The following is a 51,962-nucleotide window of genomic DNA, read 5'->3' on the forward strand; positions in this document are numbered from 1 at the left end:
CACCCGCTACGACAAGACCCGTGAGTCCTACCAGGCCACCGTCACCATCGCCTCACTCCTGCTCTGGATCTGACCCTTTGAAGACGATCTCTAGGTCCGCACGGGAATACGTCCGCTTCGGGCCGCCTCCTGGGCGCACGAAAAAGTCCCGGACCACAGGTCCGGGACTTCCTCGTGCGAGTCGAGGGCTCTAGACGGCCGCCGTCGCCGCCCGCTTCTCCGCCATCTTCTGCCGCACGATGCCGATCACTGCGAGAGCCAGCGTCAGCGCGCCGGTGGCGAGGAGCTGCTTGCGCGTGTCCGGCTGGTCCGTCATCAGGTAGAAGACGTACGCCATGGCGGCCAGCGCCACCCAGGTCAGGAACGGGAACGCCCACATCTTGATGACCAGCGACTCGGGCGCATCACGCTCGGTGCGGCGGCGCAGGATCAGCTGCGAGACGGCGATGAAGACCCAGACCATGAGGATCATCGCGCCGATCATGTTGAGCAGCCAGGGGAAGACGTCGTCCGGGCGCCAGTAGCTGAGCAGTACGCAGACGAAGCCGAAGACCGAGGAGGCGAGCACCGCGAGGCGCGGCACGCCGCCCGAGACCTTGCCGAGCGCCCGGGGGCCCTGGCCGCGCTCGATCAGGGAGTACGACATGCGCGAGGCGCCGTAGATGTTGGCGTTCATCGCGGAGAGCAGGGCGATAAGGACGATGACGTTCATGATCTCGCCCGCGGCGGGGATGCCCAGGTGGTCAAGCGTGGCGACGTACGGGCCCTTGGCGACGACCTCCTTGTTGTCCCACGGCAGCAGCGTGACGACGACGAGCATCGAGCCGACGTAGAAGACGGCGATGCGCCACATCGCGGTGCGCACGGCCTTGGCGACGCTCTTGACCGGGTTCTCGGACTCGGCGGCGGCGATCGTGACGGTCTCCAGGCCGCCGTACGCGAAGACGGAGGCGAGGAGGCCGATGATCAGGCCGTCCGTGCCGTTCGGCATGAAGCCGCCCTCACCGGTGAGGTTCTCCAGGCCGGGGGCGGAGGTGTCGGAGCCGGGCAGGATGCCGAGGATCGCGAGGACGCCGATGCCGAGGAAGAGCGTGATGGCGCCGACCTTGAGGGCGGCGAACCAGAACTCGAACTCGCCGAAGTTCTTCACGGCCGTCAGGTTCGCGCCGCAGAACACCAGCATGAAGAGGGCGACCCACGCCCACTCCGGGCTGTCGGGGAACCAGCCGACCATGATCTTCGCGGCGCCGATGCCCTCCAGGCCGACGGCGACGCAGAGCAGGAACCAGAAGCCCCACCCCGCGGTGAAGCCCGCCCAGGGGCCGATGGCCCGCTCGGCGTGGACGGAGAACGAGCCCGACGCGGGGTTCGCCGCCGACATCTCGCCCAGCATGCGCATCACGAGCATGACGAGCGCGCCGGAGACGGCGTAGGCGAGGACGATCGAGGGTCCTGCCGCGGCGATGCCCGCCCCGGAACCCACGAAGAGCCCTGCGCCGATCACGCCACCGAGGGCGATCATGGAAAGATGGCGCTGCTTGAGGCCGTGGACGAGCGGGGAGTCGGCCTTCGGTGCTGCGTCGGGTGCTGCGTCCTCAGAGGTGGACGTCCGAGCCATGGGCGTGCCCTGTTCAGTAGCCGAGACGGGGGAGAGAGCGGCCCACAGTTTGAGGTCCGGTACCGCTGACAGGGAACAGCTGACCGCTATACGGACACGACGCTCACACGTTGTGAAGATTTGTGCACATCAAGTTCATGTGTTGTTCATGCGGCCCGCGCGCCACTCCCGCAGCCCCGCGACCGCGAGGACGAGCCCCGTCGCCCCCGCCGACCACAGCAGCTGCGGCCGCGCCCCGTCGTCCGTCAGCATCAGCACGAGCACGGCGGCCATCGCGGTCAGCGCCGCCCACGTCAGGTACGGGAACGCCCACATCCGCAGCACGAGCCGCTCCGGAGCCTCTCGCTCGATGCGCCGGCGAAGGCGCAGCTGCGACACCGCGATCAGCGCCCAGACGAAGAGCAGCACCGCGCCGACCGAGTTGAGCATGTAGAGGAAGACGGAGTCCGGCCACTTCAGATTGAGGACGACCGACACGAACCCGAAGGCGACGGACGCGAGGACCGCCCGGCGCGGCACCCCGCCACCACCCGTCCTGAGCAGGGCCTTCGGCGCCTCGCCGCGCTCGGCGAGGGAGAAGACCATGCGGGAGGAGCCGTAGAGGTTGGCGTTGAGCGCCGAGAGCAGCGCCACGAACACCACGATGTTCATGATGGTCCCGGCGGACGGCACGCCGATCGAGTCGAGGACCGTGACGTACGGGCTGGCCCCGGCCTTCTGCGCCGTCCACGGCAGCACGGTCACGATGACCAGCATCGAGCCGACGTAGAAGAAGAGGATGCGGTAGACCGCGCTGCGCACCGCGCGGGCCACCGAGCGCACCGGGTCGTCGGACTCGGCCGCGGCGATCGTCACGACCTCGAGGCCGCCGAACGCGAAGACGACGGCGAGGACCCCGGAGACCACGCCCGACCAGCCGTTGGGCAGGAAGCCGCCCTGCCCGGTGAGGTTCGTGAGGCCGACCGGATCCGTGTCGGGGAGCACGCCGAAGGCCGCGAGCAGGCCGAGGACGAGGAACGCGACGATCGCGAAGACCTTCAGGGCCGCGAACCAGAACTCGAACTCGCCGAAGTTCTTCACCGAGGCGAGGTTGGCGGCGGTGAACACCACCATGAAGATCAGTACCCAGGCCCACTGCGGCACCGCGGGCGCCCAGCCGTTGGCGATCTGCGCGGCGCCGGTCGCCTCCACGGCGAGCACCACCACCAGCAGGAACCAGTAGAGCCAGCCGACGCTGAAACCGGCCCAGCGGCCGAGCGCGCGCTCCGCGTGCACGGAGAAGGAGCCCGACGCGGGCATCGCGGCCGACATCTCGCCGAGCATCCGCATCACGCACATCGCGAGCGCGCCCGCGATCAGGTACGAGACGACGATGCCGGGGCCCGCGACGGAGATCCCCGCGCCCGATCCCACGAAGAGCCCGGCGCCGATGACGCCGCCGAGGCCGAGCATGGTGAGGTGGCGCTGTTTCAGGCCGCCGGCGAGCGGTTCGCTCCGCACGTCCCCGGTGCCGGGTGCCGATCCGTCGGGCGGTGCGTCGTGCATGTCGCTCAGGCTGCTCTCGGGGTCACAGGACTTTGGGGGGACTCCACAGTCTCCCCGGGGGGTGGCCCCTCGCGCAAAACGGGCCCCTACCCCGCCGACCTCCGTGACGAGCGTCACGCCGCCCGAGGTGTACGCGGCTCTCTTTGTGCGGAGCCCACCAAGGCCCGGCCCCCGGGTTGTCACCCGGAGACCGTGTTGCCGCGCCGGGGCCTGGGATAGCGTCGACGCGTCCTCACCTGCCCACATCCCCGCGGAGTCCCCGATGAGCATCGCCGCCGCTGCCACCACCCGCCCAGGCCAGGTCCTCGCCGACCTGCTGCCCGCGTCCCGCGTGAAGGACGCGGCGCTCGTGCTCGGCGGCGCCGCGCTCACCGGCATCGCCGCCCAGATCGCGGTGCCCGTGCCGGGCTCCCCGGTGCCGGTGACCGGACAGACCTTCGCCGCGCTGCTCGTCGGCACCGCGCTCGGCGCCCGCCGCGGCTTCCTCTCGCTCGCGCTGTACGCCCTGGTGGGCATGGCCGGCATGCCGTGGTTCGCGCAGACCGGCTCCGGCGTCGCGGCGCCCTCCCTCGGCTACGTGTTCGGCATGCTGCTCACCGCCACGGTGGTCGGCGCGCTTGCCCGCCGCGGCGGCGACCGCTCCGTGCTGCGCACCGCGGGCACCATGGTCCTCGGTTCCGCGATCATCTACGCGGTCGGCGTCCCGTACCTGGCCGCCGCCACCGGCATGTCGCTCACCCAGGCCGTCGCCGCCGGGCTCACGCCGTTCCTGATCGGCGACGCACTCAAGGCCGCGCTCGCGATGGGCGCGCTGCCGACGGCGTGGAAGCTCCTCGACCGCTGAGGCCCGGTCGCTTCGGTCTTCTTCCTCTTCGAGAGTCGCTTTCCTCTTCGAGAGTCGCTGAAGCTCGACCGTCAGACCGTCACAGAACGTTGTAGTTGCGCCTGAAGAGGTTCGCCGGGTCGTACGTGGCCTTCAACGCGGCGAGCCTCTTCAGCGTTTCCGGGTCGTACAGCCCCTCGGTCCTGTCGTTGCCGCCGTAGAGGAAGTTGAGCGAGCGCCCCAGCGTCCGCGGCGCCACCCGCCCGAACGCCTCCGCGTGCAGCTCCCGCAGAGCCGCGACGTCCGTGCCGTCCAGCGGCGACAGGATCCGGATCAGCCACTGGGCCTCGCGGTGGGGCACCGCGTTCGGCGCGGGCCGGGACAGCGCCCCGCCCAGGTGGTTGATCTGCACGATCTGCATGGAGGGGGCGGCGCGGCCGGTCAGCGCGAGGATCTCGCCGGCCGCCGCGACGTCGAGGCCGCTCAGGAGCCGGTTGTCGCCGTAGTAGGCGTGCGGGAAGTCGGGGTCGCCGTGGATGGTCGGGCTCTCGGTGTACGGCATCTCCCGCAGCGTGTCCGACACGGTGGGCCCGAGCCCGCGCAGCGGCGCCACGAGCCGTTCGCCCTCGGCCGCCGAGCCGGTGGACGCCACCCGGATCTGGACGAGGTGGCGACCCTTCAGGTGCGGTGGGAGGCCGGGCAGGTCCGGGTAGACGAGCGCCGCGAGCGACGAGGTCACCTCGTCGGGCAGGGTCCGCGTCCACTCCTCGTAACCACGCAGGACGGCGGCCGGGTCGACCTCGTCGCCGTCGAACGCGAGGGCGCCCCCGTACAGCCGGGCCACCGGCACCAGACCGATCTCCAGCTCCGTGACCACCCCGAGGTTCGCACCGCCGCCGAGCAGGCCCCAGAAGAGCTCCGGGTCGCCGTCGGCCGTCACGTGGCGCGGGACGCCGTCCGCGGTGACGACGTCGAGGGAGCGGACGTGGTCGGCCGCGTACCCGAACTCGCGGCCGAGGATGCCGAGTCCGCCGCCGAGGGTGTAGGAGACGGCGCCCACGGACGGCGCCGAGCCGTTCAGCGGGGCGAGGCCGTGCGCCGCCGCGGCCTTTGCGACCTGGCCCCAGCGGGCGCCCGCGGCGATGGTCGCGGTACGCGCCCCGGGGTCGATCCGGACGGCGGCCATCCGCCGCGTGACGATCAGCACGCCGCCCTCCGAGGACCCCGGTACGCCGTGCCCGGTGGCCTGCACGCCGACGGGCAGACCGGCCTCGGCGGCGTACGACACCACGGAGACCACGTCGTCGGTGCTCGCGGCGTCGAAGACGATGGCGGGCCGCGTCGCGAAGCCGGTCTGCATTCCGGCGACCCGTTCCTCGTAGCCGGTGTCGCTCGGCAGGAAGGCGAGTCGCTGTGCGGTGTGGTCCACGGGAGCCTCCGTCAGGTGTCCGGTCCGACGGGTCCTCCGTCCGACGAGACGGAGCATCCCGCAATAACCTGACACCTGCCGTCAGCTTTTCCGGCGGGGGTGGGTCAGGCGTCGACCTGGTCTACCGGAGCCTTCGCGGCCGGGTCCGTGCCCGCCGCGTCCCGGGGCCGCACCTTCTCCCGCACCAGCGAGAACGCCACCACGAACGCGGCGGCGAGGAGCGAGAGCAGCACCTGCTTGCGGCCGGCCTCGTCGGTCAGCATGTAGACGAGCACGAACGAGATCATCGCGATCGTGACCCACGTCAGGTACGGGAAGAGCCACATCTTCACGACGAGCTTCTCCGGCTCCTCGCGCAGGATGATCCCGCGCATCCGCAGCTGAGTGAAGCTGATCATCAGCCAGACGAAGAGGGCCACCGCGCCCGAGGAGTTGAGCAGGAAGTCGAAGACGGTGTCCTTCCACTGGTAGTTGAACCAGACGGCGACGAAACCGAAGACGACGGAGCCGAGGATGGCGGCCTGCGGCACGCCGCGGGAGTTGGTGCGCGCGAACGCCTTGGGCGCGTCACCGCGCTGCCCGAGCGAGAACGCCATGCGCGATGCCGTGTAGAGCCCGGAGTTGAGGCAGGAGAGCACGGCGGTGAGGACGATGACGTTCATGACCTGGCCGGCGTGCGGGATGCCGATCGAGTTGAGCGCGGCGACGTACGAACCGTCGTCGGTGATCGACTTGGCGTTCCACGGGAGCAGCGTGATCACGACGAAGATCGAGCCCAGGTAGAAGACGCCGATGCGCCAAATGACGCTGTTCGTCGCCTTGGTGACCGCGCGCTGCGGGTCCTCGGACTCACCGGCGGCCAGTGTGACGATCTCGCTGCCCATGAAGGAGAAGACGACCATCAGCACACCGGTGAGGATGGCGCCCGCGCCCTTGGGCATGAAGCCGCCCGCATCGGTGAGGTGCGCGAATCCGTCGCCGGGGTTGTCGGAGCCGGGCAGCACGCCGAAGACGGCGAGCAGGCCGATGATCACGAAGCCGCCGATGGCGACGACCTTGATGCCGGCGAACCAGAACTCGAACTCGCCGTAGGAGCCCACCGAGACGAGGTTCGTCGCGGTGAGTACGACCATCACGATGAGCGCCCAGCCCCACTGCGGGACGGCCGGCACCCAGCCGTTGAGGATCACCGCGCCCGCGGTGGCCTCCACCGCGAGGACGACGACCCAGAAGAACCAGTACAGCCAGCCGATGGAGAAGCCGGCCCAGCGGCCGAGCGCCTGGTCGGCGTAGGTGGAGAAGGAGCCGGAGGCGGGCCGTGCGGCGGCCATCTCGCCGAGCATCCGCATCACGAGGACGACCATCGTGCCGACGAGGGCGTACGAGATGAGGATGGCGGGCCCGGCGGCGGCGATGCCGGAACTGGAACCGACGAAGAGGCCCGCACCGATCACGCCACCGATGGCGATCATGGAGAGGTGGCGGTTCTTGAGACCCGCTTTCAGGCCGTCGCCGGTGTCACCGCTGCCGCCAGACCGCGGTTCCCCAGGGGATGAGGGGGTGCTGTCTGCCTTCGCAAGGGAGGGTTGCGAGGTCATGAACGAATCCTTAAGTTCTCGGGTCGCGAGCCCCCGCATTCAAACTCAGGGGCGAACGGGACGGAAGTCCTGAATCCGTATCGTTGTATTCCGGCCAAAGGCCTGGACCAAGGTCCCGACCTGGGACATCAAGGACCCGCCCCGGTCGCGGCTACCCGGCGCCCGGCGTGCCACACTCGGACCCATGCGCGTGTACCTCGGCTCGGATCATGCCGGCTACGAACTCAAGAACCACTTGGTCGAATGGCTCAAGAGCCACGGCCACGAGCCCGTCGACTGCGGGCCCCACATCTATGACGCCCAGGACGACTACCCGCCGTTCTGCCTCCGCGCCGCGGAGAAGACGGCGGCGGACCCCGAGTCGCTCGGCATCGTGATCGGCGGCTCCGGCAACGGCGAGCAGATCGCCGCGAACAAGGTGAAGGGCGTGCGGGCGGCTCTCGCCTGGAGCGAGCAGACCGCGGCGCTCGGGCGCGAGCACAACGACGCCAACGTGATCTCCATCGGTGGCCGGATGCACACGCGGGAAGAGGCGACCAAGTTCGTCGAGATCTTCCTCGCGACGCCGTACTCGGGTGAGGAGCGTCACACCCGCCGCATCGAGATGCTCTCGGCGTACGAGGAGACGGGCGAGCTGCCCGCGATCCCCGCTCACCACCCCCAGCCGTAGCGAGGCCACGGGGCTCCGCCCCGAACCCCGCTCCTCAAACGCCGGAGGGGCTGATTCCGCAGCCCCTCCGCACTCCCGGAGGAACACCGTGCCTGAGGGGCACACCATTCACCGGCTCGCTCAGGACCACCTCGCACGGTTCGCCGGGCGCCCCGCGACGGTCCACAGCCCGCAGGGCAAGTTCAGCGACAGCGCCGCCCTCCTCACCGGCCAGGTGATGGACACCGCGGAGGCCCACGGCAAGCACCTCTTCCTCGGCTTCGCCGACACCGGCTGGATCCACATCCACCTCGGCCTCTTCGGCAAGTACACCCTCGGCGAGACCCCCGCCCCGCCCCCCACGGACACCGTCCGCCTGCGCCTCCTGAATGACGCGTACCACTCCGACCTGCGCGGCCCCACCACCTGCGCCCTCATCACGGACGACGAGAAGCGCGCGATACACGACCGGCTCGGCCCCGACCCGCTCCGGGCGGCCGACGGCCCCGGGAAGGCCTACCGCCGCGTCTCCCGCAGCCGCACCACCATCGCCGCACTCCTCATGGACCAGAAGGTCATCGCGGGCGTCGGCAACGTCTACCGCGCGGAGGTCCTCTTCCGGCACGGCATCGACCCGTACACCCCGGGCAAGGACATCACCGAGGCGCAGTGGAACGCGATCTGGGCGGACCTCGTCGAGCTGATGCGCGAGGGCGTCAGGCTCAACCGCATCGACACCGTCAGGCCCGAGCACACGCCCGAGGCGATGGGCCGCCCGCCGCGCGTCGACGACCACGGCGGCGAGGTGTACGTCTACCGCAGGGCGAACCAGCCCTGCCATCTCTGCGGCGGCGAGATCCGCACCGCAGGCCTCGCGGCACGCAACCTCTTCTGGTGCCCGAACTGCCAGCGCCCGGCCGTGGAATGAGCAAGAGCCGCCACGCAGGCCCTGGCTAGAACCCGTGCGGCAGCCAAGGCGCCACGTCCGAGCCGAAGGCCACCGACGCCTCGGTCAGCGCCCCCTGCCGCAGCTCCCGCACCCGGCCCGCCGCCGCCAGCGACGTGAGGGGCACACCGCCGAGGTAGGCGGCGCCCAACTCCTGTATGGGCAGGGCGAGGTCGGCCGCGTCCTCGGTGCGCTCGCAGGAGGCGCCCTTGGCGTCGCCGGTGAGCCGCCAACGGCCCTCGTTCCAGGGGCAGAAGGCGTCCTCGACCTCGAACACCACGTCCAGGGGAGTCTGGTACGTACGGGCCTCCAGCGCCGCGCCCACATCCACGAGCCGCACGTGCAGCGAGTCCCGCACCGTGACGTCGCAGCGGCGGATGTCGGAGACCAGCCACAGCAGCGCGTCGTCCACCGGACGGTTGCGGACGACGACCGACGTCGTCAGGTCGATGCCGAACAGGAACCGCCACAGCGCCGCGTTGGCCGCCGGATCCAGGGCCTCCAGATCGCGCAGCTGGACCACGCCCTTGGGGCCCTTCCACTCCCACTCGGGCTTCACGGCGAACCGCGCGTATCCGACGAGTTCACCGGCCCGTTCGGCGACCACGCACTGCAGCGGTGAGGCGCCGCCCCGCTCGCTCGGCGGGTCGAGGAGCCCGAGGCGCTCCCAGCCCGGCTGCCGGGCCAGCATGCCCGGACGCTCCGTCACCCGGCGTGCGTAGAGCGCCTCGCACGCGTCGTGGACTTCGGCGGGCTTCGCGTACCGAAGATGTACGTCGTCCACGCCCGCGGGGAGGGACAGACCGACCCGGGTCGTATCGATGTCGGCCTTCATCTGGCGGGTGGCCGCGCCGTACCCGAACCGGCCGTAGATGGCCGGCTCCGACGCGGTGAGCACGGCCACCGACTCGCCCCGCGCGCGTACGTCGTCCAGCTGCCGCCGCATCATCGACGTCAGGATCCCGCGCCGCCGGTGCGTGGCACTGACGCCGACCATCGTCACGCCCGCCGCGTCCACCAGGGCGCCTCCCGGCACCGCGAGACGGAAGGAGAACGCCCCCGCCGTCCCCACGCACGTCTCCCCGTCCCACACGCCGAGCGACCGGTCGAACTCGGCGAGCGTGCGCCACAGTTCCTGCTCCTCGCGCGATTCGGCGACACCGCCGAACGCGAGCTCCAGCGCCTCGTACCACGTCTCCCAGTCGGCCTCGCCAAGGACCCGTACGTCTGTTGTCATATGCCATGACTACCAGGGCGATACGCCGGTCGCGACAGGATTTCCGGGCTCCGCGCGGCCCGTCGCCCGCCGTCCCCGCGATGCCTCTGACGGGGGACAAGTGGGACCTCCCGTGCGAAGTGCGCGGCCCGCTGGATAAGGTCCACGAGCAATGGCGGTACGAAGAGAAGGGCGCGCACGGCGCGAGCGGGGCGAGCGGCGTGCGGAAGCCGATACGTTCACGGCCCGGATGAAGAAGCGGCTGCACCGGGTCCGTATCGTGCTGCGCAAATCCGGGGTCGACTACTTCCGCGGCGACGGCTCCGACTGGGTCGCCCTCGCCGGTCTCCTCCTGACCGTCCCTGTCATCACCGTCTGCACGATCGTCAACAACGTCTGGTGCTCACCGGCCGCGCTCGTCCTGCCGATCGTCGCGGGCGGCCTGCTCCTGCGCCCCGCCAGCCTCCTCGGCCTGTACGCGGCGTCGGCGGTGGCCCTCATCGTGGAGTCGGTCCAGCTCGGCCCGTACCCGGAAGGCGTCTCCCGGGTCACGCCGGGCACCGTCCTCGTGGTCGCCGCCTGCGGCTTCTTCGGCCTGCTCATCGCCCAGTTCCGCAGCCGGGTCGGCGTGCCCTGGCGCGGCGGCGGCACGATGCTCTTCGACCTGCGCGAACGCATCCGCGTCCAGAGCAAGTTGCCGAGGCTGCCGCGCGGCTGGCACCGCGAGATGGCGCTGCGCCCGGCCGGCGGCCAGTCCTTCTCCGGTGACTTCGTGGTCGCCGCCCGGACGAACGGCGGGCGCACCCTGGAGGCCGTGCTCACCGACGTCTCGGGCAAGGGCATGGACGCGGGGTCGCGGGCGCTGCTGCTCTCGGGGGCGTTCGGCGGCCTGCTCGGCTCCCTGCCCCCGCACGCCTTCCTGCCCGCCGCCAACGGCTATCTGCTCCGCCAGGACTGGGACGAGGGCTTCGCGACCTCCATCCACCTCGTCCTCGACCTGGAGACCGGCGACTACGAACTCTTCTCGGCCGGCCACCCGCCGGGCCTCCAGCTCAGCGCGGGCAGCGGCCGCTGGGAGGAGAAGACGGGCCAGGGCCCGCTCCTCGGGGTGTACGACGGTGCGCAGTTCGACCCCGTCAAGGGCGTCCTGCGCCCCGGCGACGTCCTCATGCTCTTCACGGACGGCCTGGTCGAGACCTCCGACCGCGACATCGCCGAGGGCATGGACCGGCTGACCGGAGAGGCCGACAGGTACGTCGCCGGGGGCTTCCACGGCGCGGCCTGGCACCTCATCGAGGCGGTCGCGAAGGACGTGAACGACGACAGGGCGCTGCTGTTGATCTGCCGGGAGGCGTGAGCGGACCGGCTTGTGCGGAGCCGGGGCCCGACGGCACCGGCTCCGACACCGCATGAGCACCGCCGCCCGGCAGGACCCGCGCCAGCCACTCCGACCGTCCCGCCGCCAGCGGTCCGAGGACCGCGAGGAGCAGTACGTATCCCGCGATGAAGGGGGAGAGCCGCTCGTCGAGGCCCGCGCCCGCCGCCATCGTCGCGAGGATCAGGGCGAACTCGCCGCGGGCGAGCAGCGTGGTGGAGATGTTCGCCGCGGGGCCCGCACCGAAGCCGTACACGCGCGCCGCGCCAAGACCGGCGAGGACGTTCATCGCCAGCGTCACCGCGACCGCGGCGAGTACCGGCCACACCACCACCGGCAGGTCACCGGGGTCGATGGAGAGTCCGAACGCGAAGAAGAAGATCGCCCCGAAGGCGTCCCGCAGCGGATGCACCAGCTTGCGGACGCGCTCGCCGGACGCCGTGCTGCCGACCATCAGGCCGACCATGAACGCGCCGATCGCGTCGGCGACGCCGAACCACTCCGAGACCCCGGCGACGAAGACCGCCGCTCCGAGGAAGGAGATGACGAGGAGTTCGTCGTCCCGGGTGTCCATGAGCCGCCCGACGACCTTCGTGCCGAAGCGGGCGACGAGGGCGAGCAGCAGCAGGAAGCCGAACGCCTTGCCGCCGTCCATGACGGCCGCCGCGAGGCTGTCGGCGCCGGACAGGACGGGCTGCAGGGCCGCCAGGTAGAGCGCGAGGAAGATGTCCTCGACGACGATGATGCCGAGGATCGGCTTGGTCTCGGGGTTGCCGAGCCGGCCCGTGTCGACCAGGACCTTCGTGACGATCGCGGAGGACGAGATGCCGAGCACCCCGGCGAGGACCAGCGCTTCGGAGGTGCCCCAGCCGAGCGCGAATCCGAAGCCAAGGCCTGCGCCGACGTTCAGGGCGAGGTAGGTGCCTCCGGCGAGCGCCATCCTGCGGCCGCCCGTCTTGAGGTCGTCCAGGTGGAACTCGAGGCCCAGGTAGAAGAGCAGCAGGACCAGGCCGAGCGCCGAGAGCATCTCCAGGTCGTGCGGGTCGGAGACCAGGACGACGCCGGGGGTGTGGGGGCCGAGGAGGATCCCGGCCAGGATGAAGAGGGGGATCGTGGGGAGTCCGATGCGGCCGCCGAGGCGGGCGAGGACGGCGGCGGCGAGGAAGGCGCCGCCCATGGCTATCAAGGTGTCTGCGTGTCCGATGGGCCCGTTCCTCCTGTGGGGTCGGTGCGAGTCGGCAGGGCGAAATAGGCGCCCTTGGCAAAGGAATCGTCAAGAACGCGTCAATACTTAGGTTACCAAACGACCGGCGCGGCCCTTTTCCGTACGACCGGGGTGGGGTTCTCCCCACCCCGCGTTCGCCAGCCGTCCTCATGGTCGCGAGGGCCCCCGGATCCGTACGTTCGAGACATCGATCAGGACGTACGAACGGAAGGCGGGCACAGCCATGGGGCTGCGACGGAAGAACCGGGCCGAACAGGGCACGAAGGCGGCCACGATGCCTCCGATGCCGAGCGGCCGGCCCGGTGACTGGGCCGTCGAACTGCGCGGAGTCCGTCGGCAGTACGGCCGCGGCCCGGGTGCCGTGCACGCCCTCGCCGGCATCGACCTCGCCCTGCCCCGCGGCAGCTTCACCGCCGTCATGGGCCCCTCGGGATCCGGCAAGTCCACCTTCCTGCAGTGTGCGGCGGGCCTGGACCGGCCGAGCGCCGGCACCGTCCACCTCGGCGGCACCGAGATCACCGGCATGAGCGAGAACAAGCTCACCGCCCTGCGCCGCACCCGCCTCGGCTTCGTCTTCCAGGCCTTCAACCTGCTGCCTTCGCTGACCGTCGAGCAGAACGTCGTCCTGCCGATGCGCCTCGCGGGCCACCGCCCCGACCGCCGCAAGGCCGCCGAGATGCTGGCCCGCGTCGGCCTCGGCGACAAGGGGCGCCGCCGCCCCGGACAGCTCTCCGGCGGCCAGCAGCAGCGCGTCGCCATCGCCCGCGCCCTGGTCACCGAACCCGACGTGATCTTCGCCGACGAACCGACCGGCGCCCTGGACACCACCACCGCCACCGAGATCCTCGGCCTGCTCCGCTCGGCCGTCGACGGGATGAACGCCACCGTCGTCATGGTCACCCACGACCCGGCCGCCGCGGCCTACGCCGACCGCGTCCTCTTCCTCGCCGACGGCTCCATCGTCGACCACCTGGAGCGTGCCTCCGCCGCGCGGATCGCCGACCGGATGACGACCCTGACCGTCCCGGCGTACGCGGGGGTGGCCGCGTAATGGCGTACGCGCCCAACGGACTCGCCCGCGCGGCCGTCCGCTTCAAACCCGCCGCCTTCGCTGGCACCTTCGTCGCCCTGATGATGGCCTCGCTGATCGTGGCCGCCTGCGGCATCCTCCTGGAGACGGGGGTGCGCGCCTCCGTGCCGCCCACCCGCTACGCGGGCGCCCCCGTGGTCGCCGCCGCCGACCAGTCCGCCCACTTCGTCACCGGCAGCGGCGACAGCAAGTCCGAGACGGACACACCGCTGCCCGACCGGGCGCGGATCGACGGCTCCCTGGTCGCCGAGGCCGGTGCGGTGCCCGGCGCGCGTACCGCCGTCCCCGACGTCACCTTCCCCGTCCGCTCCGGCGACAAGGGCGTCACCGCGCACGGCTGGGGCGCCACCGCCTTCACCGGCGAGAAGCTGACGGCGGGCCGTGCCCCGCACCCCGGCGAGGTCGTCCTCGCCGCGCCCGGCGCCGCCGTCGGCGACCGCACCACGCTCACCACGGCGGACGGGCCGCGCGACTTCCGGGTCTCCGGCACCGTGCGCACCGCGGACGCCCCGCCCACCGCCTGGTTCGCCGACTCCGAGGCCGTCCGCCTCTCCGGCCACCCGGGCCGCATCGACGCCATCGCCGTCCTGCCCAAGGCGGGCGTCTCGCCGGACACCCTGAAGGCGCAGGTGGCAAAGGCGCTCGGCGACAGGGCCACCGTCCACACCGGCGACGACCGCAGCGCCGCCGAAGGCTCCGAACTCGCCTACGCCAAGGACATGCTGACCGGCCTCGGCGGCTCCTTCGGCGGCATCGCCACCCTGACCGCCGTGTTCACCGCCGCGGGTACCGTCGCCCTCTCCGTCGGCCAGCGCGCCCGCGAGTACGCGCTCCTGCGCGCCATCGGCACCACCCCGCGCCAGATCCGCCGCACCATCGCCACCGAGACCCTGCTCGTCGCGCCCTTCGCGGGAGCGATCGGCGTGCTCCCCGGGATCGCCCTGGCCAACTGGTGGTTCGGCCGGCTCAAGGAGAAGGGCGCGATCCCCGGGGCCGTGGACCTGTCGGTCTCCTTCATCCCGCTCGTCTCCGCCATCGGCGTCGCCGTCCTCACGGCGCTCGGCGCCGGATACCTCGCCGCCCGCCGCCCCTCCCGCATCAAGCCCGGCCAGGCGCTGAGCGAGGCCTCCGTGGAGCGGGCGGGCCCCGGCTGGATCCGTACACCGCTCGGCGTCGCCGCGGCGGTCGGCGGCGTCGTCTTCGCCGGGTTCGCCGCGAACAACACCGGCGAGGACGCGGCGAACGCGGCGCTCGGCGTCATCATGCTCTTCATGCTCGCCGTGGCCCTGCTCGGCCCGCTGGTGGCCCGCGGCTGCGCCGCCCTGTTCGGGCTCCCGCTGCGCGGCGCGGGCGCGTCCGCCTCGCTCGCGGCCGCCAACTCCCGTACGAACGCCCGGCGGCTGGCCTCCGCGATCACCCCCATCGTGCTCGCCATGGCCTTCTCCTCCGTCCTCGTCTTCATGCACACCAGCGAGGACCGCGTCGCCGCCGACCAGCAGCGCGCGGGCATCACCGCGGACCACATCGTCAGCCGCGAGGCGGGACTCGCCCCGGGCGAGGTGACGAAGGCGGCCCACGCCGACGGCGTCACCGCGGCCGTCGGCCTGCTCAAGACGTCCGTCCTCGTCCCGGTGGGCTCGGGCGGCGACCGCTGGCTGGAGTCCGCGTCGGCGCAGGGCGTCACCGGCTCCGCCGCCGACCTCGCAGAGGTCCAGGACCTGAAGGTCGAGACGGGCGCCCTCGCACTCGGCAGGGGCGAGGTCGCCGTCGACACCCGCCTCGCCGACTCCGCGCATGTGAAGACCGGCGAGCGCATCGACGTCCGCCTGCCCGACGGCACCAAGGCGTCGCCGAAGGTCGTGGCGACGTACGGCAGGGGTCTTGGCCTCTCCCAGGTGACCATGGCCGCCGCCGACCTGAAGCAGCACGTCACCTCGTCCTTCACCCAGGAGATCTGGGCGAAGGGGGGCTCCGCGCAGGCCCTCGCGGGACTCGGCACCCTGCGGGACCGCGACGGTTACGCCACCGCCCAGTCCATGGACCGCGAACTCAACGCCTGGGCCAACACCACGATGGCGGCCGTGCTCGGCGGCTTCGCGGCCGTCGCCGCCGTCAACACCCTGGTGATGACGGTCCTCGACCGCCGCCGCGAACTCGGCACGCTCCGCCTGATCGGCTCCACCCGCCGCCAGGTCATGCGGATGATCCGCTGGGAGGCGCTGCTCGTCGCCTGCGCGGGCATCGTCATCGGCTCGGCCATCGCCCTGGCGACCCTCGTCCCGATGATGAACGGCCTGACCGGCGAGGCCCCGTACGTCCCCCCGCTGGTCTACGGCTCGTTCGTGGCCGCGATCCTGACCCTGGGCCTGGCCTCGGCGACGATCCCGGCGAGGGCGGCGTTGCGGGCCAGGTGATGCAGCTCTTGGGGGTCCCCAGGAAGCCGAACAATGACAAGGGCGCGCCTGACGGAGAAGTACACCGTCAGGCGCGCCCTGTCGCGGCTGCAGCGCGTCGCGCTACGTGGCCCTGGTCCGCTCCCTGGCCAGCGCCGCCGCGTCCCGCTTGAACGCCCACTCCATCTTGGGCTCCATCGCGAAACGGAACATCCGCTGTACCGGTGGCGTGCACAGGAGGGTCACCACGGTCGCGGCGACCACGGTCACGAAGATCTCGCCGGCCGGCCGGTGCAGCCAGTCGTAGGTGTCGAACCAGCCCCAGAAGCGGGAGCCCTTGGCGAGGAAGCCGTGCAGCAGGTAGCCGTACAGCGTGCCGGCGCCGAGGACCGTGAACCACATCTTGCGGCGCGGCACCCACGCGAAGAAGCACGCGGTGAGCACCACCGAGCAGCCGAAGAGCGCCAGCGTCATCACGATGCCGACCCACCACGGGACGCCCAACTCCTGGGCGCTGTCCCGGCGGTAGAACCACACGGAGGTCATCCGGGGCGCCGCCCAGTACGCGAGGACGAGCGCGGCGGCGAAGACCGGCACCGACAGGATCCGCACCTCACGGCGGCGCACCAGCTGGAAGTACTCGGGCTTCATGAAGAGGCCGAGTACGAAGAACGGCATGAACTGCAGTACGCGCTGCAGGTCGAGGTCGTCGCCGATGTCGGGTGAGATCACGGCGAGCATGGCGATGGCCAGGGCGAGCGGCACGGGCCAGCGCACGATCTTCCACAGCGGCACGGTGAGCCGCCACACGAAGAGCGCCACCAGGAACCAGGTGAGGTACCAGGGGTCGAGCAGACTGATCGGCTGGCCGGGGTCGTCGTCCGCCCAGCGCTTGAACAGGGAGTACGCGACCTCGAAGATGACGTACGGCACGGCCACGCCGGTGACGAGCCGCTTGAGGCGGTCGGGCCGCATGTCGAAGCTGCGCGAGAAGTAGCCGGAGATCAGGATGAACGCGGGCATGTGGAAGGTGTAGACGGTCATGTACAGCGCCTCGGCGGCGCGGCTGTGATCCGTCAGGGGTTCCCATGCGTGGGCCATCGCCACGAGGACGATCGCCAGGTACTTGGCGTTGTCGAAGAACGCGTCGCGCTGCTTGGCGGGCTTCGATCCGCTCGGGGTGGTGCGGTGGCCGCTCGTGGTGGGGGTCGTGGCGGCCTGCGGGATCGGATGGTGGGCGCGGGGAGTCGGGACTCCGGCCGCCGGCACCTGGGCCGGGGGGAGCGGCGCCCGGTGGCGTCCGTGCGGGTGCACCGAGTTGGTCACAGGCCCTCCCACCAAGAGCTCGGTGGGACGCCCCGGGACCGCACTGCGCCTGCGGGGGTGGTGGCAGTGTGGAACATCTGAGGCACCCTAGCCGCGCCCCGGCGATTTCGTAAAACCCTCGTCACTAACGGCATCGCAATCTCTGTCAATGACGGAGCGGAATCCCGTTTAAGGGCTGTGGAGCACTCGGGATTCGCCCGAGTCGACAAAGAGATGCGGCGATGTTCTGCCCTGTACGTCACAACTCATCCGGTTTAAATGGTGCATAACGTCTGCGGGCGACTCCGGTGGAATGTCCGGTTGGCCGGAGAGTTCGACGGAGTTACGCGTCGGCGGTGTGCGTCTGGCGACAATTCGAATTTCCTGCGAACGCCGTGTGTGGCGATGGCAACGATCACGTCGAATTCCGGCTGCCCGCGCGCTGCCGAATTGCCGCGCGCGGACGCGCCGTTCATACGCCCCTAGGGCGGCCCCGCCCGCCGGGCCCGCAAAGCGTTGGCCGACGATGTGTCACCGCCCGCATAAGGGGGCCGCGTTGGTGGCACGATGGTCCCTGGCGGGGGTGTGCGGGGCCGTACCCCCCGGGCCGGGAGAGTGACCGACCTAGGGTGTGATCAGTGTGGCCATTTCGCTGTCAGTGGTACTGCTGTTGGCGATCATCCTTGTGGTGCTGATCCGCGGGGGATCGCTCAAGGCGGGCCCCGCGATCGTCGCGGTGCTCTTCGGCTTCTTCCTCGCCTCGACCGGCATGGCGCCCTCCATAAACCGCTTCCTGAACCAACTGGCGGAGACCATCAACTCGATCAGCTTCTGAGGCCGGCGCCGCCGGAGCCGTCCGCTCGGGACGCTCCCTGCAACGCCCGTAGCGACGCCACCAGTTGGTCCACGTCCTGTGACGTGTTGTAGAGCGACAGCGAGGCCCTGGCCGCCGATTCCAGGCCGTAGTGCGCGAGCGCGGGCTGCGCGCAGTGGTGGCCCGCGCGGACGGCGATCCCGTCGCGGTCCAGCCAGTCGGCCACCGTGGCCGGATCCCGGCCCGCGAGCGTGAAGGTCAGCACCGCGATCCGGTCGGGCGCTGAGCCCAGCACGGACAGCCCCGGAACCGTGGCCATCGCCTGCTGCGCGTATGCCATCAGCGCGTTCTCGTACGAGGCGATGGCCTCCCTGTCGAAGCCGGACAGCCAGTCCAGCGCGGCCAGCAGGCCGACCACGCCGGAGATGTGCCCGGTGCCCGCCTCCAGGAGGTGCGGCGGGGGAGCGAACGCCGTCCGCTCGAAGGAGACGGACTCGATCATGTTGCCGCCGCCCTGCCACGGCTTCAGCGCCGCCATGACCTCCGGCTTCGCGTAGAGGGCGCCGATACCGGTGGGCGCGAACAGCTTGTGCCCGGAGAACGCGTAGAAGTCGGCTCCCAAATCCTGTACGTCGACGGGCATATGGGCGACCGCCTGGGCGCCGTCCACGAGCACCTTGGCGTCGTAGCGGTGGGCGAGCGCGGCCATCTCCCTGACCGGCGGCACGGTGCCGAGCACGTTCGACGCCTGGCTGACCGCGACCAGCCGGGTGCGGTAGGACAGCAGGTCCGCGAAGGCGTTCTGGTCGATCTGCCCGTCGGCGTCCAGCGGGACAGGGACCACCCTGGCCCGGGTCTCCTTCGCGATCATCTGCCAGGGGACGATGTCCGAGTGGTGCTCGAGGACGGGGACGAGGATGTCGTCGCCGGGGCCGAGGTTGGCCCGCCCCCAGGTCTGCGCGACCAGGTTGATCGCCTCGGTCGTCCCGCGCGTGAACGCGACGGTCTCCGGCGACTCGGCCCCCAGGAACGAGGCCACCGCCGCGCGCCCGCCCTCGTACAGCTCCGTCGCCTCGCGCGCCATGGTGTGGGCGCCGCGGTGGATGTTGGAGTTGGCGGTGGCGTAGTACGCGGTGAGGGCCTCGATGACCTGGCGCGGCTTCTGGGTGGTGGCGGCGTTGTCGAGCCACACCAGCGGATGGCCGTTCACCGTGCGGTGCAGGATCGGGAAGTCCTGCCGCACCGCTTCGGCGGAGAAGGCGCCGGGCGCGGCGGCGGGCTCCACGACCGGTGGCGCGGCGGCGGGCTGTGCGGGCTGCGGAGCGGCGGCGGGCTGTGCCACCTGAGGAGCGGCGGCGGGTGCGGCGGCCGTGCCCACAAGGTCACGAATAGTCATGGTAGGTGCCCACCTCGACGTTCTGGAGGACCGCGATGGCGTCCTCCACGAGCACCGCCGTGTTGAAGTACGCCGTCATGAGGTGCGAGGTGATGCCCTTGTTGTCGACGCCCATGTTCCGCATGGACAGACCGGGCTCGACCTCGTCGGGCACCTCGGTGGGCCGCAGCCCCACCACGCCCTGCTCGGCCTCGCCCATCCGCATCAGCAGGATCTCCGTGGTACCCGTGTGGGCGCCCACGCCGTTGCTGAACCGCACCTTGTCGGACGGCAGCAGCGGCACCCCGCGCCAGGTCAGCAGCGGACTGCCGAACCGGTTGTCCGTCACCGGGGGCACACCCCGCCGCGTACATTCCCGCCCGAACGCGGCTATCGCCTTGGGGTGCGCGAGGAAGTAGCCGGGCTGCTTCCACACCTTCGCGAGGAGCTCGTCCAGGTCGTCGGGGGCGGGCGCCCCGGTGCGGGCCTGCACGCGCTGCCCGGCGGAGACGCTGTTGAAGAGGCCGAACTCCGGGTGGTTCAGGAGCGAGGCCTCCTGCCGCTCCCGCAGCGCCGCGATGGTCAGGTTGGCCTGGGCCCGGGTCTGGTCGATGGGGCCGTTGTAGAGGTCGGCGACGCGGGTGTGCACGCGCAGCACGGTCTGGGCGAGCGTCATGTGGTACTCGCGGGGCGCGTCCTCGTAGTCCACGAAGGTCCCCGGCAGGTCGGGCTCGCCGACGTGCCCCGAGGCCAGGTCCACCGGCACCTCGCCGCCCGGCAGCGACCCGTCGTCGGCGGTGTAGGCGGCGATCGCCGTGCACGTCACCTCGTCCCGCTCGGCGATCGCCGTGAGGGCCGCGCGGTCGGCGCAGAGCGCGGTGCCGCGGGTGAGGGCCTGCACGCGGTACGGCATCGGCTCCTCGCCGGTCCACGCGCAGAGGTCGAAGAACTGTCCGTCGCCGACGACGTCGAGCAGCGCGTCCTCGCCGTACCGCCCGGTGACCCGCTTCTCGGCCCGCCCCTGCACGAGCACCCACAGCCGGTCCGCCCGGTCGCCCTCCTGGACGAGCACCTGACCGGGCTCGAACGTCACCTCGGTGAAGGCGTCGGCCAGCTCGGCCACGGTGGCGTCGTCGGCCTCGCGCAGGTAGGGCACCTCACGTAAGTCGCCGGGCACCACGCGCGTGGTGCCGTTCTCGTCGTACGTGGTGATGCGGTCGTCGCCGAGAACGTAGGTGCGGCGGCGGTTGACGCGGTAGACGCCGGAGTCCACGTCGACCCAGGGCAGGGCCCGCAGCAGGTACCGCGGCGTGATGCCCAGCATCTGGGGAACCGTCTTGGTGGCGGTCGCCAGCTGCCGTGCGGCATCCGGTCCGAGAGACAGGCGATCGGTCATCGGATTCCTCCTGGAAGTACGGGTGGGGGGGACCGATCGTCCGAGAGTGATCCGCGGACCCACAAGGGTTCATTTGTCACGATTGAGCGTGACAGGCCGGAAACAGCCGGTGACGGCGAAGCTCCCGGTCCGCTGAGCGGCGCGGCAGCCGCGGAGCGCCGGACTCCGGCGGACCGGCAGGCCGGTATGGGGCGCGATACGTCCCTGAGGGCGCGCTATGCGCCTGCCCTACAACCCGTTATGGGGCGGGGCGCAAAGACCCCTCACGGACCCGCGCCCTCCGGTGCTGCGCGCCGGTGCGCGGGCGGCCCGGCGGGCCGCCCGGAACGCAGAAAACCCCAGACCGTTCCCGGCCTGGGGTCTTCTCGTGAGAGCGGGCGACGGGAATCGAACCCGCGTAGCTAGTTTGGAAGACTAGGGCTCTACCATTGAGCTACGCCCGCACAGTTCGCGCCACGACGCGGAAGCCGCGGCACGACAGGCATCGTAGCGGGTCATGGGCCCTCGCCGCACGCCCCCCTCACTCGGTCCCGCTCAACCGGGGGCCGCACTGCCTGCGGGCATGTACCCTACGTGTCGCACCGACGGGGTGTGGCGCAGCTTGGTAGCGCGTCCGCTTTGGGAGCGGAAGGCCGTGGGTTCAAATCCCGCCACCCCGACCACCTTGTTCCTCCCCACCTCCCCCTCCGTGGGACGCCCTGCAAGATCGCATTGTGGCTCGGCTCCTGCATGCCGTTACTATGCAAGCTGTGTGCCCGTGTGTCTCTGAGCCGGGCTCAATCCCAAGAAGTCAGCCCCAAGGAGACCGAACCGTGAAGAGCGCCGTGGAGACCCTGAACCCGACCCGGGTTCGGCTCACTGTTGAGGTGCCCTTCGAGGAGCTCAAGGACAGCCTCGACGCGGCCTACAAGAAGATCAACCAGCAGGTCACGGTGAAGGGCTTCCGCAAGGGCAAGATCCCGGCCCGTGTCATCGACCAGCGGTTCGGCCGCGGCGCCGTCCTCGAAGAGGCCGTCAACGACGCGCTCCCGAAGTTCTACACCGAGGCCGTGAACGAGGCCGAGCTCAACGTCCTGGGCCAGCCCGAGGTGGACATCACCGAGCTGAAGGACAACGAGACCCTCAACTTCACCGCTGAGGTCGACGTCCGTCCGGCCATCGAGATCCCGGACTACTCCGGCATCGAGGTCGAGGTCGACGCGGTCGAGGTCAGCGACGAGGACGTCGACAAGGCCGTCGAGGAGCTGCGCGAGCGCTTCGCCTCCACGTCCCCGGTCGAGCGTGCCGCCGAGGACGGCGACGTCGTGACGATCGACCTGGAGGCCAAGGTCGAGGGCGAGGTCCTGGAGGACGGCGTCGCGTCCGGCGTCTCCTACACGATCGGCTCCGGCGAGCTCCTCGAGGGCATCGACGACGCCGTCAAGGGCCTGGAGGCCGGTGGCGAGGCCACCTTCACCTCCGAGCTCAAGGGCGGCTCCGCGGCCGGCAAGGAGTCCGAGGTCACCGTCAAGGTCACCCAGGTCGCCAAGCGCGAACTGCCGGAGCTGGACGACGACTTCGCGCAGCTCGCCTCCGAGTTCGACACCCTCGACGAGCTGAAGGCCGACAGCCGCAAGCGCCTCGAGAACATGAAGCAGTACGACCAGGCCACGCAGGCCCAGGAGCGCGTCCTGGAGAAGCTGCTCGAGCTGGTCGAGGTCCCCGTCCCCGAGAAGCTCCTCGCGGACGAGATCCAGACCCGCAAGCACAACCTGGTGAACCACCAGCTCGGCCAGATGGGCCTCGACCTCGCGAAGTACCTGGAGATCCAGGGCAAGACCGAGGAAGAGTTCGACGCCGAGACCAAGGAGCAGGCCGAGAAGGGCATCAAGACGCAGTTCGTCCTCGACGAGCTCGTCAACAAGGAGAAGCTGAACGTGAACCAGGAGGAGCTCACCGAGCACCTCATGCGTCGCGCGCAGTCCTCCGGCATGTCCCCCGACCAGTTCGCCCAGGCCGTCGTCGAGGGCGGCCAGGTCCCGATGCTGGTCGGCGAGGTCGCCCGCGGCAAGGCCCTCGCGGTCGTCGTCGAGGCGGCGTCGGTCAAGGACACGAACGGCGAGGTCGTCGACCTGGACGACGAGGACGAGACGGCTGCCGCCGAGGGTGAGCAGACCGAGGCGACCTCCGACGCCTCCGAGGAGAAGACCGAGGCCTGAGCCTCGCTCTGACGCTCGCACACCGGGCCCCCAGGACTTCTCGGTCCCGGGGGCCCGGTGTCTTTGGGGGCGCGGGGAACTGCGCGATCAGCCCCCACGGGGCCGCGGGCGCGTCTGCCGCCGCGAGACCCATGGCGGGCGCGGCTTGTGGGGGTTGCTCGCGCAGTTCCCCGCGCCCCTTACGGGGCACGACCGGCACTGGTCAAGGCTCCCCCGCCAGAACCTGCGCTCACAGCGAACAGTTGGTTCTCCGGGATTCCCGGAGGGACCCCGCGCGTTAGGGTCCATGAATACGAGGGCAGGGGAGTCCCCGAAGCCGCCCCGGAGCGGCGAGCACGCGGGGTCCCAGGTCCCAAGAAGACGTGAGACGGCCCGGCGCCGTCGCAAGACGAGCAGGTGGATACGTGACGAATCTGATGCCCTCCGCCGCCGGCGACCCCTCCATCGGTGGTGGCCTCGGCGACCAGGTCTACAACCGGCTGCTCGGTGAGCGGATCATCTTCCTCGGCCAGCCGGTCGACGACGATATTGCCAACAAGATCACCGCACAGTTGCTGCTCCTTGCCTCCGACCCGGACAAGGACATCTACCTCTACATCAACAGCCCGGGCGGCTCGATCACGGCCGGCATGGCGATCTACGACACCATGCAGTACATCAAGAACGACGTGGTGACGATCGCGATGGGCATGGCGGCGTCGATGGGCCAGTTCCTGCTCAGCGCCGGTACGCCGGGCAAGCGCTTCGCCCTGCCGAACGCCGAGATCCTGATCCACCAGCCGTCCGCGGGCCTCGCGGGCTCCGCGTCGGACATCAAGATCCACGCCGAGCGCCTCCTTCTCACCAAGAAGAAGATGGCCGAGCTCACGGCGCACCACACCGGTCAGACCGTCGAGCAGGTCACGCGCGACTCGGACCGCGACCGCTGGTTCGACCCGCAGGAGGCCAAGGAGTACGGCCTCATCGACGACATCATGTCCAGCGCCGCCGGTATGCCGGGCGGGGGCGGCACCGGAGCCTGAGCCCGTGCTCAGCGCCCCGAAGCCAGTACCCAAGCCCCTCCCCTCTCAGGAGAAACCAGAGATGAACAACTTCCCCGGCAGCGGCCTCCTCGGGCGCGCGCAGGCCGAGAGCGGCCAGGCCGAGTTCACCGGCGCCAGCGCCGAGTCCCGTTACGTCATCCCGCGCTTCGTCGAGCGCACCTCGCAGGGTGTGCGCGAGTACGACCCGTACGCGAAGCTCTTCGAGGAGCGCGTGATCTTCCTCGGCGTGCAGATCGACGACGCCTCCGCCAACGACGTCATGGCGCAGCTCCTGTGCCTGGAGTCGATGGACCCGGACCGCGACATCTCGATCTACATCAACAGCCCGGGCGGCTCGTTCACGGCCCTCACGGCCATCTACGACACGATGCAGTTCGTGAAGCCCGACGTGCAGACCGTCTGCATGGGCCAGGCCGCCTCCGCCGCCGCCGTGCTCCTCGCGGCCGGTACGCCGGGCAAGCGCATGGCCCTGCCGAACGCGCGCGTGCTGATCCACCAGCCCTACAGCGAGACCGGCCGCGGTCAGGTCTCCGACCTGGAGATCGCCGCCAACGAAATCCTCCGGATGCGTGCGCAGCTGGAGGAGATGCTGGCCAAGCACTCCACGACGCCGATCGAGAAGATCCGCGACGACATCGAGCGCGACAAGATCCTCACGGCCGAGGACGCGCTCTCCTACGGCTTGGTCGACCAGATCATCTCCACCCGGAAGATGAACAATTCCGCGGTTGCCTGACGCAGAGCTGTAGCATCTGCCGCTCCTTGGCATGGTTCGCGTACGACTCGCGTCGAAGTGAACCGTGCCAAGGGGGGCCCGAACGGGGGGCCCGGCAGGGTACCGTCGGATATGAGGCACCAGGAGCCGCTGAACGTGGCGTCTCCCAGGCGAAGGGGAAGCACCTCGTGGCACGCATCGGTGACGGCGGCGATCTGCTCAAGTGCTCGTTCTGCGGAAAGAGTCAGAAGCAGGTCAAGAAGCTCATCGCAGGCCCCGGTGTGTACATCTGCGACGAGTGCATCGACCTCTGTAACGAGATCATCGAGGAAGAGCTCGCGGAGACGAGCGAGGTGCGCTGGGAGGAACTTCCCAAGCCTCGCGAGATCTACGAATTCCTTGAGGGCTACGTCGTGGGCCAGGAGCCCGCGAAGAAGGCCCTCTCGGTAGCGGTGTACAACCACTACAAGCGGGTCCAGGCCGGAGAGAACGGCGGCGCGCAGGGCCGTGACGACGCGATCGAACTCGCGAAGTCCAACATCCTGCTGCTCGGCCCGACAGGATCCGGCAAGACGCTCCTGGCACAGACGCTCGCCCGCATGCTGAACGTCCCGTTCGCCATCGCGGACGCGACGGCGCTGACGGAGGCCGGCTATGTCGGCGAGGACGTCGAGAACATCCTGCTCAAGCTGATCCAGGCGGCCGACTACGACGTCAAGAAGGCCGAGACCGGGATCATCTACATCGACGAGATCGACAAGGTGGCCCGCAAGAGCGAGAACCCCTCGATCACCCGCGATGTGAGTGGCGAGGGCGTCCAGCAGGCGCTCCTGAAGATCCTGGAGGGCACCACGGCCTCCGTACCGCCGCAGGGCGGCCGCAAGCACCCGCACCAGGAGTTCATCCAGATCGACACGACGAACGTGCTCTTCATCGTGGGCGGCGCCTTCGCCGGCCTCGAGAAGATCATCGAGTCGCGGGCGGGCGCGAAGGGCATCGGCTTCGGCGCCACCATCCGCTCGAAGCGCGAGCTGGAGGAGAAGGACCAGTTCGAGGACATCATGCCGGAGGACCTGGTGAAGTTCGGGATGATCCCCGAGTTCATCGGCCGACTCCCCGTGATCACCTCGGTCCACAACCTCGACCGCGAGGCCCTGCTCCAGATCCTGATCGAGCCGCGCAACGCGCTCGTGAAGCAGTACCAGCGCCTGTTCGAACTCGACGGCGTGGAGCTGGACTTCGAGCGCGAGGCCCTGGAGGCCATCGCGGACCAGGCGATCCTCCGCCAGACCGGCGCGCGCGGCCTGCGCGCCATCATGGAGGAAGTCCTTCAGTCGGTGATGTACGAGGTGCCGTCCCGCAAGGACGTGGCCCGCGTCGTCATCACGGCGGACGTCGTCCGTTCGAACGTCAACCCGACGCTGGTGCCGCGCGAGGCGCGCGGTCCGGGTGCCGGGGAGCAGAAGTCCGCGTAACGGCGAAGCAGGTCGGCAGTACGCCGAAGGGGACGCCCCGCGAGTGATCGCGGGGCGTCCCCTTTCGGTGTGTCAGACCTTCACGCGGACCGCCTTGCGGACCTTGAGCGTGGTGGCCGAGGCGTTGCTGAGCGAGACCTTGCCCGCCATGGCGTTCGCGACCTCGACGGGGACCACGACGCCGAGCGTGCTGTGGTCGCTCCAGATGCAGACCGGCATGTGGATCTCCTTGGGGGCCGACGAGCTGCTGCCCGCGCTGTCGTTCTCGATCACCGACTCCTGGCACTTGAGGGCCGCGGCGCTCGTGCCGAAGTCCTTGGGGCTGCCGACCAGTTCGCCGGTCTCCGAGTCCTTGCCCTGCGAGTCCTTCTCCAGCTTGGCGAACATGGCGTCGACGACCTTCGCGGGGTCGTCGATGTCGCCGTAGACGCCCATGAACTGGATGGCCTTCTGGCCCAGGGGATTGCTGTCGTCGCCCGCCTGGTAGGTGGCGTCGACGTCCTGGGGGTCCTGCACGCCCGCCTTCTCGGCGGCCGTCAGGTCGCTGGAGTTGAAGCCGCCGCTGTCGTCGTCACTCTTCTCGTACTCGCCGAGGATCGTGGCGGGTGTGGTCAGGGTGTGGGGCCCGTCGTCCTTGATGCCGCCGTCCGCGACGTTCGATGAGCCGCCGTTCTTGCCGCCGCCCTTGTCGTCGTCGCTGCCCGCGAAGAAGAGGTAGCCGCCGACAGCCGCGGCGGCGACCACGGCGACGGCGGCGATGATCAGGCCGGTCTTCTTCCTGCCGCCGCCCGGGGGCGGGGGCGGGACCTGCCCGTAGGGGACCTGCGGGGGCATCTGGCCGTAGGGGGCCTGGAGCTGCTGCCCGTAGGGGCCCGGCTGCTGGGGCTGGCTGTAGCCACCCTGCTGGGGCGCCTGCTGCGGGTAGCCGTAACCGGGCTGTGACGGGGGAGCCTGCTGGGGATAGCCGTAGCCGGGCTGCGGGGCTTGTGGGGGCTGCCCGTAGGGGCCGGGCTGCTGCGGCGGGACGCCCTGCGGCGGCTGACCGTACGGGCCGGGCTGTGGCGGCTGCTGCCCGTACGGGCCGGGCTGCGGGGGTTGCTGTCCGTACGGGCCCGGCTGGTTGAAGCTCATGGGTGGGGTCCCCCTTCGGAACGTTTATGTGTTCCTGACATCCTGACGCAGCGGGGCCCGGCCTGATGACCGGGCCCCGTCATGCCGGGAACGACGGGCCGCGGCGGGCCCGGCAGGGCGTCAGCTCTTGACGCGGACCTCCGCGCGGAACTTGGCCGTGGTGGTCGCGGCCTCGTCGAGGTCGACCGACGTACCCGAGAGCGCGCTCGCGACGTCCGTGGTGACGACGTAGCCGATGGTGCTGTGGTCGCCCCAGATGCAGGTGGCGGCGGACATCTCGCTCGGTCCCGAGGCGCCGGCCGAGGAGCCGGAGGTACCGGCCGTGGAGCCGGAGGCGCCCGCTCCGCCGCCCATGGCGACCTTCATCTCCTGGCACTTCAGGACGGCGCCGTTGAGCTCGGCGGGCTTGTACTCCTTGGGCTCGCCGACCAGCGTGACCTTCCGGCCGGTGTCGCTGCCGGACATCTCGTTCTTCTCCTTGGCGTTCGTGAACATGTGGTCGACGACGCCCTCCGGGTCCGCGATGTCCCCGTACACGCCGCCGAAGCTCAGTATCTTCTGCGCCATCGGGTTGTCCTTGCTGCCCGACTGGTACCCGGCGTGCACGTCCTTGGGGTTCTTCACCCCGGCGGCCTCGGCCTTGTCCAGGTCGATGCTGTTGAGGCCGTCGGACTGCTCCTCGTTCTTCTTGTACTCCGTCAGGACGGTCGACGGCGTGGTCAGCGTGTGCGGACCGTCGTCCTTGATGCCGCCGTCCTCGCCACCGCCCCCCGCGACGTTCGATGAGCCGCCGTTCTTGCCGCCGCCCTTGTCGTCGTCGCTGCCCGCGAAGAAGAGGTAGCCGCCGACAGCCGCGGCGGCGACCACGGCGACGGCGGCGATGATCAGGCCGGTCTTCTTCTTGCCGCCGCCGGGCGGCGGGGGCGGGACCTGCCCGTAAGGGGCCTGCGGGGGCATCTGGCCGTAGGGGGCCTGGGGCTGCTGCCCGTAGGGGCCCGGCTGCTGGGGCTGGCTGTAGCCACCCTGCTGGGGCGCCTGCTGCGGGGCTTGCGGGGGGTAGCCGTAGCCGGGCTGGGGCGCCTGCGGCGGCTGGCCGTAGGGGCCCGGCTGCTGCGGCTGCTGGCCATACGGCCCGGGCTGCTGGGGCTGCTGCCCGCCGTACGGGCCCGGCTGGTTGTAGCTCATTACTGGGGTTCCCTCCCGATGCTTATATGTTGCGAACATCCTGTCGGACGTACGTACGGGGTTGGGCCCCAGGGCCGGATCGATGCGAGGTTGTTGAACGGCTGTTCCAGAGGCCGGACGTACGGGCGGTCGTGCGGGCGTGCGTACGGCGGACGTCATGGCCCCGGGACGGCGCACCGCCCCGGGGCTTCGTCCACCCGCACTCCGCTACGCCTTGACGCGGGCCGCCTTGCGCAGGTCGGCGGCGAACCCGGCGACCTCGTCCGCGGCCAGACCGCCACCGCCGCCCTTCGCCATCGCCGCCACGTCCACGCCGAACACGATGCCGTACGTACTGTGGTCGGCCCAGATGCAGATCGGCAGCTTCGTCTCGTCGCCGTCGTCCTTGATGCTTGCGGTCTGGCACTTCATGACGGCGTTGTCGAGGCCGTCGGGGTCGACGCTCTCGGGGCTGCCGACGAGTTCGACCTTGTCACCGGCGTCGGTGGACTTGTCCGACTCCTTCTCGGTGTTCTCGTCGGCCTTGGCGAAGCCGTTGTCGACAGCCTTCTCCGGGTCGTCGATCTCGCCGTACATGCCCTGGAAGCTCATCTGCTTCCCCTTCATGGCCGATCCGGAGCGGTACGAGGCCGCCACGTTCTCGGGGTTCTTGATGCCGACGGCTTCGGCGTTCTTCTTGTCGCCGGAGCCGAGCGGACCGTCGTCGGGACCGTCGTCCCCGCCCTTCTTGTACTCGCCCACGGAGGCCGGCGGCACCAGCTTGTGCGCGCCGTCGTCCTCGACCGAGGCCGAGTCGCCCCCGCCGAAGACGAAGTACGCGCCGACGCCGATGGCCGCGACCACGGCGACGGCGGCGATGACGAGGCCGGTCTTCTTCTTGCCGCCACCGGGCGGCGGGGGCGGCGGGACCTGCCCGTACGGGGCCTGGGGCGGCTGCTGAGGGTAGCCGTAGCCGGGCTGGGGCTGCTGCGGCTGCTGGGGATGGCCGTAGCCGGGCTGGGGCTGCTGCGGCGGCTGACCGTAACCCTGCTGGGGCTGCTGCCCGTACGGCCCCGGCTGCCCCGGCTGCTGCCCGTACGGGTCCGGCTGGTTGTTGCTCATGGTGTGGGTCCCCCCGAGAATGCTGACGTGTCCCGGACATCCTGAACGAAGCCGGGGTTCCGTGGGGGCCCCACGGCCAACCGTTACCGAAGATTCCGGTTTCGGGACCGCCGCGCGACCCCTCTAAACTGACCGCGTGACCGAGAACGCTCAGCAGCAGCCCCCAGCGACCACTCCCGAACTGCCGACCCAGTACGCGCCGGCCGAGGTAGAGGGGCCGCTGTACGAGCGCTGGGTAGAACGCGGTTACTTCTCCGCCGACGAGAAGAGCGAGAAGCCCCCGTACACCGTCGTCATTCCGCCGCCGAACGTGACGGGCGCGCTCCACCTGGGCCACGCCTTCGAGCACACGCTGATCGACGCCCTCACCCGCCGCAAGCGCATGCAGGGCCACGAGACGCTCTGGCAGCCCGGCATGGACCACGCGGGCATCGCCACCCAGAACGTCGTGGAGCGCGAGCTCGCCAAGGAGGGCAAGTCCCGCCACGACCTCGGGCGCGAGGCGTTCATCGAGCGCGTCTGGAAGTGGAAGGGGGAGTCCGGCGGTCAGATCTCCGGGCAGATGCGCCGTCTCGGTGACGGCGTGGACTGGTCGCGTGAGCGGTTCACGATGGACGAGGGCCTCTCGCAGGCCGTCCAGACGATCTTCAAGAAGCTCTACGACGACGAGCTGATCTACCGCGCCGAGCGCATCATCAACTGGTGCCCGCGCTGTCTGACGGCGATCTCCGACATCGAGGTCGAGTACCAGGACGACGACGGCGAGCTCGTCTCGATCAAGTACGGCGAGGGGGACGAGACGCTCGTCGTCGCCACCACCCGCGCCGAGACGATGCTCGGTGACACCGCCGTCGCGGTCCACCCCGACGACGAGCGGTACAAGCACCTGGTCGGCAAGCAGATCAAGCTGCCGCTCACCGACCGCACCATCCCGGTCGTCGCGGACGAGCACGTCGACCCCGAGTTCGGCACCGGCGCCGTCAAGGTGACCCCGGCCCACGACCCGAACGACTTCGAGATCGGCCAGCGCCACTCGCTGCCGAACATCGCGGTCATGGACGAGCACGCGGTCATCACCGCGCACGGCCCCTTCCAGGGACTGGACCGCCTGGAGGCCCGCTCCGCCATCGTCGGCGCGCTGCGCGCCGAGGGCCGCATCGTCGCCGAGAAGCGTCCGTACACCCACTCCGTCGGCCACTGCTCGCGCTGCAAGACCACCATCGAGCCGCGCCTGTCCATGCAGTGGTGGGTCAAGGTCGGCCCGCTCGCGAAGGCCGCGGGCGACGCGGTCCGCGACGGCAAGGTCAAGATCCACCCGCAGGAGATGGAGAAGCGGTACTTCGACTGGGTCGACAACCTCCACGACTGGTGCATCTCGCGCCAGCTCTGGTGGGGCCACCGCATCCCCGTCTGGTACGGCCCGAACGGCGAGGTCGTCTGCGTCGGCCCCGACGACGAGGCGCCCACCGGCGAGGGCTGGCGCCAGGACAACGACGTGCTCGACACGTGGTTCTCCTCGGGCCTGTGGCCGTTCTCCACGCTCGGCTGGCCCGAGCAGACCGACAGCCTCGCGAAGTTCTACCCGAACTCCGTCCTGGTCACCGGCTACGACATCCTCTTCTTCTGGGTCGCCCGGATGATGATGTTCGGCTTGTACGCGATGGACGGCACCCCGCCGTTCCACACGATCGTGCTGCACGGCATGGTCCGCGACCAGTTCGGCAAGAAGATGTCGAAGTCCTTCGGCAACGCGGTCAACCCGCTGGACTGGATGGACAAGTACGGCTCGGACGCCCTGCGCTTCACGCTCGCCCGCGGCGCCAACCCCGGCACGGACGTGCCGATCGGCGAGGACTGGGTCCAGGGCTCGCGCAACTTCGCCAACAAGATCTGGAACGCCACGCGCTTCGCGATGATGAACGGCGCGACGATCGAGGGCGACCTGCCTCCGGCCGAGCAGCTGTCCGCCACCGACCGCTGGGTCCTCTCCCGCCTCAACGCGACGGTCGCCGAAGTCGACGCGCTCTACGACGACTACCAGTTCGCCAAGCTCTCCGACGCCCTCTTCCACTTCGCGTGGGACGAGGTCTTCGACTGGTACGTCGAGCTGTCCAAGACGACGTTCATGGCGGGCGGCGAGGGCGCGAAGGTCTCGGCCCGCGTCCTCGGCGAGGTCCTGGACGTCACCCTGCGCCTGCTCCACCCGATCGTGCCGTTCGTGACGGAGACGCTCTGGACGGCACTGACCGGCGGCGAGTCGCTCGTCATCGCCGACTGGCCGTCGGACAGCGGCTTCCGCGACGCGGCGGCCGAGCGCGAGATCGAGACCCTCCAGCAGGTCATCACGGAGGTCCGCCGCTTCCGCGCCGACCAGGGCCTCCAGCCGGGCCAGAAGGTCCCGGCCCGCCTGACCCTGGACGGCACCGCGCTGGCCCCGCACGAGGCGGCCATCCGCCAGCTGCTGCGCCTCCAGCCCGAGGGCGACGCCTTCACGGCGACGGCGACGCTGCCGGTCTCGGGCGCCACCGTCGCGCTCGACCTGTCCGGCACGATCGACGTCGAGGCCGAGCGCAAGCGCCTGGCCAAGGACCTGGCCGCCGCCGAGAAGGAGAAGGCGCAGGCCACGGCGAAGCTCGGCAACGAAGCGTTCCTGGCGAAGGCGCCCGACCAGGTCGTGGACAAGATCCGCGGCCGCCTCACCAAGGCCGAGGCCGACATCGCCCGCCTGCAGGCGCAGCTGGAGGCACTGCCGGCCGCGTAGCACCCGCGCAGTCGAAGGCCCCGGGACCGCCACATCGGTCCCGGGGCCTTCGCGCGTACGGCCAGACGTACGGCCAGGCGTATGGCCAGGCGTACGGCCAGATGTACGGCCAGGCGTACGCCTAGGTGATCGACTCGGCGACCGGGCCGGTGGCCTGCCGGCCGATGGGCCCGTGCTCCTCAGGAACGCGCGGCAGTAGGTCCAGACCGAGCCGTTCGAGTTCCGCCTCGGCCAGCGCCTCCAGGGTCTGCGGATCGCCGTTGCGCCAGCCCTCGGCGAGGCTGCCCGGCGTCGCGCCCGCCATGTTCGCCGCCATGATCGCCACTTCGTGCAGCGGTCTGAGCAGGGTGCGCAGGGCGAGGATCTCGCGGCCGTCGTCGGAGGCGGCGAGGTCCCGGGCGGCGGCCGCCTGCCGGATCCAGCGCAGCCTGCGCGGCAGCCAGGCGGCGAGCATGAGGCCGACGGGCAGGACGAAGAGGGCGAGGGCACCGACGGCCACGGCGATCCGGACGATCACCGGATCCATCGCGTCGACGGCCTCGGCGAGACGCCGCAGCACGAGGTCGACGCGCTCGCCGACCAGTGGCAGCGGCGCGCTGTGCTCCTGTATGGCGCGGGGGAGGGCGAGCAGACAGGCCAGCCGGTACGCGATGACGGCGACGGTGGCCCACAGCGCGGTCCACAGGAGCACCCCGGCGTCGCCGGCGAGCTGATGGGTCCGCCTGGAGGGGTTCTGGGCATACCACATGGTCCGATTTGACCCCCGGAGTGCACCGAGACGGCGCAGCCGCGCCGAAAGTACACCCGTTGTGTGCACAACCGGATGATTCGCCCACAAGGGCGCGGAGTGCGGCACATCACCAAATCGAGGACCTAGGTCCGGTGGAAAGGGCCGAAAGACCTTGGATGATGGAAGGCATGCGCAACCTGCCCGCCGCCCAGGCGATTCGCCAGGCGGCGGCCGCGGTGGGCCGCCTGGATGATCGCTGGTCGCAGTCACCGCGCACGCAGGACGTGCTCACGGCGGCCAGTGCCTTCGCCCTGATGAGCCTGGACGTCCCCGGCCTCGCCGAGGCGGACAACTCCCTCACGGGACCACTCGCCGCCCTGGTCCTCGCGGCCGGCGCGTCCTTCCTCCTGCTGCGCCGCAGGCTGCCCTGGTTGCCGTACGCGGTCGCCCTCTTCCTGCTGAGCTGGCTGCACGAGCTGACCCTCGCCCAGTTCGCGCTGTACTCCCTGGCGCGCTACCGGGGCCGCCTCGCGGGCACGCTCGGGGTCATCGGCTACGTCGGCTTCGCGTACGTGATGTTCAACCTGCCGGGCTGGCCGGCGCACCGGGGGGACACGCTCGGCGCCTTCCTGAGCCTCGTCGTCCCGATCGGTGTGCTCGCGGCGGGCGTCGGCGTCGCGGCGAACCGGCAGGACCTGGTCCGCGCGCTCGCCGCGCAGCGCGCGGAGACCGACACGCTGCACGCCGTCCAGCAGGAGCGGGCCCGCGTCGCGCGGGACGTGCACGACTTCGTGGGGCGCGAGCTGACGCTGCTGAGCGTGCGGTCGCAGGTGCTGGGGCGCAGGGCCGCGGGCGGGCCCTTCGAGAAGGACTTCGAGGAACTCTCGGAGGCGGCGCGCAGCGCGCACCGGATGCTGAACGAGATCATCGTGCAGCGCGGCACGGACGGCGCCCCGACCCCCGGCATCGACGCGCTCCCCGAACTCGCCGAGCGCAGCGGCCGCGCGGGCAGCCCCGTCGACCTCCTGATCGACGACGCGGCCCACCGCCTCTCCCCGCTCCGCCAGGCGGCGGTCCACCGGGTGGTCCAGGAGTGCCTGACGAACGCGGCGAAGCACGCGCCGGGCGAGAGGGTGACGGTCCGTGTGGACCTGGAGGGCGACCGCCTGCGGATCACCGTCAGCAACCCGCTGCCCGCCGCGGCCCCCGTGACCGCGCCGGTCTCCGCGGGCACCGGGACGACGGGAATGGCGGAGCGGATCCGGGCGGTGGGCGGAACGTTTGCGGCGGGGCCGCGGGGGCGGGTGTACGAGGTGTGCGCCACGTTGTCCGCGGGGCGGCTGGCCGAGGCGTGAGGGGGCCGTCGGCCGGGTGCGGGTCCCGGTGCCGGGTGCCTGGTGCGGGGCTGTTGGGGCTGAACGCGTTCTTCGCCTGCGGGCCGCCCGGGGCCGAGCGCGCAGTTCCCCGCGCCCCTGGGTGGTCCTGCCTCGCCGCCCGTCGAAGGTGCCGCCAAGGGGGCGCGGGGAACTGCGCGACCAGCCACGTCCGGCCCGCGGCCGAGCCACAGCAGCCTCCGGGAGGGGGACGCAGGCCGCCGCCCCCGCACGGGAGGCCTACGCCGCGGTCAAGCCCCGTTCGAGCCCGTCGAAGTCCTCCACGCACTTCCCGCAGCCCAGCGCCACACTGTCCAGCGGGTCGTCCGCGACGAAGACCGGGATCCCCGTGGCGGAGGCGATCCGCAGGTCCAGCGCGGGCAGCAGCGCCCCGCCGCCCGTCAGCACGATGCCGTGCTCCATGATGTCGCCGGAGAGCTCCGGCGGGCACTCCTCCAGCGTCGCCTTGACCGCCGCGATGATCTGCTCGACCGGCTCGTCCAGAGCGGCCCGCACCTCTCGCGCCGTCAGGTCCACGGTCTTGGGCAGGCCGCCCACCTTCTCTCGCCCCCGCACGGTGAACGTCCGCATCTCCAGCGCGTCCTCGCCCGGCACCGGCCACGCGGACCCGATGGCGACCTTGATGTCCTCGGCGGTGCGCTCGCCGATGAGCAGCGCGTGCTCCTTGCGCACGAAGTCGGTGATGGCCGTGTCGAGGCGGTCGCCGCCCACCCGCAGCGACTGGGCCGTGACGATGCCGCCCAGGGAGATCACCGCGACCTCGGTCGTGCCGCCGCCGATGTCGACGACCATCGAGCCGCGCGGCTCGGCGACCGGAAGGCCCGCCCCGATGGCCGCCGCCATCGGCTCCTCGATCAGGTGCACGGCCCGCGCCCCGGCCCGCTGCGACGCGTGCACGATCGCGCGCCGCTCGACGGGCGTGACCCCGCTCGGCACGCAGACGACCATGCGCGTACGAGGCCTGCGCCCGGGTACCGCCTTGCGCACGAAGTGCCGGATGAGTTCCTCGGCGGCCTCGTAGTCGCTGATCACACCGTCCCGCAGCGGCCGGATGGCGGTGATGGACCCGGGTGTGCGCCCGATCGTCTCCTTGGCCTCCGCCCCCACGGCGAGCACGCCGCTCTTGCCTCCACGGCTCGCCCGCACGGCGACCACGGACGGCTCGTTGAGCACGATGCCCTTGCCGCGCACGTAGAGGAGGGTGTTCGCAGTGCCGAGGTCGATACCTATGTCCATGATCGCCAAGTTTGCCCGGTGGGGCCGCCGAACGGAGGGTCGAAGGTCCCGAATCGGACAGGTCGAAAGTCCCGACGAAGGCCCTGGAGGGCCGCGTGAGGTCCGCGTAGGGTCCGCGTGCGGTCTGTGCGCCGAACTACCTGGAGGTCCTGACCGCGCGTGTCGGCGCCGCTCCGTAGACTGGCGTGCGTGAGTGACCTCCCCCCGCATGACGACGACCGACCCGCCGAGCCCGACGACGCCTTCGAGGAGATCGTCGGCGCCGAGACGGACCGCGATCCCGACCTCGCCGTGATCGAGGCGGGCAGCCGCACCCTGCGCACCCAGGCGGGCCCGCCCCAGGGCGACGTCCCCGCCCGCCCCACCGACCCGGAGGTGGACAGGGCGCTGCGCGAGGTGGAGGCGGAGCTCGCGGGCCGCTGGGGCGAGACGAAGCTGGAGCCCTCCGTCAGCCGCATCGCCGCGCTGATGGACGTTCTGGGCGAGCCGCAGCGCGCGTACCCCTCGATCCACATCACGGGCACGAACGGCAAGACGTCCACGGCCCGCATGGTCGAGGCGCTGTTCTCCGCCTTCGACCTGCGCACCGGCCGTTACACCTCGCCGCACGTCCAGTCGATCACCGAGCGCATCAGCCTGGACGGCGCGCCCGTCGAGGCCGAGCGCTTCATCGAGTCGTACAACGACATCAAGCCGTACGTGGAGATGGTCGACTCCCAGCAGGAGTACCGCCTCTCGTTCTTCGAGGTGCTCACCGGCATGGCGTACGCGGCCTTCGCCGACGCCCCCGTGGACGTGGCCGTCGTCGAGGTCGGCATGGGCGGCAGCTGGGACGCGACGAATGTGATCGACGGCTCGGTCGCCGTCATCACCCCCATCGACCTGGACCACACGGACCGCCTCGGTTCCACGGTCGGCGAGATCGCCAAGGAGAAGGCCGGCATCATCAAGCCGGGCGCGACGGTGATCATGGCTCAGCAGCAGGTGGACGCCGCGCAGGTACTCCTGAAGAAGTCCGTGGAGGTCGACGCGACGGTGGCCCGCGAGGGCCTGGAGTTCGGCGTCGTCGCCCGCCAGGTGGCGGTCGGCGGCCAGCTCCTGACGCTCCGCGGCCTCGGCGGTGAGTACGAGGAGATCTTCCTGCCGCTGCACGGCGAGCACCAGGCGCACAACGCCGCGGTGGCGCTCGCCGCCGTCGAGGCGTTCTTCGGCATCGGCTCGCAGCACACGCGCGCGCTGGACATCGAGACGATCCGCAAGGCCTTCGCTTCGGTGTCATCGCCGGGCCGCCTGGAGGTGGTGCGCCGCTCGCCCACCGTCGTCCTCGACGCCGCGCACAACCCGGCGGGCGCCCGCGCCGCGGCCGCCGCGATCAGCGAGGCCTTCGACTTCAGCCGGCTGATCGGCGTGGTCGGCGCGAGCGACGACAAGGACATGAGGGGGCTCCTCGAAGCGTTCGAGCCGATCTTCGCCGAGGTCGTCGTCACGCAGAACTCCAGCCACCGGGCGATGGACGCGGACACGCTGGCCGGACTCGCCGTCGAGGTCTTCGGTGACGACCGCGTCCAGGTAGAGCCGCGTCTGGACGACGCCCTGGAGGCGGCGATCACCCTCGCCGAGGAGGAGGGGGAGTACGCCGGTGGCGGCGTACTCATCACTGGTTCCGTCATCACGGTCGGCGAGGCCCGACTGCTCCTGGGGAGAGGCTGATTCCTGTGCGTATGCTCTGCGCCTCGACGCTGATCGGCGAGTTCTTCGTCATCGGCTTCGCGGGTCTGGTCGCCATGAAGGACGACGACCTGTCGATGGGCACGGTCTGGACGGTCTGCGGCATCGCGATGGCGGTGTCCCTGCTGCTCTGCGGAATGATCACCCGGCCCGGTGGGGTGCAGCTCGGCTGGGCGCTGCAGATCGCGCTGATCGCGAGCGGTTTCGTGGTGCCCACGATGTTCTTCCTCGGCGCGGTGTTCGCCGCCCTGTGGTGGGCGTCGGTCCACTTCGGCCGCAAGGTCGACGAGGCGAAGGCCCGGTTCGCGGCCATGACCGAGGGGCAGGCGCAGGGGCAGCCGGAGGCCGGAGGTAACCCCGCGTAGCCGTCCCCGGTATCGTGCGGCCCAATCCCGTTGACAGAACTCTTTTGGAGCCGCACATGAGCCAGCGCACCCTCGTCCTGCTGAAGCCCGACGCCGTCCGTCGTGGTCTGATCGGAGAGATCATCGGCCGCATCGAGCGCAAGGCGGGCTGGACGATCTCCGCGCTGGAGCTGCGCTCGCTCGACCAGGAGACCCTGGAGCAGCACTACGGCGAGCACAAGGGCAAGCCCTTCTACGAGCCGCTGGTCGCCTTCATGTCGTCGGGCCCGGTCGTCGCGCTCGTCGTCGAGGGCGAGCGGGTCATCGAGGGTGTGCGCGCCCTCGCCGGGCCGACCGACCCGATCGCCGCGGCGCCCGGTTCGATCCGCGGCGACTTCGGCACGATCGTCCGGGAGAACCTGATCCACGCCTCGGACTCCGAGGAGTCCGCCGAGCGCGAGCTCAAGATCTTCTTCCCTGGTGCCGCCTGAGTCGGACGCCCCTGACGTGAAGTCAGAACGGCGCCGGGCCAGCCGGAACGGAGCCGGGACGGCCGGAGGAATTCGGCCGTCCCTTGGCATATGCACCCCGATCGGGGGAACGCATGCCCCCTATGGCACGTCTCCAAGGGCGAGGCGGCACATCATCTGCTGACAATGGCGAAGACCCTCGCGCCGTCTTCGCGCGGCCGAGACTACGATGGAAGCCTCCACTGCCACACAGCACCCACCTCGCCTACCTAAAAAGCCATCAAACGCTCCACTAGGGAAGGCCAGACGCATCCTCATGGGGAACAACATGTCGTTCATCGGCCGTGACATGGCTGTCGACCTCGGGACCGCCAACACGCTGGTGTACGTCAGGGGTCGGGGGATCGTACTCAACGAGCCGTCCGTCGTCGCGATCAACACCAACACCGGTGGCATCCTCGCGGTGGGCGCCGAGGCGAAGAAGATGATCGGGCGCACGCCCGGCAACATCGTCGCGGTGCGTCCGCTGAAGGACGGCGTCATCGCCGACTTCGAGATCACCGAGCGGATGCTCCGCTACTTCATCCTGAAGATCCACAAGCGGCGCTACCTCGCCCGTCCGCGCGTCGTCGTCTGTGTGCCCTCGGGCATCACCGGCGTCGAGCGCCGCGCCGTCATCGAGGCCTCCTCACAGGCCGGCGCGCGCCAGGTGCACATCATCGAGGAGCCCATGGCCGCGGCCATCGGTTCCGGTCTGCCGGTCCACGAGGCCACCGGCAACATGGTGGTCGACATCGGCGGCGGCACCACCGAGGTCGCCGTCATCTCGCTCGGCGGAATCGTCACGGCACAGTCGATCCGCGTCGCGGGCGACGAGCTGGACAACGCGATCATCCAGCACATCAAGAAGGAGTACTCCCTCCTCCTCGGCGAGCGCACCGCCGAACAGATCAAGATCACCATCGGTTCGGCGTACGACATGGACGCCGACGAGCACACCGAGATCCGCGGCAGGGACCTGGTCTCCGGGCTGCCCAAGACCGTCGTCATCTCCGCCGCCGAGGTCCGCAAGGCCATCGAGGAGCCGGTCAACGCCATCGTCGACGCGGTGAAGACCACCCTCGACAAGTGCCCGCCGGAGCTCTCCGGCGACGTGATGGACCGCGGCATCGTCCTCACCGGCGGCGGCGCCCTGCTGCGTGGCCTCGACGAGCGGCTGCGCCGGGAGACCGGCATGCCGATCCACATCGCCGAGGACCCGCTCGACAGCGTGGCGCTCGGCTCCGGAAAGTGTGTCGAGGAATTCGAGGCGTTGCAGCAGGTGCTGGACGCCCAGCCGCGCAGATGATCTGACGCGCGAGGATCCGCCGTACGCGTGCTTGCCACGTCGTGCGGCGGATCGTTGATATAGAGGCAAGACAGAAAAATCCAGGCAACGCAGAAAATTCCCCCGAACCGCGTGGAACGCGCAACTTCCACGCCATTCCGATTGAGGAAGGCACGCCGCCGCACGTGAGGGACACACGAGAGAGCCGGCTGCTTCTGGTGCTGCTGGTAGCCATCGCGTTCGCTTTGATCACGGTGGACATCCGCGGTGGTGAGGACTCGCCGGTCGACGGTGCCCGCAGGACCGCCGCGACGGTGTTCGGTCCGGTCGAGGAGGGGATGTCCTCCGCCGTCGACCCGATCGGGAACGCCATCGGCGCGGTGCGCGACTCCGGAGAACGCCACAACCGCATCGCCGAACTGGAGCGGCAGAACGCCGCCCTGAAGGCGAAACTCGGCAGCGACGACCGCAACCGCAGCCGTGTGCAGCAGCTCGACAGCATGCTGAAGAAGGCCGGCGCGGGGCAGTACGGCATCAAGGGCGCCGAGGTCATCGGGATAGGAGCGGCCCAGGGCTTCTCCTGGACCGTCACCATCGACGCCGGCGCCAACGACGGGATCAAGCGCGACATGACCGTCCTGAACGGCGAAGGCCTGGTCGGCCGCGTCACCACGGTCGGCCCGAGCACCGCGACCGTCCTGCTCGCCAACGACCCCGACTTCACCGTCGGCACCCGCATGGAGAAGACCGACGAACTCGGCTTCGCCACCGGCCAGGGCGACCGTCCGCTCTCCGTCCAGCTGCTCAACGGCAAGGCCAAGGTCAAGAAGGGCGACCGCCTGGTCACCTTCGGCTCGCGCAAGGACAAGCCGTTCGTACCGGGCGTCCCGGTCGGCGAGGTCGTCCGCGTCGACCCCTCGGGCGGTGACCTCACCCGCCGGGTCTACGTGAAGCCGTACGCCGGGTTCACCAGGCTCGACATCGTCGGCGTGGTCGTCGAGGCGCCCCGCGAGGACCCGCGCGACACGGTCCTGCCGAAGAAGCCCGCAAAGCCCAAGCCCACCCCGACGGTGACCGTCACGGCCACCCCCTCGGGACAGCCCCCGGCCGACGGCGCCGACGACGGCAACGAGCAGTAGGAGACCGGACCCATGCGCTTCAACCGAATCCTGCTCTCCACCGCCCTCGTCGTCGTCGCCCTGGTCATCCAGGTCAGCGTCCTGGCCCGGCTCCAACTGCCGGGCGCGGTGCCGGACCTGGTGCTGCTCACCGTCCTCGGCCTCGCCCTCGTCTACGGTCACGTCGGCGGTGCCCTCGTCGGCTTCGGCGCCGGACTCCTGTCCGACCTCGCGCCGCCCGCCGACCACGCCGCCGGGCGGTACGCGCTGGTCCTCTGCGTCGTCGGCTACCTCGCGGGCCTCGCCAAGCCCGACAACGGCCGCCTGCGCTCCGCCACCGGACCGCTCGTCGTGGTCGTCAGCGCCGCCATCGGCTCGACCCTGCTGTACGCGGGCGTCGGCTCCCTCGTCGGGGACACCGCGGCCCGCCATGTCGGCCTGGTCGGCCTGCTGTTCACCGCCGCGCTCTACGACCTGGTGCTCGCGCCCTTCACCGTGCCGCTGATCATCGCGCTCGCCCGGCGCGCCGAGAACGACCCGCTCGGGGAGAACTCACCCGTCAACAAGGCGGCCGACGTCTCCTCCGGCTGGCTCTCCTCCGGCACCGGGCTGAGCATCGGCAACCAGCGCGGCGGCGGCCTGCGGGCCAAGGCAGCCAAGGCCCGGGTCGCCCGCGCCGGCCGTATCAAGGGGGTCAAGCGCCTGTGACGGCGACTCACTTCGCTGACGCACCCAGGGGAGGGAAGAAGTGACCAACATTCCCGAGACGGGCCGGACCCCACGCGTCCAGATCCGTCTCATCGTCATCCAGATCCTCGTGGTCTCCCTCCTGCTCACCCTCGGCGGCCGCCTCTGGTACCTCCAGGTCCGCAACGGCGACGAGTACGCCGAGGAAGCCTCGGGCAACCACGTCCAGCAGGTCGTCCAGCCGGCCACCCGCGGCTCCATCCTGGACGCCCGCGGAGTGCCGATCGCCGACAACGAGACCCGCCTCGTCGTCTCCGCGTCCCGCACGGACCTGATGAAGATGAAGGACGACGGCAAGGCGGTTCTCGCCAAGCTCGCCGACGTCCTCGACATGAAGCCCGAGGACGTCCAGGGCAAGGTCCGCCTCTGTGACGCCAAGACGCCGCAGCCCTGCTGGAACGGCTCGCCGTACCAGCCCATCCCGGTCACCGACGAGGCCACGCCCCGCCAGGCCCTGCAGATCCGCGAGCGCTCCGAGGACTTCCCCGGCATCACCGCCGAGCCCACCGCCGTGCGCCGTTACGCCGCCCCCGGCAAGTCCAACACCGCCCAGGTCCTCGGCTACCTCTCGCCCGTCACCGACGAGGAGATCAAGAAGGCCGAGAACACCTCCTCGCCCTACCTCCGCTCGGACATGGTGGGCCGCTCCGGCCTCGAGCGCACGTACGACAAGCAGCTGCGCGGCAAGGCCGGTGTCACCCGCTACGAGGTGGACAACCTCGGCCGCGTCATCGGCAAGGCCGAGGCGGACGCGGCCAAGCCCGGCGCCAACGTCGTCACCAGCATCGACGCGCGTGTGCAGGCCGTCTCCGAGTACTGGCTGAACGACGCGATGAAGAAGGCCCGCAAGGAGTTCGACAAGAACACCGGGGAGAACTACAAGGCCGACGCGGGCGCCGTCGTCGTCATGGAGAACAAGACGGGACGCGTCGTCTCCATGGCCTCCAACCCGACGTACGACCCGAACGCCTGGGTCGGCGGCATCTCCGGCAAGGACTACACCAGGCTCACCGGCAAGCAGTCGAACTACCCGCTGCTGAACCGCGCCATCCAGGGCCAGGCCGCCCCCGGCTCGATCTTCAAGGTCATCCCGACGACCGCGGCGGTCAACGCGGGCTACGACTTCAACGGCCGCTACCCCTGCCCCAGTTCGTACTCCATCGGCGGCCAGACCTTCCAGAACTACGAGTCCAAGGGCCACGGCTCCATCTCGCTCGGCCAGGCCCTCGAAGTCTCCTGCGACACCGTCTTCTACAAGCTGTCGCACGACCAGTGGCGCAAGGACGGCGGCAACAAGCCGGTGAAGAACCCCAAGGACTGGTTCTACCGGACCGCCCACCAGTTCGGCCTCGGCAAGGAGACCGGCATCGACCTGCCCAACGAGGTATCGGGACGCGTCCCCGACCGCCAGTGGAAGAAGGACTACTGGAAGGCCAACAAGGACGCCTGGTGCAAGCAGGGCAAGAAGAGCGGCGGTGACTACGCCGAGCGCATCGCCTACGAGAACTGCCTCGAAGGCATGAAGATGCGCGCGGGCGACTCCGTCAACTACTCCATCGGCCAGGGCGACACCCTCGTCACGCCGATCCAGATGGCCACGATCTACTCCGCCATCGCCAACGGCGGCACCCTCCACGACCCCACCGTCGGCAAGGCGATCGTCAGCGCCGACGGCAAGCGGGTCGAGGAGATCGCGCCCAAGTCGCACGGCAGGCTGCCGATGGACGCCAAGCTGCAGAAGGACATAGACGGTGCCCTCTCGGACGTCGCCACGCGCGGTACGGCCGCCTGGCGGTTCCAGGGCTGGCCGCAGAAGAAGATCCCGATGCACGCCAAGACCGGTACCGCGGAGGTCTACGGCAAGCAGACCACCTCGTGGTTCGCGACGTACACCAAGGACTACACGATCGTGATGACGATCTCCCAGGGCGGTACGGGTTCCGGTGCGTCGGGACCCGCCGTCCGCCAGATCTACAACGCGATCTACGGCCTGGACGACGACGGCAAGCAGGACATCAAGAAGGCACTCCTGCCCGAACCGCAGAAGAAGCTGCCGAAGATCGAGACCGACGGCTCCATCGACTCCCCGGAGATCAAGCCGTACAAGCCCCGGGCGCCCAAGCCGCCGGCCGAGCAGCAGCAGCTGGCCGGGGCCCCGGCCGAGAACTGGAGGCGTGACTGATGACCGCCGGCGGCTTCTCCGTCTCCGGGTACGGCCCGGAGCGTTCCGGCATGTCGCGGATGCTCGCCCGCGACTCGATACTGCGCCGGCTCGACTGGCCCATGCTGTTCGCGGCGATCGCGCTCTCCGGGATCGGCACCGCGCTCGTCTACTCCGCGACCCGCAACCGCACCGAGCTCGTCGGCGACGACCCGTGGTCCTTCGCGCTCAAGCACGTCCTGAACACCGGCATCGGCTTCGCCCTGATGATCGGCACCGTCTGGCTCGGCCACCGCACGCTGCGCACGGCCGTGCCGATCCTCTACGGCATCTCCGTCTTCCTGGTCCTGCTCGTCCTCACCCCGCTCGGCGCGACGATCAACGGCGCGCACGCGTGGATCGTGCTCGGCGGCGGCTTCTCGCTGCAGCCCTCCGAGTTCGTGAAGATCACGATCATCCTGGGCATGGCGATGCTGCTCGCGGCCCGCGTCGACGCGGGCGACCGGGAACATCCCGATCACCGCACGGTCGTGCAGGCGCTCGCCCTCGCCGCCGTGCCGGTCGCGATCGTGATGCTCATGCCGGACCTCGGTTCGGTCATGGTCATGGCGATGATCGTCCTTGGTGTGCTGCTCGCATCCGGCGCCTCCAACCGCTGGGTGTTCGGCCTGCTCGGCGCCGGCGTCGCCGGTGGCGTCGCCATATGGCAGCTCGGCGTCCTGGACGACTACCAGATCGCCCGCTTCGCCGCCTTCGCCAACCCCGCGCTCGACCCGGCGGGCGTCGGCTACAACACCAACCAGGCGCGCATCGCCATCGGCTCCGGCGGCCTGACGGGCACCGGCCTGACCAAGGGCTCCCAGACCACCGGCCAGTTCGTCCCCGAGCAGCAGACGGACTTCGTCTTCACGGTCGCGGGCGAGGAGCTCGGGTTCCTCGGCGCGGGCGCGATCCTGCTCCTGCTCGGCGTCGTCCTGTGGCGCGCCTGCCGCATCGCGCGCGAGACGACCGAGCTGTACGGCACGATCGTCGCCGCCGGGATCATCGCCTGGTTCGCCTTCCAGGCCTTCGAGAACATCGGGATGACCCTCGGCATCATGCCGGTCGCGGGCCTTCCGCTGCCCTTCGTCTCGTACGGGGGTTCGTCGATGTTCGCGGTCTGGGTGGCCGTCGGACTACTTCAGTCGATCAAGGTGCAGCGCCCCATGTCGGCCTGAGCGAGGACGCCGGACCGTCCGAGGCATGTTTGCCGCCGCGTTTCGCGTCTAGATTCAATCCATGGCGGAGACGAAGCGCGAGATCGAGCGGAAGTACGACGTCGGGGCGGACGCGACGCTGCCCGACCTGTCCGGCGTCCCCGGGGTCGCGGACGTCGTCGACAGAGGCGTCGTCGAACTGGACGCCGTCTACTGGGACACCGCCGACCAGCGCCTGGCGGCCGCCTCGAGCACGCTGCGGCGGCGCACCGGCGGCCCCGACGAGGGCTGGCACCTGAAACTCCCGGTGTCGCTCGCCGACGGCGTACGGGACGAGATCCACGCCCCGCTCTCGGACACGGTGCCGCCCGCCCTCGCCGCACTCGTGCGCTCCCGGGTGCGCTCGGCCGAACTGGTCCCCGTCGTCCGTCTGCTGTCCGCGCGGACCCTGTGCCACCTCCTCGACGCCCAGGGCGCCCTGCTCGCCGAGGCCAGCGTCGACCGGGTGCTCGCCGAGCGGCTCGCCGGGGACGCCGGCACCGTCGAGTGGACCGAGGCCGAGGTCGAACTGGCGGACGGCGGCGACCCCGCGCTCCTCGACAAGGTCGAGAAGAAGCTCAAGAAGGCGGGCGCGCGGCGCTCCTCGTCCCCGTCGAAGCTGGCCAGGGCGCTCGCGAGCACCGAGCAGCGGGAACACACCGGGAAGAAGGCCGGCAAGAGCGAGGCCGTCGCCGATGCGGTGCACGAGGCCGCGGGCGAAGGAGCAGGGAGCGCCGGTGACCACGTCCTCGGCTACCTCCGCGCCCAGCGCGACGCGCTCGTCTCGCTCGACCCCGCCGTCCGCCGCGACCTGCCCGACGCCGTGCACCAGATGCGCGTCGCCACCCGCCGGATGCGCAGCGCCTTCAAGTCGTACGGGAAGATCCTCGACCGCACGGTCACCGACCCCCTGGGCGATGAGCTCAAATGGCTCGCGGCCGGGCTGGGCGTCGCCCGCGACCAGGAAGTCCTCGCCGAGCGGCTCGGCGCCCGCATCGGCGCGCTGCCCGAGACCCTCCTCCTCGGTCCGGTGCGCGGGCGGCTGCGGATCTGGGACGTCGCCAGGAGCACCGACGCCCGGCGCGGCGCGCTCGCCGCCCTCGACAGCGAGCGCTACCTCACCCTCCTGGACACTCTCGACGCCCTGCTCGCCGCGCCCCCACTGCGCCCCGCCGCGGCCAAGGCGCCCGCGAAAGCGCTGCCCAAGGCCGCCCTCAAGGACTACGCCCGGCTGGCCACCCGTATCGACCACGCCCTGGAGCTGCCCCCGGGCCCCGCGCGCGACGTCGCCCTGCACGCCGCCCGCAAGGCCGCCAAGCGCGCCAGGTACGCGGGCGAGTCGGCGGTGCCCGCGCTCGGCAGGCCCGCCAAGCGGTTCGCCAAGCGGATGAAGGCCGTGCAGAGCCTCCTCGGCGACCACCAGGACAGCGTGGTCGCGCGCGAGGCGCTGCGGGCCCTGGCGATCCAGGCGCACCTGGCCGGGGAGTCCGCCTTCACCTGGGGACTTCTGTACGGCCAGGAGGAGGCGGCGGGCGCGGACCGGGAGCGGGAGCTGCCGGGGGAGTGGGCCGCGGCCTCCCGGGCGAAAGTGCGGGCGGCGCTCGGCGGGTGAACACCGGGGTACGCTTGATGGTCACCCCTGCCCGCTCATGAAGGTTCGCGATGTCTGCCGAGTCGGTCTTCCCACAGCTCGAAGCTCTGCTCCCGCATGTGCAGAAGCCCATCCAGTACGTCGGCGGTGAGCTGAACTCCACCGTCAAGCCGTGGGATTCCTGCGACGTCCGCTGGGCGCTCATGTACCCGGACGCGTACGAGGTCGGACTGCCCAACCAGGGCGTCCAGATCCTCTACGAGGTCCTGAACGAGCGCGAGGGCGTGCTCGCCGAGCGCACCTACAGCGTCTGGCCGGATCTGGAGGCCCTGATGCGCGAGCACCGGGTGCCCCAGTTCACGGTCGACTCGCACCGCCCCGTCGGCGCCTTCGACGTCTTCGGTCTCAGCTTCTCCACCGAGCTCGGCTACACCAACATGCTGGCCGCCCTGGACCTCGCGGGCATCCCGCTGGAGTCCAAGGACCGCACCCTGGACGACCCGATCGTCCTCGCGGGCGGCCACGCCGCCTTCAACCCCGAGCCGATCGCCGAGTTCATCGACGCCGCGATCATCGGCGACGGCGAGCAGGCCGTGCTCGACATGACGGGGATCATCCGCGCCTGGAAGGCCGAGGGCCGCCCCGGCGGACGCGAGGAGGTCCTCTTCCGCCTCGCCAGGACCGGTTCGGTCTACATCCCGGCGTTCTACGACGTCGAGTACCTCCCCGACGGCCGCATCGGCCGCGTCGTCCCCAACCGCAGCGGCGTGCCGTGGCGCGTGTCCAAGCACACCGTCATGGACCTCGACGAGTGGCCCTACCCCAAGCAGCCCCTCGTGCCGCTCGCCGAGACCGTCCACGAGCGGATGTCCGTGGAGATCTTCCGCGGCTGCACCCGCGGCTGCCGCTTCTGCCAGGCCGGCATGATCACGCGCCCCGTGCGGGAGCGAAGCATCACCGGCATCGGCGACATGGTCGAGAAGGGCCTGAAGGCGACCGGCTTCGAGGAGGTCGGCCTGCTCTCGCTCTCCTCCGCCGACCACAGCGAGATCGCCGACGTCGCCAAGGGCCTCGCCGACCGGTACGAGGAGGACAAGATCGGCCTGTCCCTCCCCTCGACCCGCGTCGACGCGTTCAACGTGGACCTCGCCAACGAACTGACCAGGAACGGCCGCCGCTCCGGCCTCACCTTCGCCCCCGAGGGCGGCAGTGAGCGCATGCGCAAGGTCATCAACAAGATGGTGTCCGAGGAAGACCTCATCCGCACCGTCGCGACCGCGTACGGCAACGGCTGGCGCCAGGTGAAGCTGTACTTCATGTGTGGCCTGCCCACCGAGACCGACGACGACGTCCTGCAGATCGCCGACATGGCGATGAACGTCATCCAGAAGGGCCGCGAGGTCTCCGGCTCGAACGACATCCGCTGCACGGTCTCCATCGGCGGCTTCGTGCCCAAGCCGCACACGCCGTTCCAGTGGGCCCCGCAGCTCTCCGCCGAGGAGACCGACGCCCGCCTGGAGAAGCTCCGCGACAAGATCCGCGGCGACAAGAAGTACGGCCGCTCCATCGGCTTCCGCTACCACGACGGCAAGCCCGGCATCGTCGAGGGCCTGCTCTCGCGCGGCGACCGCCGCATCGGCGCCGTCATCCGCGCCGTCTACGAGGAGGGCGGCCGCTTCGACGGCTGGCGCGAGCACTTCAGCTACGAGCGCTGGATGCGGTGCGCCGAGAAGACGCTGCCCGAGGTGGGCGTCGACGTCGACTGGTACACGACGCGTGAGCGCACGTACGAGGAGGTCCTGCCCTGGGACCACCTGGACTCCGGCCTCGACAAGGACTGGCTCTGGGAGGACTGGCAGGACTCGCTCGACGAGACCGAGGTCGAGGACTGCCGCTGGACGCCGTGCTTCGACTGCGGCGTGTGCCCGCAGATGGACACGCACATCCAGATCGGCCCGACCGGCAAGAAGCTCCTGCCGCTGACGGTCGTCAAGTAGCCGGACCGGTACCGGAACCGAAGCGCCGAGCAGCAAGCACATGCCGCGACTCGCCCTGCCCACCGCCCAGGTGCACCGCTCCTACATCGCCGCGATGGAGGAGTTCCGGGCCGAGGGGCAGGGCGGGCCCGGCGACGACACGACGCTCGGCAGCACCCTGCGCCACTACGGCGCACGCTGGCGGGACCCCGCGGTCTTCGCGTCGTACGTCGCCGAGGTCCGCGCCGCCGCCTATCCCGCCGAGCCCCTCGCCGTCCCCGTCACGACCCTCTGGTACGTCGAAGGCGCCGACTACCTCGGCCGCATCACCATCCGGCACACCGTCGCCACCCGCTTCCTGCGCGAGTACGGCGGGCACATCGGCTACGAGGTCCGCCCCACCGCCCGCCGCCGCGGCCACGCCACCGACATGCTCCGCGCCTGCCTCCCGTACGCCGCCGGACTCGGCCTGGAATCCGTCCTGGTCACCTGCGACACCGACAACACCGGTTCCCGCAAGGTCATCGAGGCCGCGGGCGGCACGTTCGAGGACGAGCGGGGCGGCAAGCTCCGGTACTGGATCGGGACCGGCCGCATCCGAACCGACGCCTCGCGCGTCTAGGACTACATGGACCTCGAGAAACGGCCCCCGCGGCCCGCCGAGCACGTGGCCGCCCAGCCACCCGCGACCGCGCGGCCGCAGCCCGAGGGCTGTCTCGCCGTCGCGATCCGCATCCCGGTGCGGATCGTGGTGCTCGTCCTTGTGGTGCCCGTACGCCTGGTGTGGGACGCGCTCGCCGTATCCGGCCGCTTCCTGTACCGCACCGCGCTGCGCCCGCTCGGACGCGGCATCGCCGCCGTACTGACCTGGCTGCTCAAGGCGGTCTTCGTCTGGCCGTGGGTGGGCCTGTGGCGGTACGTGGTGGTACCGGTGGGTCTCGGGCTCGCCTGGCTGGGCCGGACGCTGATCGGCATCCCCGCGAAGTGGCTCTACGCGCGCGTGCTGACCCCGATCGGGCACGGCATCGCCTGGCTCGGGCGGGGCGTCGCCGCCGGGGTGCTCGGCATCGGCGCGGGCCTGGCCTGGCTGGCCCGTGTCCTGCTCGTCGTGCCCGCCGGATGGCTCTACGCGCGCGTGCTGACCCCGATCGGGCACGGCATCGACTGGCTCGCGCGGGCCATCGGCACGGGCGCCGCCGCGGCCGGACGCGGCATCGGCCTCGTCCTGCTCTGGCTGTTCAAGGCGGTCTTCGTCTGGCCGTGGGTGGGCCTGTGGCGGTACGTGGTCGTGCCGGTGGGTCTCGGGCTCGCCTGGCTGGGCCGGACGCTGATCGTCGTGCCCGCGATGTGGCTCTACGCGCGCGTGCTGACGCCCGTCGGGCACGGCATCGCCTGGACGGCCCGCGGCATCGGCGCGGGGATCGCCTGGCTGGCGCGCGGCCTGTGGACCGTCGTCACCACGCTGGGCCGCTGGATCTTCGTCGTACCGGCCGCCGCCCTGTGGCGGTGGGTGCTCGCGCCCGTCGGCCGGGCGGTCGCCGTCGTCGCCCGTGAGATCGGCGACGCGCTCGGCCACGCCTGGCGTGTCGCCGGTCACATCTCCCTCGTCGTCGGCCGCTTCCTCGGCAGGCTCCTCCGGTGGATCTTCGTCGAACCGGTGCGGTGGGTGTACCGGACGGTGCTCACACCCGTCGGGCACGTGATCCGCGACGCGGTGTGGCGCCCCGCCGCCGAGGCCGCCCGCAGCGTCGGCCGCACGACGCGGCAGGCCCTCGCGTCCGCGCGGGAGAGCGTGCGCCAGGCCCGGGCCGATGTGCGGCGGATGCTGTTCGGGGTACCGAAGGAAGCGGTGCCCGTGGCGGTTCCGGTGGCCCGACGGGAACCGGACACGCCGACGGCACGTACTCTAGGTAGCAGTACGACCGCACTCACGAAGGACTGAGAGAACTGGGCAAGCGACAGCCCGTAGGCCCGCCGCCCGCACCCGCGGTGCAGCGCATCCGACTGCGTTACACCAAGCGCGGCCGCCTCCGGTTCACCAGCCACCGTGACTTCCAGCGCGCCTTCGAGCGTGCGCTGCGCCGCGCCGAGGTGCCCATGGCGTACTCGGCGGGGTTCACCCCGCACCCGAAGGTGTCGTACGCCAATGCCGCACCCACCGGCACGGGCAGTGAAGCCGAGTACCTGGAGATCGCGCTCACCGCGCCCCGCGACCCGGAGAAGCTGCGGGAGCTCCTCGACGAGTCGATGCCCGCAGGGCTCGACATCGTCGACGCCGTCGAGTCCCACACCTCGGGACTGGCCGACCGGCTGACGGCGTCCGTCTGGGAACTGCGCCTCGACGGCGTGGAGCCCGCGGAGGCCGAGCGCGCCGCCGAGCTCTTCGCCGCCGCCGAGCAGGTCGAGGTCCAGCGCCGCACCAAGAACGGCATGCGCACCTTCGACGCACGCGAGGCCGTCGTGAGCCTGGCAACGGTCACCGACGGTGAACCGATCGCTTCCGACGCTGATAGGCCGACCGACAAGCCCTGTGCGATACTGCGGCTGGTTGTTCGGCACGTGACACCTGCCGTACGACCTGACGACGTCCTGTCCGGTCTCCGAGCTGTGGCCGACCTGGCGCCGCCGGTCCCCGCAGCGGTGACCAGGCTGGCGCAGGGGCTTTTCGATGAAGAGACCGGCACGGTGACCGACCCGCTCGCGCCCGACCGCGAGGCAGTAACGGCCGCATCACCCATGGCCGCCGTACCTGCCGCCGCGAAGGCGCCGGTGCCGGAAGGCCCCCGTTAGGGACGTACGTCAAGCGCAGCCCTGGTACTCGGGAGCCACCTGGGTCGGGCAGCGCACTGACCGAGACTTTCGCCAGGCCGTCCGCATTTGGGCGTACGGAACCGGCGAGACAAGACAGAGAGCTCCCGTGCGGCGCCCACGCCCCCGGATGGCGGCCCCGCGCATCTAGCGCGAGCCGCGGACATCACGGACCAGGCGCGGCGCCCGGGAGCGTGACGGGAGAACCGCCCGCATGCTTGAGCCGACCGACCCCACTGAGGGCTCGCAGAACAACACCCCGAGCGACACGCTGCCGCCGCGCCGCAGGCGCCGCGCCGCATCGCGTCCCGCGGGCCCGCCGACGGGCGCCGCCGAAGCCGCGGCTCCGGCCATACCGGCCACCCCCGCCGCCCAGGACACAGCAGAGGTCGAAGAGACCGAAGAGAGCGAAGTGCTCGCGGAGACCACCGGGGCTCCGACGCCCGTCGCCGAGCCGGAGCCCGAGGCCGCCCCGGCCCCGCGCCGCCGCCGCGCGACCCGCCGCGCCTCCGCGCCCGCCGGTACGCCGCAGGCCGCCGAGGTGACGGAGCCCGCCGCCGAGACCCCCGCGCCCGCCGTGGCGGAGCAGGAGCCCGCCGAGGAGGCCGCACCCGCCCCGCGCACGCGCCGCCGTGCGACCCGCCGCGCCTCCGCTCCGGCCGGTGCGCCCCAGGCCGCAGCCGAGGAGAAC

Annotated in this window: 40 protein-coding genes, 2 tRNA genes and 1 pseudogene; 28 read left to right on the top strand and 15 right to left on the bottom strand. The window is 70.8% G+C overall.

What is annotated here, in order from left to right; genetic code table 11:
- Positions 1-190 precede the first annotated feature (190 nt).
- Together AC07DI_RS19070 and AC07DI_RS19075 are read right to left on the bottom strand one after the other, a co-directional pair.
- Complete coding sequence (locus tag AC07DI_RS19070) at positions 191-1,618, bottom strand: amino acid permease (RefSeq protein ID WP_478905314.1); 1,428 nt, start codon at positions 1,616-1,618, stop codon at positions 191-193.
- Positions 1,619-1,753: 135 nt separating this feature from the next.
- Positions 1,754-3,163 (bottom strand): amino acid permease, encoded by a 1,410-nt coding sequence (locus AC07DI_RS19075; protein WP_478905315.1) that lies wholly within the window; start codon positions 3,161-3,163, stop codon positions 1,754-1,756.
- A 262-nt stretch (positions 3,164-3,425) separates the two neighbouring features.
- On the opposite strand from AC07DI_RS19075, the gene AC07DI_RS19080 reads away from it, so the two are divergent.
- Positions 3,426-4,007, top strand: a complete 582-nt coding sequence (locus AC07DI_RS19080; protein ID WP_478905316.1) for a biotin transporter BioY — start codon at positions 3,426-3,428, stop codon at positions 4,005-4,007.
- A 79-nt stretch (positions 4,008-4,086) separates the two neighbouring features.
- Here the strand turns inward: AC07DI_RS19080 and AC07DI_RS19085 are convergent, their stop codons facing one another.
- A complete protein-coding gene (locus tag AC07DI_RS19085) occupies positions 4,087-5,346 on the bottom strand; it encodes an FAD-binding oxidoreductase (RefSeq protein ID WP_478905546.1) in 1,260 nt (419 codons plus the stop codon).
- Between the two features lie 173 nt (positions 5,347-5,519).
- Positions 5,520-7,013: an amino acid permease gene (locus AC07DI_RS19090; RefSeq protein ID WP_478905317.1), complete on the bottom strand. Its 1,494-nt coding sequence runs from the start codon at positions 7,011-7,013 to the stop codon at positions 5,520-5,522.
- Positions 7,014-7,197: 184 nt separating this feature from the next.
- On the opposite strand from AC07DI_RS19090, the gene AC07DI_RS19095 reads away from it, so the two are divergent.
- Both AC07DI_RS19095 and AC07DI_RS19100 read left to right on the top strand, forming a co-directional pair.
- The gene (locus AC07DI_RS19095) at positions 7,198-7,683 is read left to right on the top strand and encodes a ribose-5-phosphate isomerase (RefSeq protein WP_384257461.1); all 486 of its coding nucleotides are present in this window, start codon (positions 7,198-7,200) and stop codon (positions 7,681-7,683) included.
- A gap of 88 nt (positions 7,684-7,771) precedes the next feature.
- A complete protein-coding gene (locus tag AC07DI_RS19100; RefSeq protein ID WP_478905318.1) occupies positions 7,772-8,590 on the top strand; it encodes an Fpg/Nei family DNA glycosylase in 819 nt (272 codons plus the stop codon).
- Between the two features lie 25 nt (positions 8,591-8,615).
- Here AC07DI_RS19100 and AC07DI_RS19105 read toward each other — a convergent pair whose 3' ends face one another.
- Positions 8,616-9,845: a GNAT family N-acetyltransferase gene (locus AC07DI_RS19105; protein ID WP_478905319.1), complete on the bottom strand. Its 1,230-nt coding sequence runs from the start codon at positions 9,843-9,845 to the stop codon at positions 8,616-8,618.
- Between the two features lie 151 nt (positions 9,846-9,996).
- Here AC07DI_RS19105 and AC07DI_RS19110 point away from each other — a divergent pair, with 151 nt between their 5' ends.
- The gene (locus AC07DI_RS19110) at positions 9,997-11,181 is read left to right on the top strand and encodes a PP2C family protein-serine/threonine phosphatase (protein ID WP_478905320.1); all 1,185 of its coding nucleotides are present in this window, start codon (positions 9,997-9,999) and stop codon (positions 11,179-11,181) included.
- On the opposite strand, the gene AC07DI_RS19115 is transcribed toward AC07DI_RS19110, so the two are convergent.
- A complete protein-coding gene (locus AC07DI_RS19115) occupies positions 11,114-12,376 on the bottom strand; it encodes a cation:proton antiporter (RefSeq protein WP_384257473.1) in 1,263 nt (420 codons plus the stop codon). The genes AC07DI_RS19110 and AC07DI_RS19115 overlap by 68 nt on opposite strands.
- A gap of 322 nt (positions 12,377-12,698) precedes the next feature.
- Here AC07DI_RS19115 and AC07DI_RS19120 point away from each other — a divergent pair, with 322 nt between their 5' ends.
- Together AC07DI_RS19120 and AC07DI_RS19125 are read left to right on the top strand one after the other, a co-directional pair.
- Complete coding sequence (locus AC07DI_RS19120; RefSeq protein WP_384257561.1) at positions 12,699-13,475, top strand: ABC transporter ATP-binding protein; 777 nt, start codon at positions 12,699-12,701, stop codon at positions 13,473-13,475.
- Positions 13,475-15,928 carry an ABC transporter permease gene (locus tag AC07DI_RS19125; RefSeq protein ID WP_478905321.1) on the top strand — a complete coding sequence of 818 codons (2,454 nt, stop codon included), beginning with the start codon at positions 13,475-13,477 and terminating at the stop codon, positions 15,926-15,928. The genes AC07DI_RS19120 and AC07DI_RS19125 overlap by 1 nt, the downstream gene beginning before the upstream one ends.
- Positions 15,929-16,030: 102 nt before the next feature.
- Here the strand turns inward: AC07DI_RS19125 and AC07DI_RS19130 are convergent, their stop codons facing one another.
- Positions 16,031-17,233, bottom strand: a complete 1,203-nt coding sequence (locus tag AC07DI_RS19130) for an acyltransferase family protein (RefSeq protein ID WP_384257479.1) — start codon at positions 17,231-17,233, stop codon at positions 16,031-16,033.
- A 619-nt stretch (positions 17,234-17,852) separates the two neighbouring features.
- Between AC07DI_RS19130 and AC07DI_RS19135 the strand changes: the two genes are divergently transcribed.
- Positions 17,853-18,047 (top strand): hypothetical protein, encoded by a 195-nt coding sequence (locus AC07DI_RS19135; RefSeq protein ID WP_030783273.1) that lies wholly within the window; start codon positions 17,853-17,855, stop codon positions 18,045-18,047.
- Here AC07DI_RS19135 and AC07DI_RS19140 read toward each other — a convergent pair.
- The 3 genes from AC07DI_RS19140 to AC07DI_RS19150 form a co-directional block, all read right to left on the bottom strand.
- On the bottom strand, positions 18,037-19,422 hold the full coding sequence (locus tag AC07DI_RS19140) for a SufS family cysteine desulfurase (protein ID WP_478905322.1): 1,386 nt from the start codon (positions 19,420-19,422) through the stop codon (positions 18,037-18,039). The genes AC07DI_RS19135 and AC07DI_RS19140 overlap by 11 nt on opposite strands.
- Complete coding sequence (locus AC07DI_RS19145; protein WP_478905323.1) at positions 19,409-20,797, bottom strand: family 2B encapsulin nanocompartment shell protein; 1,389 nt, start codon at positions 20,795-20,797, stop codon at positions 19,409-19,411. Before AC07DI_RS19145 ends, AC07DI_RS19140 begins: the two co-directional genes overlap by 14 nt.
- Before the next feature lie 372 nt (positions 20,798-21,169).
- Positions 21,170-21,240: transfer RNA gene (locus AC07DI_RS19150), tRNA-Gly, on the bottom strand.
- A 142-nt stretch (positions 21,241-21,382) separates the two neighbouring features.
- Here AC07DI_RS19150 and AC07DI_RS19155 point away from each other — a divergent pair.
- The 5 genes from AC07DI_RS19155 (at position 21,383) to clpX (ending at position 26,228) form a co-directional block, all read left to right on the top strand.
- Positions 21,383-21,459 (top strand) — tRNA-Pro (locus tag AC07DI_RS19155).
- A 150-nt stretch (positions 21,460-21,609) separates the two neighbouring features.
- On the top strand, positions 21,610-22,995 hold the full coding sequence (gene tig / locus AC07DI_RS19160; protein ID WP_478905324.1) for a trigger factor: 1,386 nt from the start codon (positions 21,610-21,612) through the stop codon (positions 22,993-22,995).
- Positions 22,996-23,411: 416 nt separating this feature from the next.
- Positions 23,412-24,017 carry an ATP-dependent Clp protease proteolytic subunit gene (locus AC07DI_RS19165; RefSeq protein WP_190538051.1) on the top strand — a complete coding sequence of 202 codons (606 nt, stop codon included), beginning with the start codon at positions 23,412-23,414 and terminating at the stop codon, positions 24,015-24,017.
- A 61-nt stretch (positions 24,018-24,078) separates the two neighbouring features.
- Entirely contained in the window at positions 24,079-24,774 is a 696-nt protein-coding gene (locus tag AC07DI_RS19170) for an ATP-dependent Clp protease proteolytic subunit (RefSeq protein WP_384257491.1), read from the top strand.
- A 167-nt stretch (positions 24,775-24,941) separates the two neighbouring features.
- Positions 24,942-26,228 carry an ATP-dependent Clp protease ATP-binding subunit ClpX gene (clpX, locus tag AC07DI_RS19175; protein ID WP_384257494.1) on the top strand — a complete coding sequence of 429 codons (1,287 nt, stop codon included), beginning with the start codon at positions 24,942-24,944 and terminating at the stop codon, positions 26,226-26,228.
- Positions 26,229-26,300: 72 nt separating this feature from the next.
- Here clpX and AC07DI_RS19180 read toward each other — a convergent pair whose 3' ends face one another.
- From AC07DI_RS19180 to AC07DI_RS19190, 3 genes are all read right to left on the bottom strand, one after another.
- Positions 26,301-27,359, bottom strand: a complete 1,059-nt coding sequence (locus tag AC07DI_RS19180; RefSeq protein ID WP_478905325.1) for a hypothetical protein — start codon at positions 27,357-27,359, stop codon at positions 26,301-26,303.
- Between the two features lie 120 nt (positions 27,360-27,479).
- Positions 27,480-28,544 carry a hypothetical protein gene (locus AC07DI_RS19185; protein ID WP_478905326.1) on the bottom strand — a complete coding sequence of 355 codons (1,065 nt, stop codon included), beginning with the start codon at positions 28,542-28,544 and terminating at the stop codon, positions 27,480-27,482.
- 207 nt (positions 28,545-28,751) lie between these two features.
- Positions 28,752-29,645: a hypothetical protein gene (locus AC07DI_RS19190; RefSeq protein WP_478905327.1), complete on the bottom strand. Its 894-nt coding sequence runs from the start codon at positions 29,643-29,645 to the stop codon at positions 28,752-28,754.
- 136 nt (positions 29,646-29,781) lie between these two features.
- On the opposite strand from AC07DI_RS19190, the gene AC07DI_RS19195 reads away from it, so the two are divergent.
- A complete protein-coding gene (locus AC07DI_RS19195; RefSeq protein ID WP_478905328.1) occupies positions 29,782-32,406 on the top strand; it encodes a valine--tRNA ligase in 2,625 nt (874 codons plus the stop codon).
- Between the two features lie 121 nt (positions 32,407-32,527).
- Here AC07DI_RS19195 and AC07DI_RS19200 read toward each other — a convergent pair whose 3' ends face one another.
- On the bottom strand, positions 32,528-33,154 hold the full coding sequence (locus AC07DI_RS19200) for a hypothetical protein (RefSeq protein ID WP_478905329.1): 627 nt from the start codon (positions 33,152-33,154) through the stop codon (positions 32,528-32,530).
- A gap of 170 nt (positions 33,155-33,324) precedes the next feature.
- Here AC07DI_RS19200 and AC07DI_RS19205 point away from each other — a divergent pair, with 170 nt between their 5' ends.
- Positions 33,325-34,491 (top strand): sensor histidine kinase, encoded by a 1,167-nt coding sequence (locus AC07DI_RS19205; protein ID WP_478905330.1) that lies wholly within the window; start codon positions 33,325-33,327, stop codon positions 34,489-34,491.
- Positions 34,492-34,749: 258 nt separating this feature from the next.
- On the opposite strand, the gene AC07DI_RS19210 is transcribed toward AC07DI_RS19205, so the two are convergent.
- A complete protein-coding gene (locus AC07DI_RS19210) occupies positions 34,750-35,766 on the bottom strand; it encodes a rod shape-determining protein (RefSeq protein ID WP_384257514.1) in 1,017 nt (338 codons plus the stop codon).
- Positions 35,767-35,955: 189 nt separating this feature from the next.
- On the opposite strand from AC07DI_RS19210, the gene folC reads away from it, so the two are divergent.
- The 14 genes and pseudogenes from folC to AC07DI_RS19280 all read left to right on the top strand — a co-directional run.
- On the top strand, positions 35,956-37,476 hold the full coding sequence (gene folC / locus AC07DI_RS19215; protein ID WP_384257517.1) for a bifunctional tetrahydrofolate synthase/dihydrofolate synthase: 1,521 nt from the start codon (positions 35,956-35,958) through the stop codon (positions 37,474-37,476).
- Positions 37,477-37,481: 5 nt separating this feature from the next.
- Positions 37,482-37,859: a DUF4233 domain-containing protein gene (locus tag AC07DI_RS19220; RefSeq protein ID WP_384257519.1), complete on the top strand. Its 378-nt coding sequence runs from the start codon at positions 37,482-37,484 to the stop codon at positions 37,857-37,859.
- A 56-nt stretch (positions 37,860-37,915) separates the two neighbouring features.
- Entirely contained in the window at positions 37,916-38,329 is a 414-nt protein-coding gene (ndk, locus tag AC07DI_RS19225) for a nucleoside-diphosphate kinase (RefSeq protein ID WP_384257522.1), read from the top strand.
- A 307-nt stretch (positions 38,330-38,636) separates the two neighbouring features.
- Positions 38,637-39,656, top strand: coding sequence for a rod shape-determining protein (locus AC07DI_RS19230; protein WP_030362602.1), 1,020 nt, complete (start codon positions 38,637-38,639; stop codon positions 39,654-39,656).
- Between the two features lie 164 nt (positions 39,657-39,820).
- Complete coding sequence (gene mreC, locus AC07DI_RS19235; RefSeq protein WP_478905331.1) at positions 39,821-40,774, top strand: rod shape-determining protein MreC; 954 nt, start codon at positions 39,821-39,823, stop codon at positions 40,772-40,774.
- A 12-nt stretch (positions 40,775-40,786) separates the two neighbouring features.
- Positions 40,787-41,461 carry a rod shape-determining protein MreD gene (mreD, locus tag AC07DI_RS19240; RefSeq protein WP_384257527.1) on the top strand — a complete coding sequence of 225 codons (675 nt, stop codon included), beginning with the start codon at positions 40,787-40,789 and terminating at the stop codon, positions 41,459-41,461.
- A 40-nt stretch (positions 41,462-41,501) separates the two neighbouring features.
- Positions 41,502-43,682 (top strand): penicillin-binding protein 2, encoded by a 2,181-nt coding sequence (mrdA, locus tag AC07DI_RS19245; protein WP_478905332.1) that lies wholly within the window; start codon positions 41,502-41,504, stop codon positions 43,680-43,682.
- Positions 43,682-44,878, top strand: a complete 1,197-nt coding sequence (rodA, locus tag AC07DI_RS19250) for a rod shape-determining protein RodA (RefSeq protein WP_478905333.1) — start codon at positions 43,682-43,684, stop codon at positions 44,876-44,878. Before mrdA ends, rodA begins: the two co-directional genes overlap by 1 nt.
- 61 nt (positions 44,879-44,939) lie before the next feature.
- Positions 44,940-46,508 carry a CYTH and CHAD domain-containing protein gene (locus AC07DI_RS19255; protein ID WP_478905334.1) on the top strand — a complete coding sequence of 523 codons (1,569 nt, stop codon included), beginning with the start codon at positions 44,940-44,942 and terminating at the stop codon, positions 46,506-46,508.
- Between the two features lie 50 nt (positions 46,509-46,558).
- Positions 46,559-48,484, top strand: coding sequence for a TIGR03960 family B12-binding radical SAM protein (locus AC07DI_RS19260; RefSeq protein ID WP_384257537.1), 1,926 nt, complete (start codon positions 46,559-46,561; stop codon positions 48,482-48,484).
- A gap of 40 nt (positions 48,485-48,524) precedes the next feature.
- Positions 48,525-49,085, top strand: coding sequence for a GNAT family N-acetyltransferase (locus AC07DI_RS19265; protein ID WP_384257540.1), 561 nt, complete (start codon positions 48,525-48,527; stop codon positions 49,083-49,085).
- A 6-nt stretch (positions 49,086-49,091) separates the two neighbouring features.
- Positions 49,092-50,405, top strand: coding sequence for a hypothetical protein (locus tag AC07DI_RS19270; RefSeq protein ID WP_478905335.1), 1,314 nt, complete (start codon positions 49,092-49,094; stop codon positions 50,403-50,405).
- 47 nt (positions 50,406-50,452) lie between these two features.
- The gene (locus AC07DI_RS19275; RefSeq protein ID WP_478905336.1) at positions 50,453-51,253 is read left to right on the top strand and encodes a TIGR03936 family radical SAM-associated protein; all 801 of its coding nucleotides are present in this window, start codon (positions 50,453-50,455) and stop codon (positions 51,251-51,253) included.
- 232 nt (positions 51,254-51,485) lie between these two features.
- Positions 51,486-51,962, top strand: a pseudogene (locus AC07DI_RS19280) (Rne/Rng family ribonuclease); the annotation flags it as partial.

It is taken from the genome of Streptomyces sp. NPDC044106, from assembly GCF_056433985.1.

What these genes read in the sequence shown, in the direction of transcription:
- AC07DI_RS19070 (WP_478905314.1), bottom strand. Translation starts at nt 1,618, where the DNA reads ATGGCTCGGACGTCCACCTCTGAGGACGCAGCACCCGACGCAGCACCG.
- AC07DI_RS19075 (WP_478905315.1), bottom strand. Translation starts at nt 3,163, where the DNA reads ATGCACGACGCACCGCCCGACGGATCGGCACCCGGCACCGGGGACGTG.
- AC07DI_RS19080 (WP_478905316.1), top strand. Translation starts at nt 3,426, where the DNA reads ATGAGCATCGCCGCCGCTGCCACCACCCGCCCAGGCCAGGTCCTCGCC.
- AC07DI_RS19085 (WP_478905546.1), bottom strand. Translation starts at nt 5,346, where the DNA reads ATGCAGACCGGCTTCGCGACGCGGCCCGCCATCGTCTTCGACGCCGCG.
- AC07DI_RS19090 (WP_478905317.1), bottom strand. Translation starts at nt 7,013, where the DNA reads ATGACCTCGCAACCCTCCCTTGCGAAGGCAGACAGCACCCCCTCATCC.
- AC07DI_RS19095 (WP_384257461.1), top strand. Translation starts at nt 7,198, where the DNA reads ATGCGCGTGTACCTCGGCTCGGATCATGCCGGCTACGAACTCAAGAAC.
- AC07DI_RS19105 (WP_478905319.1), bottom strand. Translation starts at nt 9,845, where the DNA reads ATGACAACAGACGTACGGGTCCTTGGCGAGGCCGACTGGGAGACGTGG.
- AC07DI_RS19110 (WP_478905320.1), top strand. Translation starts at nt 9,997, where the DNA reads ATGGCGGTACGAAGAGAAGGGCGCGCACGGCGCGAGCGGGGCGAGCGG.
- AC07DI_RS19115 (WP_384257473.1), bottom strand. Translation starts at nt 12,376, where the DNA reads ATGGGCGGCGCCTTCCTCGCCGCCGCCGTCCTCGCCCGCCTCGGCGGC.
- AC07DI_RS19120 (WP_384257561.1), top strand. Translation starts at nt 12,699, where the DNA reads ATGCCTCCGATGCCGAGCGGCCGGCCCGGTGACTGGGCCGTCGAACTG.
- AC07DI_RS19125 (WP_478905321.1), top strand. Translation starts at nt 13,475, where the DNA reads ATGGCGTACGCGCCCAACGGACTCGCCCGCGCGGCCGTCCGCTTCAAA.
- AC07DI_RS19140 (WP_478905322.1), bottom strand. Translation starts at nt 19,422, where the DNA reads ATGACTATTCGTGACCTTGTGGGCACGGCCGCCGCACCCGCCGCCGCT.
- AC07DI_RS19145 (WP_478905323.1), bottom strand. Translation starts at nt 20,797, where the DNA reads ATGACCGATCGCCTGTCTCTCGGACCGGATGCCGCACGGCAGCTGGCG.
- AC07DI_RS19165 (WP_190538051.1), top strand. Translation starts at nt 23,412, where the DNA reads ATGCCCTCCGCCGCCGGCGACCCCTCCATCGGTGGTGGCCTCGGCGAC.
- AC07DI_RS19170 (WP_384257491.1), top strand. Translation starts at nt 24,079, where the DNA reads ATGAACAACTTCCCCGGCAGCGGCCTCCTCGGGCGCGCGCAGGCCGAG.
- AC07DI_RS19180 (WP_478905325.1), bottom strand. Translation starts at nt 27,359, where the DNA reads ATGAGCTTCAACCAGCCGGGCCCGTACGGACAGCAACCCCCGCAGCCC.
- AC07DI_RS19185 (WP_478905326.1), bottom strand. Translation starts at nt 28,544, where the DNA reads ATGAGCTACAACCAGCCGGGCCCGTACGGCGGGCAGCAGCCCCAGCAG.
- AC07DI_RS19190 (WP_478905327.1), bottom strand. Translation starts at nt 29,645, where the DNA reads ATGAGCAACAACCAGCCGGACCCGTACGGGCAGCAGCCGGGGCAGCCG.
- AC07DI_RS19200 (WP_478905329.1), bottom strand. Translation starts at nt 33,154, where the DNA reads ATGTGGTATGCCCAGAACCCCTCCAGGCGGACCCATCAGCTCGCCGGC.
- AC07DI_RS19205 (WP_478905330.1), top strand. Translation starts at nt 33,325, where the DNA reads ATGCGCAACCTGCCCGCCGCCCAGGCGATTCGCCAGGCGGCGGCCGCG.
- AC07DI_RS19210 (WP_384257514.1), bottom strand. Translation starts at nt 35,766, where the DNA reads ATGGACATAGGTATCGACCTCGGCACTGCGAACACCCTCCTCTACGTG.
- ndk (WP_384257522.1), top strand. Translation starts at nt 37,916, where the DNA reads ATGAGCCAGCGCACCCTCGTCCTGCTGAAGCCCGACGCCGTCCGTCGT.
- AC07DI_RS19230 (WP_030362602.1), top strand. Translation starts at nt 38,637, where the DNA reads ATGTCGTTCATCGGCCGTGACATGGCTGTCGACCTCGGGACCGCCAAC.
- mreD (WP_384257527.1), top strand. Translation starts at nt 40,787, where the DNA reads ATGCGCTTCAACCGAATCCTGCTCTCCACCGCCCTCGTCGTCGTCGCC.
- rodA (WP_478905333.1), top strand. Translation starts at nt 43,682, where the DNA reads ATGACCGCCGGCGGCTTCTCCGTCTCCGGGTACGGCCCGGAGCGTTCC.
- AC07DI_RS19255 (WP_478905334.1), top strand. Translation starts at nt 44,940, where the DNA reads ATGGCGGAGACGAAGCGCGAGATCGAGCGGAAGTACGACGTCGGGGCG.
- AC07DI_RS19260 (WP_384257537.1), top strand. Translation starts at nt 46,559, where the DNA reads ATGTCTGCCGAGTCGGTCTTCCCACAGCTCGAAGCTCTGCTCCCGCAT.
- AC07DI_RS19265 (WP_384257540.1), top strand. Translation starts at nt 48,525, where the DNA reads ATGCCGCGACTCGCCCTGCCCACCGCCCAGGTGCACCGCTCCTACATC.
- AC07DI_RS19270 (WP_478905335.1), top strand. Translation starts at nt 49,092, where the DNA reads ATGGACCTCGAGAAACGGCCCCCGCGGCCCGCCGAGCACGTGGCCGCC.